The sequence below is a fragment of the Betaproteobacteria bacterium genome (genome assembly GCA_009377585.1).
Taxonomy (GTDB): Bacteria; Pseudomonadota; Gammaproteobacteria; order Burkholderiales; family WYBJ01; genus WYBJ01.
The window spans coordinates 57,672-114,993 of the sequence record WHTS01000004.1 but is presented as its reverse complement, the minus strand read 5'-3'; the positions used below and the strand labels follow the sequence as shown (position 1 = coordinate 114,993).

The window sequence follows — 57,322 nt, the reverse complement described above, 5'->3', positions numbered from 1 at the left end:
ACGGGCGCCGGTCGAACAGCCGGATCTCGCCCTTGAAGTCCACCGGCGGCTCGAAACTGTGCTCCCAGATGTGCTCGGAGAGCACGAACTCGGCCATCGTCTCGAACATCGGCACCTCGACCTCCTGGCCTTCGCCGCTGCGCACGCGATGCAGGAGCGCCGCCAGAACCGCGTTGGCGAGGTATACCCCGCAGACGCGATCGGCCAGGTTGATCGGGACGAATTGCGGCCGGCCGCAGATCCGGCCCAGCAGCGAAGGCAGCGCAGTGAGCCCCTGGATCACGTCGTCGTAGGCGGGGCGCGCGGCGTAGCGGCCGCCGCGGCCGAATCCGACCGCGCCGCAATACACGATGTCCGGCTTGACGGCGCGCAGCGATTCGTAATCGAGCCGCAACCGGGCCATGGCCTGCGCTCGGCTGTTGTGCACCACCGCGTCGGCCGTGGCAACGAGCCGCAGGAACGCATCCCGCCCCGCAGCTTGCTTCAGATCGATCGCGATCGCGCGCTTGGATCGATTGAGGTTGATGAACTGACAGCCCATGCCGGGATTGCGCGCCGGGCCGTAGTGGCGCCGCGGCTCCCCCGTGATCGTCTCGATCTTGATCACGTCGGCGCCGAGGTCGCCGAGGAACTTGGTGGCATAGGGCCCGAGCAGGACGGTGGTGAGATCGAGAATGCGGATGCCGGCGAGCGGACCGCGCGGCGCGGCGGACGACGAATCGGTATTCATGCGTTTCGCTTGGAGGGAAGAAATTCGATCGAGGCGCAGTGCATCGGTGTGCGGAAAGTGTTTGCTTTGCAAAAGGCCGAGGCGATCAGGTGCCGCGCGAGCGCCGGAACTGGGGCAGGGCGGCGCCGTCACGGTCTTCGAAGCAGACATGGACGCGCTCGCCGATGGCGACCCCGAGCGCATCGTCGCCCACGATATTGGCCATCATGCGCGGCCCTTCCGCCAAGTCGACCAGCGCCACCACGTAAGGCACGCGCGCGAGCCACTGCGGTTGTGGCGCACGCTGCATGACCGTGTAGGTGTACACCGTGCCCTCGCCGCTTGCATCGAGCCACTGCAAGCGTTGCGACCAACAGTACGGACAGGCGAGCCGGGGCGGAAAGTGCCTGCGTCCGCAATCGGTGCATGCGCGCAGCACCAGCTTGCCGTGCCGGGCTTGCGCCCAATAATGCGCGCTGTCGGCGTCGGGCCTCGGCTGCGGCAACGGCTCGGACATGCGCGGGGCGTCGCTCACCGCTTGCTGCTCATGGGCCGGTAGCTTTCGTTCGATGTCGCGTCGAGTATAGCCGCGGCACCCGGGCTTGTCAGTGCGGCGAGGCGTTCCTCGCGTCGCTCCCGAGCGGTCAGCACCCGCTCCGAGCACGTACCGCGTCGCATCGAGAGCGATGCGCGCGGCAGCGAACAATTGCCCCAGTCGACATATAATCGCAGCACGCGCCGAAGCTCGTCGCACGGGCGAATATGGCTCGACGCGCCGGCGCTGGAACATGAAAGGAATATCACGATGATGCGCGGGGTCGGTCGCACGATGGCAGTGTTCGATTGTTTCTCCGAGGACAGGCCGAGCCTGAACCTGCAGTCGATCGCCAATCGCGTCGGGCTGCCGAAGTCGACCACGTTCCGGCTGGTGCAGAGCCTGGAGCAGGCGGGCTACCTGGTGCGCCAGGAGAACCAGGAGTATTGCCTCTCGCACAAGCTCGTGCGGCTGGCACGCCTGGTCGGAATATCGTCCGATGTTCGCCGCGTCGCCCGTTCGGTGCTGGAGGAAGCGGCCAAGGCTTCAGGCGAGACGGTGATCCTGAATGCCGCGCGCGGACGCGAACGCGTTTGCCTGGAAGTGATCGACACCCAATCGCCGCTCGGGAGCATCGCGAAGCCCGGCCAGCACGTGCCGCTGGTCGACGGTGCGACTGCGAAGCTGCTGCTTGCGTACCTGCCCGGAAGCGATTTCAAGGAGGCGGTGGGCTACGCGTCCAAGGTTTCCGGCCAACCGCGCTCGCAGCTGCTTTCGGAGCTGGAGCAGGTGCGCAGCGCCGGTTACGCCGTCACCCACGGCGAACGTATCGTCGGTGTGAGCGCCGTCGCCGCGCCGGTGCGCGATACCGACGACGTCACGTATTGCATCGCCATTGCCGGTCCGACTGCGCGCATGAAGCCGCGCTTGTCGGAACACATCCGCATCGCCACGCGCGCCGGCGAGGAAGTGTCCCGGCGCCTGGGTGCGCGCGCTTCGCACGGCGCAGCCGCCGTTTGAGCGAGCAGGCACGCGCATGAGCACGTCCGCTACCGAAATCCGGCTTGCACGCATCGAGGATGCGAATGCAATCGCACGCATGTCGCGCGACACCATCGAAACGGGGCTGGGCTGGTCCTGGCGCCCGCAGCGCGTGCTGGTCTCGATTCGCGATCCCAACACGCTGTCGAGCGTCATCGGCGATCAACGGGTGCAGGGTTTTTGCATCACGCAGTTCGGCGACGAGATTGCCCACTTGAGCCTGCTCGCGGTCGATTCCAGGTTCCGCCGCCGCGGGCTTGGCCGCAGGCTGGTGAACTGGATGCTTACGTCCGCGCGCACCGCCGGGATCGCAACGGTGCACGTGGAGATGCGCACCACCAATCTCGCGGCGCGTGCGTTCTATCGCACGCTCGGTTTCGAGGACGCGGGTGTCGTGGCCGGTTATTACCGCGGGGTCGAATCGGCGCTGCGCATGGTGTTGAGCCTGCGGTCGCGGGATTTCCCGGAAGTGACCTGGGAGCCCCCGCTCGCCTGGCGCCGTCCGGCGGATTCCTGATCGATCGACGGCGCCTGGGCCGTGGGTTAGCGCATTCTGTTGCGAATTCGCAAGCAAACTTCTCAATATCGCTTCAGCACCCTCGCCGCAAGCGCCAGGCAAGCGGAGTTCATCCAGAACACCGGCCCCACGCCGAACGCGGTCCCGAGCGCGCCCGAAAGGATCGGCACCACGAAGTGCGTGCAGTGATTCACCATGAGCCGCAGGCCGTTCGCCTCGCCGGCGCGGGCGGCTGGCGCGCGGGCGTAGGTGATCATCATCGACAGCGGCTGGCCCAGGCCGAGCGTGAGCCCCAGGGCGATCGACAGCGCACCGAGCGCGTAGGCGCTCTCAGCGAACGGAAATGCGAGGTAGAAGAGCGCCGCGACCAGCATGGCGCGCGCGAGCAGCCCGGCCTCGCCCCAGCGCCGCACCAGCGGCGGCATGAACCAGCGCACCGTGAATGCGGCCGCGCCGAATACGGCCAGGATTGCGCCGATGACGGCTGCGTCCAGCCCGATGCCGTGCGCGTACACCGGGAGGTAGAAGGTATAGAGATCCCATCCGGTCACGACCAGGCCGCTGGTCACGAAGCTCGAGCGCAAGGGCCGATCGCGCAGCAGCTCGAAGACGCTGGAGCGCTGCGTCCCGGCCGGTTCCGGCTTGAGCGAATGCAGATCCCGCATGCCGAACAGGATGAGCACCGGCACGATGGCCGCGAATGCGAACAGCAGGAAGCCCCCGGCCGTGCCGAGGAACTGGACGGCGAAGCCCGCCGACAGCGGCGCAATCAGCGCCGACACCGAATAGCCCTGGCTCAGTATGCTGAAATCGCGCGCCCGATCGTGCGGGCGGCTCATGAGCGCGACCAGGCTTTGTACGGCGACGTTGAAGAAGATGAAGCCGGCGCCCATCACCGCGGCGGACATGTACAGCGCCTGGATGGAAGGAAAGGCCCAGGCGATGATGAGCCCGCCGCAGGACAGCGTCGACCCGAGCAGCATCGGCCGCACCGGGCCCAGGCGGTCGGACCACTTGCCCGCCTGGATCGCGAGCATGAGCGACAGCGCAGCGTAGAGACCTGCGAGGACGCCCACCTGGAACGGATTGGCGCCGAGCTCGAGCGCGAACAGCGAAGCGATCAGGCGACTGCCCGCGTAGCAGCCGGAAATCAGGACCGAGGTGAGGGTGACGAGATAGACGTTCAGCGCAATTCCGTGCCGCTGATGCGCTCGAGCATACGCACGATTTCAGTGTGGTCGGCGTTGGCGCCGAGCGTCTTCTCGGCATCGTTCCATACCGGCACGCAGTGCTCGCCCAGCGGCATGGGCGCCTCGACCTGCTGCGCCAGCTCCAGCGCCGTGCGCAGATCCTTCGCCATCAAAGCGACCGAGAAGCCCGAGCCGAACGTGCGCGACAGGATGAACTGCGCGAACTTGTGCTCGGTGCTGTTGTTCTTGCCGGTGGAGGCGTTCAGCACCTCCAGCGCTTTCTTGGTGTCGAGCCCGAAACGCTGCGCCGCCACCATGCCTTCGGCGGCCGCGAGCAGCCCCGCCGCCGAGACGTAATTGTTGAGGCACTTGATGGCATCGCCGGCGCCCAGGTCGCCGACGACGAACAGCTGGCTGCCCATCGCGCCCAGCACTGGGCGGCAGCGTTCGATGATCGCCGGATCGCCGCCGATCATGACCGCGAGTTGGCCCGTGACGGCGCGGCGCACGCCGCCCGACACCGGCGCATCGATCATGCCGATGCCGCGGGCCTCGAGCTCCGCGCCGAGCTCGCGCGTGCCGACGGGCGCCGACGAGCTCATGTCGATCAGCACCGAGCCGCGGGCGAAGCCGGCGACCAGCCCGGACCCGGCCTTTTCCTCGAGGCCCGACTCAGGCGAGTCCTTGCGTCCGAGCGCGATGTCGCGCACGATCTTGCCGTCGGGCACCATCGTGATGACGACGCGGCAGGCGCGGGCGAGATCGGGAAGGTGTTCGAATACCTGCCCGCCCACCTCGTCGCCCAGCGTGCGTGCGAGCTTCGGGTCGATGTCGTTCAGCGCCAGCTCGAATCCGGCCTTCTTCAGGTTGCGGATCATGGGGGCGCCCATCCTGCCCAGTCCGATGAACCCGATGCGCTCGGGCGGTGCGAATGTGTCGGTCATGCGTCCTCCGTGAGGTTCGTGCGATTGATCGGGCGTAATGTTAGCAGGCGTATGCGCGTCGCTCATCCGCAGCAGCGGGGCGCCCGCGCCGGGACGCGTGGCATAATCGATGCAGATTCTTCCTCACTTGCAGTGCGCGCATCGGCATGCCGGCCGATGCGCGTGGGGTTCACTCAGGAGATGTGGCGATGAAACAGCTCAGGCTTCCGGCGGTATTCATGCGCGGGGGCACCAGCAAGGCGATCGTTTTTCGCCAGCAGGACCTGCCTGCCGACCGCGCCGCGTGGGACGAAATCTTCCTTGCCGCCATCGGCAGCCCCGACCCGAGCGGGCGCCAGCTCGACGGCATGGGCGGTGGCGTGTCGTCGTTGTCCAAGGTGTGCATCGTGGGACCGTCGTCGCGTCCGGATGCGGACATCGACTACACCTTCGCGCAGGTGCTGGTGAAGGAAAAGCGCGTCGACTATTCCGGCAATTGCGGCAACATGTCCTCGGCCATGGGCCCGTTCGCCGTGGACGAAGGTCTGGTGAGCGCAGCGGGCGACGAGGCGGTGGTGCGTATCCACAACACCAACACGCGCAAGATCATCCGCGCCCGCTTCGCGCTCGACGAGGGCTTGGCCGCGGTCGACGGCGAGCTCGCGATTCCCGGCGTGTCGGGGACGGGCGCGCCGGTGCGACTGGAATTTCTCAGTCCGGGGGGAGCGACCACCGGCCAGCTGCTGCCCACGGGCAACCCGATCGACCTGCTCGACGTTCCGGGCGTGGGCCGCATCGCGGCCTCGATGGTGGACGCGGCCAATGCCTGCGTATTCGTGCGCGCCGAAGACGTCGGGCTCACGGGCACCGAAATGCCGGAAGCATTGGATGCCGACCGCGATGCGATGGCGCGCCTTGGCGCGATCCGGCTGGCGGCTTCGGTGGCGATGGGGATCGCGCCTGACGTCGCAGCCGCGGCAGGCAAGACCACCGTGCCGTTCGTGGGTTTCGTTTGCGAACCGCGCGAGGCACGCACGCTCGCGGGCGAATCGATACGCGCCGAGGACGTCGATCTCACCGGGCGCATGCTGTCCAACGGCCAGACGCATCGGGCGCTGCCGCTGACCGCGTCGCTTTGCATGGCGGTGGCGGCTCGCATCGAAGGCAGCATCGTGCAGCGCGCCGCGCGTAAGTCCGACGACGCGGAGACGCCGCTGCGCATCGGCATGCCCTCGGGCGTGCTGGTGGTGGCGGCGACGGTGCAGTCGAGCGCCGGGCAATGGGTGGCCGAGCAGGGTGCGTTCTATCGGACGGCGCGGCGGTTGTTCGACGGCGCGGTGTACGTGCGTGCGTCGCGTGTCGCACGCGCGGCCGGTGCCTCGCAGGCAGCCACAGCCCCGGTCTGATCAAGCTGCGGTCCGTCCACGGCAAGGCGGTTCACAGCAATGCGGTCTTTCGCTTTCCGTTCGCGCCGCCTTCGCGAGCGCCGCGGCCGGGCCGTCTATAATCGGCCGATTCTCCTCAACTGCCCGGATCCGCCGTCTTGACCCTGTTGGTCATCCTGCTCTACTTCGTCGCCAGCGCGTTCATCGTGCTGGGCTTCATGATGCTATTCGTGTATCGGCGCACGCGCCACCCCACGCTGCTGTTGCTTTCGTTCGTCTATTGCGGTTCCGGCCTGGTGGCCGGCTATTCGATGCAGTGGTGGCCGCTGGTCGCCGGCTTCGTGGTGGCATGGCTGCTCAAGCTCGCCGGCTACGACGTGGACCGGGCATCGCCGCCGGCGCGCCACGGCGCCCAGTCCGAGAGCAGCGATCCGCCGCGCGACTCACCCTGACGCTGCGCGGGCTTACGCGACCGGCGCCTCTGCTGCCAGGTTGAATTCCACCAGCTCGAAGTCGTAACCCCGCTCGAGGCTGCGCTCCAGGCGCGCACGGCGCCACGTCCGCTCGAACGAGAGCATGCATTCCTGCGGACCGGCGAAAATGCCGGGCTCGAGCAGGATGTGGCTCCGTCCCTCCGAGCGCAGCAGGATGGCGTCGTGGAAAGCGTCGTTCGTTCCAGCCACTGCCACCCAGGGATTGCCGGCATCGCCGCTGCCGAAACGCACGCGCGCGCACAGCGCATTGCCTTCGATCGCCTGCGCGCCCACGCTGAGCTTGCCTTCGGCGGAGCGGCTCAGGCGGCGTATGACGGCGATATTCCAGTCGAGGCTGTCGAGGCGGCGGAAGCCGATCAGCATCCCGGTGCGCGCCCAGCCGCCGTGCGCGGACGCCAGCGCTCCAAAGCCGTTCGCGCTCGAGTCGGTCAGCATCCAGCGTTCGGTCATCTGCCGGTCGCCTTCGAGCTCGAATTTCTGCAGTGTCTCGAGCGGAGTGACCGGCGCCGCTTCGATGCCCTGCGCGGGCTGCGGGGCGGCCTGCTGTTCGACCGAGCCGAATCGGATCTTGCCGAACAGCTTGTGATCGTAGGGCGCGCTGTCCTCGTAGCTCAGGAGGCCGCCCGCCTGCGCGTACTCGCTGGCGGCGATCATGCGGCGCACTTGCCCCACGCCCCGGCTCACCAGCATCTCGGCCTCGACGCGATCGCGCCGGTGCTGGCGCTGCGGCGGCTGCGACGACCAGTGCTGCAGCAGCAGGTCGAGCAGGCTGCGGTAGGAGGCCGGATCGAGATGCGCATGCGCCATCCAGTCCGGGACTTCGCGTCCAGCCTGCTTGCGCAGCGCCGCGAGCTGCGCATAGGCGCCGCCGACGCCGAAGAAGCGTTGACCGGAGCGGGCGCTCAAGCCCTTGAGCGAACGCCGCACGCCGGGCTCGCGTTCCGGTTCGATCACGAACGGCGCCGTATCGCGGTACGAATCGGCGAACTGAAAATGCGTCGCCAGACGGCGCAGCAGCACATCGAGGCCGACCAGTTGCGCCGGCAGCAGGTTGCCGATGGGCGCCGCGTCGTACGCCAGTGCGATCAGGTATTCGCGCTCGATGCTGCTCTGGTAGCCGCTGCGAGGATAGAGCTCGAGCAGCGTCCTGCTGCCGCCGAAGGCGCTGCTCCAGGCCGCCAGCGCGTGCAACCGGTCCCAATACGCGGGATCGACGTCGCGGTAACGCATGCGCATGAGCGCCTTGTGGCGGCCGAGCGCCGCCATGGCGCGGCCAGCGATCAGTACGGCGTCGCCGCGCTCTTCGTCGCTGAGCTCGCCAGGCTCGCTGCGGCTGCGGACGGCTTCGAGCCACACGTCGTAGCCGGCATGCACGTTGCGGAAGTAGCGCGCCAGCACGAGCCAGGCGCCGTCGGCGATGTCGCGTCCGTTTTCGTCTTCGAACAGGCGCTCCCGTACCGCCTGCACGGGCTCTTGTGCGCGCTCATCCAGGCGCTTCAGCGCCCGTCGCAACGGGTCGGGTGCGAATCCGAGACTGCGCGCGCTCTCGAACGGCTCGCCCAGCGCTTCGACCGTTCGTGCCGGGACCGTCACCGGAACCGCGGCGATGAAGTTCTCCAGACCCTTCTCGGATGCGAGCGATTCGGGATCGTCGTTGTCCTTGTTGAATTGCTTCGCGAGCCACTTGAACATGAGTCGTCGTTGCGATCGGCGTCCCGGGTTGCACGGCAGTCGCGTGCCTGCGAAACAGAGTACCAGCGCGCGCGGTGTCCGTAAATTGGGCCTGCTACTATTGATCGTTCCGTATTGGACGATAGTCCAATACGGACGCGACGCTCCCCTCTCCCCCCGGGGTGAGGCCTGGAATTCGCGGACCATGGTCCGTGCCGGCCGAACGGCATCGGCCTGCATGCCGATGCGCGCCCTGCAAGGGAGGGGTTGGGGGTGAGGGACGAGCGTGACATGAAATAGGGAACGCTCGATAATGGCGTCGCTGCGCGGCGTCACCCGCGTTCGCGTCGTGCATCGCTAGTCGAGGGTGCGCCGATGGAAGACGAGGCCGGTCGCGACCACCAGCACGATGCGCTCCCATGCCGGCGGCATCGAGGAAGCGCTGGATGCGCGCGCGATCGGCACGATTCAACGGCACTCGACCAGCCTGCCCCGGGCGCGGCACACGCTGCCGTCGCTCCCATATGTCGTCTTGCCCTGGATCTCGAATCGATTGCCGTCGCTGCCGCTCACCGTGTTGCCGCGCCGGGTGTAGACCGTGCCGTCCGAGCCGATCACCCGGCTGCCGACGCTGCGGTAACGCGTGCCATCGTCGCATTGCAGCGTCTGGTAGCCGATTTGCCGGCAATGCTTCGACTCCGCACGGCCGGGCGGCGGATCGAAGCGCGGGATCTTGCGATATTCCCACGGCGGCAGCGGGTTCGCGTCTTGCCACAGGCCGCGGCGCTGCCCGCGCGCCTGTTCGCATGCGTGCGCATAGGCACCCTTCAATGCGGCGGGCAGGCGCGGGCTGTCGTCAGGGTCGCACCAGGCGAGGCCCGCCTCGAGCAGCACCAGACCGAAATCGCGGCCGTCAATGCTCACGCGGCCATGGACGCGGTCAGCGTCGTCGACTGCGTCGATGGCGATGGCGACCGTTTTTGCGCCCAGATAGTCGGAGGCCAGACGCTGCGCCTGCTGCGCGAAGCGCTGTTTCTTTTCCGGCGCGTCGACGCCCGTCAGCTTGACTCGCTTCACCTTCTGCGCGGGATCGAGCACGGCGAAGGCGCTCGCACTGCCGTAGGCGACGACCTTGGCGTGCAGGATTTCGCCGGGCGCGGCCTGGGCATGCGCTGCGCTGCCTGTGGCACAGGCCAGCATGCATGCGACTCGCAGGATGAGTCGATCGATGAACGCCATTCGTTGCGGTTCGAATTGGCGCCCCCGACACGAATCGAACGTGCGACCTACCCCTTAGGAGGGGGTAGCTCTATCCACTGAGCTACGGGGGCATGCGGGCGATTTTAACCCACAAGCCGCAGCCGACGCGTGGATCGCACAGGTCCGTGCGCGGTTACACGGCGTGGGTGCATCGGTGCTTGCAATGTTGCCATCGATCGGAGCTATGATAGGCATCAGCCCCCCGGGCAGGAGCACGCGACTTAAGTGATCGCCGCCATCGATCATGTCGTTCTCACCACGCGCGACGAAGCCAAGTGCCTCGCGTTCTACGTCGGTGTGCTCGGCATGGCGCTCGAGCGTTACGCCGAGGGCCGAATCGCACTGCGCTTCGGCACGCAGAAGATCAACGTCCATCAACCCGCTGTCATGGCGACGCTCAAGGCGCACACGCCGACGCCGGGCTCGCTCGACCTGTGCTTCATCGCCGCAGTTCCGCTGGATGAGGTGATCGAGCGGCTGCGCCTGCACGGCGTACCCATTGTCGCTGGTCCGGTCGTTCGCAGCGGCGGCATGGGCGCCATCCGCTCGGTCTATGTGCGCGATCCGGACCAGAACCTGGTCGAGATCGCGGTGCCGGCGCAATGAGCCTGCGGGCTTTACCGATTCAACCGAAAGTTCTCGCGCTTCGTGCCAGCGGCGCGGCGACGGCGCATGCGAACACGTCAATAACCCCTGCTTGGCGCGCCTGCTCCGGGTTTTTGGCGAAGCCGCATTGGGTTAGGGTGACGGTGCGCGATTGCAGGCACGTTCGACGCGCGCCTCGCCGCGGTTTTGAGTTTGTAAGCAATGCGCTGGAAGCGGTCGTGGCGCGGGCGAGGCGGGAAGGTTGCGGCCAGCCGCTGGCGTCGCGGGGACTTTCGCGAACGGCCGACGTCGGTTGGCAGGCTGTGCCGGGAGATACGTAGGTACATGCCGGCCCGACATTTGCTTATCAGCGATGAACTGCACCCCGGGAGGTTGTGTCACAGGAACTGAAGTTGCAGGAAGCGGCCGAGTCTTCGATACCCAGCAAGGCCGCACTGCCGGTGGTTGAAAGGCCCCAGGGCCGGGAGAAATCTATGACGACGTTGCTCGAAGGTTACAAGAGTCGCTACTCGGCGGCGCAGGAAACGGAGATGTCGCTCGAGGAGTACCTCGACCTGTGTCGTCAGGACAGCACCGCGTACGCCAACGCGGCGGAGCGCATGCTCGCCGCGATCGGAGAGCCGGAAGTCGTCGACACGCGCAACGATCCGCGGCTGTCGCGCCTGTTCTCCAACCGCATCATCCGGCGCTATCCCGCGTTTCGCGAGTTCTACGGAATGGACGAGGCGATCAACCAGATCGTGTCGTTCTTCCGCCATGCCGCCCAGGGCCTGGAAGAGCGCAAGCAGATCCTCTACCTGCTCGGTCCGGTAGGCGGCGGAAAATCCTCGCTCGCCGAGCGGTTGAAGCAACTGATGGAGCACCAGCCGATCTACGCGCTCAAGGGCTCGCCGGTGAACGAGTCGCCGCTGGGCCTGTTTGCCGTGGAAGAGTACGCTGAGACGCTGGAAAAGGAATACGGCATCCCGCGCCGCTATTTGAGCGGGATTCCGTCGCCGTGGGCGGTCAAGCGCCTGGAAGAGTTCGGCGGCGATCTCTCCAAGTTCCGCGTCGTGCGGGTGCACCCGTCGGTGCTGCGGCAGACCGCGATCGCCAAGACCGAGCCGGGCGACGAGAACAACCAGGATATTTCCTCGCTGGTGGGCAAGGTCGATATTCGCCAGCTCGATCAGTACGCGCAGCACGATCCCGACGCCTACAGCTATTCCGGCGGCCTGTGCCTGGCCAACCAGGGCATGCTCGAGTTCGTCGAGATGTTCAAGGCGCCGATCAAGATGCTGCACCCGCTGCTGACCGCGACCCAGGAAGGCAACTTCAAGGGAACCGAGGGCTTCGGCGCCATTCCGTTCCAGGGCATCATCCTCGCCCACTCGAACGAAGCCGAGTGGCAGAGTTTTCGTAACAACAAGCGCAACGAGGCCTTCCTCGACCGCATCTATATCGTGAAGGTGCCATACTGCCTGCAGGTTTCGGAGGAAGTGCGCATCTACGAAAAGCTGATGCGCGGCAGCTCGCTCGCGCAGGCGCCGTGCGCGCCCGGAACGCTCGACGCGATGGCGCAGTTCTCCACGCTCACGCGGCTCAAGGATCCCGAGAACTCGAGCATCTTTTCCAAGATGCGCGTGTACGACGGCGAGAGTCTGAAGGACACCGATCCCAAGGCCAAGTCCTACCAGGAGTATCGCGACTACGCCGGCCAGGACGAGGGCATGACCGGCATGTCGACCCGGTTCGCGTACAAAGTGCTCTCCTCGGTGTTCAACTACGACCACACCGAGATCGCCGCCAACCCCGTGCACCTCATGTACGTGCTGGAGCAGCGCATCGCCCGCGAGGACCTGCCGGAGGAAACGCAGCGCCGCTACCTCGAGTTCATCAAGGGCTGGCTCGCGCCGCGCTACGCCGAGTTCATCGGCAAGGAGATCCAGACCGCGTATCTCGAGTCGTACGCCGAGTACGGGCAGAACATCTTCGACCGCTACGTGACTTACGCCGACTGCTGGATCCAGGACGAGGAGTTCCGCGACCCGGATACGGGCGAAGTGTTCGACCGCGCCTCGCTGAATGCGGAGCTGGAGAAGATCGAGAAGCCGGCGGGCATCGCCAACCCGAAGGATTTCCGCAACGAGATCGTCAACTTCGTGCTGCGCGCGCGCGCCGCCAGCGGCGGCAGGAACCCCGCGTGGACGAGCTATGAGAAGCTGCGCGAGGTGATCGAGAAGAAGATGTTTTCCAACACCGAGGATCTGCTGCCGGTGATCTCGTTCAACGCCAAGGCCTCCGACGACGACCGCAGCAAGCACGAGAATTTCGTCGCGCGCATGGTGGCGAAGGGCTACACCGAGAAGCAGGTGCGGTTGCTGTGCGACTGGTACCTGCGGGTGCGGAAGTCGTCCTGATCCCGGGCCGGCGACGCTCGCTCGAAGCCCGAGTGCAACCCCTGAACGAGGCAGGAAGCCCATGGCCCACCTGATCGACCGGCGCGAGAACGCTCCCAACAAGAGCGCGGTCAATCGCGCCCGCTTTCTGCGCCGCTATAAGGAGCAGATCCGGCGCGCCGTACACGACATGGTGTCCGAGCGCTCGATCACCGACATGGATCGCGGCGGCAACGTGAGCGTGCCCCGCAAGGACATCTCGGAGCCGGTGTTCCGGCACGGCCCGGGGGGCGACCGCGAGATCGTCCACCCGGGCAACCGCGAGTTCACCAAGGGCGACCGCATACCGCGCCCCGAGGGCGGAAGCGGCGAGGGCGGCGGCAGGGAGCCCGGCACGGGCGAATCCGAGGACGAGTTCGTATTCGCACTCTCGCGCGAGGAATTCCTCCACATCTTCTTCGAGGACCTGGAGCTGCCGCGGCTCGAGCGCAACATGCTGGCCGGCATCGAGGAGCACAAGCCGCAGCGCGCCGGCTATACCACCACGGGCTCGCCGACCAACCTGGCGATCGTGCGTACGATGCGAACCTCGCTGGCGCGGCGGATCGCGCTCGGCGGGCCGCTGGCGCGCGAGATCGAAGCGCTCGATGACGAGCTCGTGCGCGCGCTCGCCGAAGACCGGCCGCAGGCCGAGCTCCAGGCGCTGCGCGACCTGATCGAAGAGCTCAAGCACAAGCTCGCGCGCGTGCCCTTCCTGGACGAGTTCGATCTGCGCTACCGCAATCGCGTCAACGTGCCGGAGCCGACCGCGCGCGCCGTCATGTTCTGTCTGATGGACGTCTCCGCCTCCATGGACGAGGCGAAGAAAGACCTGGCCAAGCGCTTCTTCACGCTGCTCTACCTGTTCCTCACGCGCAAGTACGAGCGCGTCGAGCTGGTGTTCATCCGCCATACCGACAATGCCGAGGAGGTGGACGAGAAGACCTTCTTCCATGATCGCAAGAGCGGCGGCACGGTGGTGCTCTCGGCGCTGCAGCTGATGGCCGAGATCGTCGAAGCCCGCTACGCCAGCGGCGGCTGGAACATCTACGCGGCGCAAGCCTCCGATGGCGACGCGTTCGGTGCCGACGCGGGCAAGAGCGCGCGTTTTCTGGCCGACCGCCTCCTGCCGCAGACGCGCTATTTCGCCTACCTGGAGACGCCCGACGAGTCGGGTGCGCGCATGAGCAGCCTGTGGGTGGAATACCAGGAGATCAGCGCCGCGCCGGGGTCGTTCGCCATGCGGCGGGTCACGCGGCGCGAGGAGATCTATCCCGTGTTCCGCGAGCTCTTCCGCAAAGATGTGGGGGCACAGGCGGCATGAGATTCCCGGGCGAGGGGCGGCGACATGAGCTTCCCGGGCGAGGGGCCCCACGCAGTGGGGATCGACCGCAAAGCGAATGGCGCCGGGCGCCGACGGCTTGGCGGTTGACCTGCATCAGCCGGTTCGGAGGTGCCCGCTTGCGGGGATCGACCGCAAATCGAACTGCCGCCCGGCCGCCGACGCCTTTGCGGTCGAGAACCGATGGTCGCACGGAGGCGGCGGCATGAGTTTCATCTCCACCGGCGCGGACTGGGACTTCGAGCTGATCGAGCGCTACGAAAAGGCGGTCAGCGCGTGTGCGGCCGAGTTCAATCTCGACACGTACGCGAACCAGATCGAAGTCATCAGCTCCGAGCAGATGCTCGACGCCTATGCGAGCGCAGGGCTGCCGGTCGGCTATCCGCACTGGACCTATGGCAAGGAGTTCATTCGCAACGAGCAGGCGTACCGCAAGGGCTATCAGGCGCTCGCCTACGAGATCGTGATCAACTCCGACCCCTGTATCGCCTATCTCATGGAAGAGAACACCATGATGATGCAGGCGCTGGTGATCGCGCACGCCTGTTTCGGCCACAACTCTTTTTTCAAAGGCAATTATCTCTTCCGGCAGTGGACCGAGGCCGACGCGATCATCGACTACCTCGTGTTCGCGCGCCGCTACGTGATGGAGTGCGAGGAGCGCTACGGCGAGGCCGAGGTGGAAGCGATCATCGATTCGTGCCATGCGCTGAGCCTGCACGGAGTCGACCGCTTCAAGCGTCCGCAGCCGCCGTCGGCACGCGAGGAGCGGGTGCGCGCCGAGGCGCGCACCGCCTACGAGCAGCGGCAGTTCAACGACCTGTGGCGCACGGTTCCGGGGCGCGAGCCGACGCATTCCACCGGCAAGAAGCGCGACTTTCCGGCCGAACCGGAGGAGAACATCCTCTACTTCGTGGAGAAGCACTCGCCGCGGCTGGAGCCCTGGCAGCGGGAGCTCGTGCGCATCGTGCGCAAGCTCGCGCAGTACTTCTATCCGCAGGTTCAGACCAAGGTGATGAACGAAGGCTGGGCCACCTTCTGGCACTACAACCTAATCAACCGCCTCTACGACAAGCGCCAGATCAACGACGGCTTCATGCTGGAGTTCCTGCAGTCGCATACCAATGTCGTCTGCCAGCGCGGCTTCGACGAGCGCGGCTTCGGCGGCATCAATCCGTATGCGCTCGGCTTCGCCATGTTCACGGACCTGCGCCGGGTGTGCGAAAAGCCCACGCCCGAGGATCGGCGCTGGTTCCCGGAAATGGCGGGCTCCGACTGGGGCAGGTCGCTCGACTTCGCCATGCGCAACTTCAAGGACGAATCGTTCATCGGTCAGTTCCTGTCGCCCAAGCTCATGCGCGAGTTCCATTTCTTCGCCGTGGCCGACCACGAAGCCGAATCGGACCTGGTGATCGATTCGATCCACGACGAGGACGGCTACCGGCGGCTGCGCAAGCTCCTGTCGGAGCAGTACAAGCGCGAGAATTCGGTTCCCGACATCCAGGTCGTGCGCTTCGAGCGCGACGGCGACCGCTCCCTCACCCTCAAGCACTTCGAAGCGCGCAATCGGCCGTTGAAGCTGGAAGAGGCGCAGGAGGTGATGAAACACCTGTCGCGGCTCTGGGGCTTCGCCGTGCAGCTGGAATCGGTCGATCCCGAAGGCAAGACCAAGAACACGCTCGAGTGCGCGCGCTGAACGCGCGTCGGTAACGCGCGCCGCCGCTGCAGCGCCAGCTGCGCCGATCGTCGCGCCGATCATCCCGGTTTGTCTAGGCAGCATGCGCGTGCCACAATCGCACTGTGTGACATGACATTGCGGTGGGCCAGCGGACGCATAGATGCAGGCGGCGGAGCAATTCGAGCACATGGCGCGAGGTCCCGACGAGGCCATCGATCTGGCCCGGGGCGCGCTGCTGATCGCGGCCGAAGAGTATCCCGACCTGGACATCGAGGGTTGCGTCGGCGTGCTGAACGGTTTGGCCGAGGCGCTGCGCAAGCGGCTGCGACCCGACATCGGTCGGACCGACTCGATCCGCGCGCTGAACCGCTACATGTTCGACGAGCTGGGCTTTCACGGCGCCACCGAGGATTACTACGATCCCCGCAACAGCTTTCTCAACGACGTGCTCGCGCGCCGCACCGGCATTCCGATCACGCTCGCGATCGTCTACATAAGCCTCGGGCGCGGCATCGGCCTGCGCCTCGAAGGGGTCTCGTTCCCGGGCCACTTCCTGGTCCGTTGCCCGGTGCACGACGGCACGGCGATCCTGGATCCCTATCACAAGGGGGCGTCGCTCGGCATTGCGGACCTGCAGAAACGCCTGACGCCGGTGCAGGGCAAGGCGCCGAGCCGGGCCGAGGTGGCCGCGCTGCTTGCGCCGGCGCGCGAGAGAGAGATCCTTTCCCGGCTGCTGCGCAATCTGCGCGGCATCTACATGCACTACCGGCAGCTGCCGCAGGCGCTGGCGGCGACCTCCCGCATTCTCGCCTTGTCGCCCGACAACGCCCGCGAATGGCGCGAGCGCGCCAACCTGCATCTCGCGCTGGAATGCTTCCGTGCGGCGCTGGCCGACTTCCAGAGCTATCTCGCGCTGGCGCCGGAGGCCGACGACGCCGAGGCCGTTCGAGCCCGGGTGGTGGAGCTGCAGCGCACCTGCTCGATGCTCAATTGAGGGCACGCACGGCAAGGCGTCTCCCGCAGCGCCGCGATCGTCATCGTCCTTAGGGCATGCGACCTGCCACGGCATACGCGTTGCTGAGCTTTTGCGTGCTGTTCTGGGCGGGCAACGTGATTACCGCGCGGGCGCTGCACGACGAGGTGCCGCCGTTCACGCTGTCGTTCTGGCGCTGGAGCGCGGCGTTGCTCTGCCTCCTGCCATGGGTCGCCAGGGATCTGATTGCAGGCGCCGCGGGCATCCGCTCCGGCTGGCGTCGTCTGGTGCCGGCCGGCATTCTCGGCATGGCTGCGTACAGCAGCCTGGTCTACCTGGGACTGCAATGGACCAGCGCAACCAATGCCGCTTTGATCAACACCGCGCTGCCGATCGTCATCGCAGCAATCGGCGGCCTGTTGTACCGGCAGCGGCTCGCTCTGTTGCAATGGTCGGGTGTGGCCGTCTCGCTTGCCGGCGTGGTGGTCATCGTACTGCAGACGGGCGGCGGACCTACGGCAGTGAATCCGGGCGACCTGTGGGTGCTCGCCGCGGTGGTCGGCTTCGCAATCTACACCGTGTGCTTCGGGCGCGCCCGTTCGGGATTGACGCCGGGCTGCTATCTGGCGGCGACGATCGCCATCGCGGCGGCCGCGTCGTTGCCGCTGCACCTGTGGGAGATCGCGACGCGGCCGGTGACCTTTACGCGCTCGATCGTCGCGGCGGTGGCCTATCTCGCGATCTTCACGTCCATCCTGTCGTACGCATTCTGGAACAAGGGCGTGGAGACGGTCGGCGCGGCTCGCGCCGGTGCGTTCCTGAACCTGCTGCCGGTGTTCACGACCGGCCTGGCAGTGGCGCTGCTCGACGAACGATTGAACGCATTTCACGCCGTCGGTGCATTGCTCATCCTGTCCGGCATCGGCATGACCGCGTGGCGAAAGCGGCGGTGATTGCCGCCCGCGATGGTTGCTCGATGAACCCGGCGGCCTAGCGGCCGAGCCAGACGCGCACGATCCGCGACGGGCTATGCTGGCTGTTGCCGTTGTCCGATCTGCGTTCGACCGCAGCCGGCTGCGTACCGACCGCGGGCTGCGCCGTGGGCGCCTGTGCGGGCTCACTGCCGTCAGCGGCGGAATCGGATGCCGGGCCGGAAGACGTCGCGCGGGAGGGCGCCGCAGCGGGTGCGGCCAGGATCGGCACGGGTGCCCCGGCCGGGGCCAGGACGACGTTGCCGAGCTGGTCCACGAGCACCGTGGGCGTAAGGTCCGGGGCTTCGCTGCGCGGCTTGCCTTGCGGCGGCGGCGCTTCCTCTTCCGGCTCCGGCGGCGGGCTGCCGTCGTAGACCAGGTTGCGCCGGCGCTGCAGGTAGGCGTCGCGGATGAAGCTGTAGCGGTCGAGCGCGGCGGCTTCCAGGATCTTCTCGCTGTCGAGCAACGCCTCGCGGTTGCTCACCACGCGCGTTCCCACCAGGATGTTGCGGGTGCGGATGTGGTCGATGTACCACACGACATCGGTATAAAAGGCATCGACGAAACGCCCGACGCCGTCGCGGAACGAGCTCGGGCCCAGGAACGGCAGGACCAGATAGGGCCCGCTGCCGACGCCCCAGTAGCCGAGTGTCTGGCCGAAATCCTCGTTGTGCTTCTCCAGTCCGAGATGGGTGGCGACGTCGATGAAGCCGAGCAGGCCGACGGTGGAATTGAGGACGAAGCGGCCGGTATCCGACAGCGCCTGCGGGATCTTGAACTGCAGCACGCCGTTGATGACGACGGTGACGTCGTCGAGATTGGAGAAGAAGTTGCGTACGCCGGTGCGGACGAACTGCGGGGTCACTGCCCGATAGCCGGTGGCAACCGGCTTCAGCACCACGTTGTCCAGCGTGTCGTTGAAGCTATACACGCCGCGATTGAACTGCTCCAGCGGATCGCGGGGATTGGTGTGGGCGCACCCGGAGACCGCGCTTACGAGGACAAGCATGATCGCCGCGACCAGGTGTCGCGTGCGAGACTCGATGGCGCTCATCGGTGCGTCGCTCTTCAATTTGGTTGTTTTCGCAAGCGGCGGATTATAGCAACAGTCCGGCAACAGTCGCGCACTGGCAAAAAACGCCCCTGCCCAGGGGATAACGGAACGCCTGTCCCGACCTTTAGCGGCTAAGCGGCGGGTGCACGACGAACACGCGGCTGTGAACGGCCTGCGCGCCCCGCGACCAGGCAGCTTCGCGTGCGATGGCGGCTGCGAGGCGTGCAGCGAGCGCGCGGCCGCCTTGCTATACTGGGCGGTCAAATCGCGGGCGCCCAGGCGCGGGCCGCACGTGTTCATCGCAACGTGCCGAAAGGATCCTGCCATGTTGCAGAAGGTAGCCGCTCAACCCCCGAAGCTCACCGATTCGAAGCTCTTCCGCAGCCAGTGCTATATCGACGGCGCCTGGCTCGATGCCGACGACAAATCCACCCTGACCGTGCTCAACCCGGCCAATGGCACTGTGGTCGGGACGGTGCCGCGCATGGGGGCGGCCGAGACCCGGCGCGCCATCGAAGCGGCGGATGCGGCCTGGCCGGCGTGGCGCGCGAAAACGGCGAAGGAACGCGCCGCGCTGCTGCGCAAATGGTTCGACCTGATGATGCAGCACCAGGAAGACCTGGCGGTGCTGATGACCACCGAGCAAGGCAAGCCGCTGGCGGAATCGCGCGGCGAGATCGCCTACGGCGCGTCTTTCATCGAGTGGTTTGCCGAGGAAGGCAAGCGCGTCTACGGCGACACCATCCCGGCGCAATTCGCCGACCGGCGCATCGTCGTCATCAAGCAGCCGGTCGGTGTCTGCGCCGCCATCACGCCGTGGAACTTCCCCAACGCGATGATCACCCGCAAGGCCGGCCCGGCGCTCGCCGCCGGCTGCACCATGGTGATCAAGCCGGCTTCGCAGACCCCGTTCTCGGCGCTGGCGCTGTGCGAGCTGGCCGAGCGCGCCGGCATCCCGAAAGGCGTGTTGAGCGTAATAACGGGGACTTCCGGTCCCATCGGCAAGGAGCTCACGGAGAATCCGCTGGTGCGCAAGTTCACGTTCACCGGCTCGACCGAGATCGGCAAGCAGCTGATGGCGCAGTGTGCCGGCACGGTGAAGAAGATATCGCTCGAGCTGGGCGGCAACGCCCCGTTCATCGTCTTCGACGATGCCGATCTCGATGCCGCGGTCGAGGGCGCGATGGCTTCCAAGTACCGCAACGCCGGCCAGACCTGCGTGTGCGCCAACCGGCTGTACGTGCAGGACGGCGTCTACGACGCCTTCGCGAAGAAGCTCGCCGACAAGGTCTCGCAGATGAAGGTCGGCAACGGGCTGGAGCCCGGTGTGGCGCAGGGGCCGCTGATCGACGCCAAGGCGGTGGAGAAAGTCGAGGAGCACATCGCCGATGCCGTCGGCAAGGGCGCCAAGGTGATCGTCGGGGGCAAGCGACACGCGCTCGGCGGCACGTTCTTCGAGCCGACGGTGCTGGCCGGGGTGACGCAGCAGATGGCGATGGCGCGCGAGGAGACCTTCGGTCCGGTCGCGCCGCTGTTCCGTTTCAAGGCCGAAGCCGAGCTCGTCGAGGCTGCCAACGCCACCGAGTACGGCCTGGCCGCCTACTTCTACAGCCGCGACATCGGCCGCATCTGGCGCATCGCCGAAGCGCTCGAATTCGGCATCGTCGGCGTCAACATCGGCATCATTTCGACCGAGGTCGCGCCATTCGGCGGCATGAAGGAATCGGGCATCGGCCGCGAGGGCTCGAAGTACGGGATGGAGGAGTTCCTCGAAGTGAAATATCTGTGCATGGGAGGCATCGACCGTTGATGGTTCGTTTCATTCTGCGCGCAGGCTGCCGGCTTGCGCTGCCTCGGGTCAACCGTTACAACGGCGGCGGCGTTTCCGCTGGCGTTGCGCCGCGCTGCCGGCGCGCGTTCTCGAGGGCTGCATGAGCGGAAATCGGTTGTCTTCATCGCGTTGCGCGCTGGCGCTGGCCGCGTGCCTGTGCGTGCTCGGCTCGGCGCCCGCCGCCGCCCAGGTTGCGATCGTGCTCAACTCCGGCGAGGGAACGGTGAGCCTGGTGGATATGGCGACGCGCAAGGAAACCGCCCGCCTTCCAGTCGGCAAGGAACCGCACCACCTGATGGCCACACCCGACGACAAGCACCTGATCGTCGCCAACGCCGTCAGCAACAACATGGTGTTCCTGGATCCGCGGACCGGCCGGCCCGGCCAGCGCGTCGAGCGCATCTCCAACCCATACCAGATCGCCTATTCCCCGGACCGCAAGTACTTCGTGTCGGCATCGTTCCGATTGGATCAGACCGATATCTACGATGCGGCGACGTTCAAGCTGCTCAAGCGCATCCCGACGCCGAAGACGCCGAGCCATATCGCCTTCAACGCCGATTCCAGCCTCATCTTCATCACCCTGCAGGACAGCAACGAGGTGGCGGCGATCGATCTCGCGACCCAAGCCGAGGTCTGGAAGGTGAAGGTCGGGCCGGTGCCCGCGGGCATCTGGATGACGCCGGACGACAAGCACCTGCTGGTGGGCCTGACCGGCGCGGACGGTGTGGACGTGATCGACTGGCGCAAGCGTGCGGTCATTGCCCGCATCACCACTGGCAAAGGCGCGCACAATTTCCTGCCGATGGGCGACAAGCGTCACCTCCTGGTCACCAACCGGGTGGAGAATACGGTGGCGATCATCAACATGCAGAAGCTCGCGGTGGTGGAGAAATTCGCCGTGCCGGGCGGCCCCGATTGCATGGAGCTCACGCGCGACGGCAAGGAGCTGTGGGTGACCTCGCGCTGGATCCAGAAGGTGTCGGTGATCGACATGGCAAGCAAGAAGGTGATCGCGCAGATTCCGGTCGGCCGCTCGCCCCATGGCATCTATTTCAGGGGTCATGCGCCGCGCCAGTAGCCTCCTGCTGGTCGTGCTCTCGTTCGCCGCGGCGGTAGCGGCTGCCGCCGAGTGCAAGGGGAAGGTCTTCCTCACCATCGACACCGGCCACATGGAGCCGGCCGAGGCGATCGCCGCCATCCTGCGCAAGCACGACGTGAAGGCGACTTTCTTCGTCGCCAACGAGCCGACCAAGCGCGGCGACACCTCCCTCGATCCGGCCTGGGGCCCGTTCTGGCGTGCGCGCGTGGCGGAGGGACACGCGTTCGGCAACCACACCTGGCGCCATTGGTATCTGCGCCGCGATGTCGGTGCCGACAAGGTTGCTTACGTCAGTCGGGATGGCACGACGGAGCTGCTCGATCAGGCGGCGTTCTGTGCGGAGCTGAAGCGCGTGGACGACGCGTTCGCGGGCATGACCGGGCGCAGGCTCGATCCGATCTGGCGCGCGCCGGGCGGGCGCACCACGCCGCGTGCGCTGAAATTCGCGCGGGCCTGCGGCTATGCGCGTCACGTCCACTGGGCGAAGGCCGGGTTCCTCGGCGACGAGCTGCCGTCGGATCGCTATCCGAACGAACGCTTGCTCGAACGCGCGCTCCGGAACGTGAAGGTGGGTGACATCCTGATGATGCACCTCGGCATCTGGTCGCGGAAGGATCCGTTCTGGCCGCAGCTCGATCCGCTGATCGCCGGGTTGAAAGCGCGCGGCCTTTGCTTTGCCACCTTGACCGAGGGCGGCGGCCGAGCCCAAACTGGCTCGCAACCTGGCTCGCCGTTCGCCGGCGCGAACGTACACGTTCGCGAATTCCCGGCGAGCTCCCGTGCCCCGATGAAAGTTCCCGGTTGAGCATGAGCTGGATCGTCGAGCGCTTCGTGACCTTGCAGGGGTGGCTGTTTCAGAGCGCTGTGCTGCCATCGCTCTACGCGCTCGGGCTGATGGATTTCGCCGAGCCCGCCTTCGATGCCACCGAGTTCGTGCTGCTGGGCTTGGTCCAGATCGCGGCGGTGTACCTGCTGCTGCGGCCGCTGGAATTGTGGCGGCCGGCCGAACATTGGCAGGATCGCAGCGCCGTGCGCAGCGACGTGCTCTACACGTTCTTGAACCGCGTGGGTCTTGTCCCGATTGCGGTCTACGCCGTGCTCACCCCGCTCGTGGATGCACTGGACGCGCAGTTGCGCGCCGCCGGGTACATTCCGCGCGGCCTGGAAGATCTCGTACCGGTCTTGGCGCAATCGCCGCTCGCGGCGTTCTGCGTCTATCTGCTGGTGCTGGATCTCGCCGATTACTGGCGTCACCGGCTGCAGCACCGGTTACGTCCGTGGTGGGCCTTGCACGTCCTGCATCACAGCCAGCGTCAGATGACGTTCTGGAACGACGACCGCAATCATCTGCTGGACGAGCTGATTGCCGGCTTCTGGTTCGCGGGCGTCGCGTTCCTCATCGGCGTGCCGCCCGAGCAGTTCGTGGCCGCCGTGATGCTGACACGCTTCGTCGAAAGCCTGTCGCATGCCAACGTGCGCTTCGGCTTTGGTGCGCTCGGCGAGCGGCTGCTGGTGGGCCCGCGGTTCCATCGCACGCACCACGCGCTCGGCGTGGGGCACGAAGGCGCCCGCTACGGGTGCAACTTCGCGACTCTGCTTCCGCTCTGGGACATGGTGTTCGGCACGGCGAACTTCGCCCATCGCGGTACCGCGACGGGGGTCCGCGACCAACTGGAAGGGCGGGACTACGGCGAGAGCTTCCTCGCCCAGCAATGGCTCGGGCTGAAGCGCCTCGTCGGGCGCGCCTGAGCCGCGCCCCTAAGGCGGCTGCCGAGGTGAAGCGGTGCTATTCCGCGCCGGCGGCGTTGAAGTGCTCGGCCGCGCCCAGGCCGTTCAGATCCTGCGAGTCGAGCTCCCAGGCCTCGATCTCATCCTCCGGCACGATCAGCTCGCGCGACTTGCGCTCGAAGTAATCCTCGGCCGCAAAGCTGCGCTGCGGGTTGCGTGAAGAAGTACGCATCTTGTTTTCCTTTGTTCCAATGACGCGATCGCCTGCCGCGAAATCGACACGTTCCGGCCGGCATTCGCTATGCTCTGGCCTCGAGGCTGGCGTATGCTCTACAGCAAACCTGATGCCAGCACACTAACGAGCCCGACCGCGCTACCATGGCCCGAGCAGACCGTTTTCCATGCCGCATATCGTTACCCGTTCACAATTTCGGCGTTTGCCGGCGTTCCCTTGAGGAGGGAAGCGTCGATGCCTGATTCGGCACTGCAAGGCACGAGCGTGGCGGCGCCGGGACGGGAGGCCGAGAATCCTCCCGTCATACGCAGCGAGAGCTTCGTCAGCCGTCAGCTCGATCGGCTGCGGCAAACCTGGCAGCGCATCGCCGGCGTTGCGTCGACCGACGAGGCAGTGCCGGGCGGAATGACCCGGCGCCAGCTGAAGGAGCTCGAAAGCCAGATGCATGCGTGCGTCGCTCAGGCCGGAGGTGAAGTGTCGGCGCGGCTGCAGGCGGCGGCGCTCGGCCAGACCTACCTCGGCCTGAACGCGGCCGGCAAGCGCGAATTCCTCGCGCTGATCGCCAGCTTCGGTCCGGACCGGCGCGTGCTCGGCGCGGCCGCGCGCGGGTTGCTGGAGGCCCGGGACGATGCGTCTCACCTCGAGTATGAACGCGCCCTGCGCGAAGCGATGCGCGCGCCGCGGGTAAAGATCCTCACCCAGTTCACCGGGCTGCCCGACGGGGTGAAGTTCCTCGTCGACCTGCGCGCCGATCTGCTGGGAGCAGCGCGGGAAAACCCGGAGCTGGAGGGGCTCGAGCGGGAGCTCTCCGGCCTGCTGGCACTGTGGTTCGACGTGGGCTTCCTGGAGCTGCAGACCATCACCTGGGATTCACCGGCGTCGCTGCTCGAGCGCCTGATCGCGTACGAAGCGGTGCACGAGATCCGCTCCTGGGACGACCTGCGCAACCGGCTGGATTCCGATCGCCGCTGCTATGCCTTCTTCCACCCGCGCATGCCGCGCGAGCCGCTCATCTTCGTCGAGGTGGCGTTGTCCAGGGGGCTCGCCGCCAGCATCCAGAGGCTGCTGGATGAGAATCAGCCGGCCGCCGATCTGCGCAAGGCGGATACGGCGATCTTCTATTCCATCTCCAGCACCCAGCCGGGGCTGCGCGGCATCAGCTTCGGTAATTTCCTCATCAAGCGCGTGGTGGACGAACTGAAGCGCGACTTCCCGGCACTGCGCAATTTCGCCACCTTGTCGCCGGTTCCGGGATTCGCTCGCTGGCTGCAATCGGCCGCGGCCGCCGCAGTCATGCTGCCGGCATCGGTGCAGTCGAAGCTGAAGAAAGCCGGCATGGAGGCGGCCAATGTGCGCGAGCTGTGGAGCGGCCTCGACGGCCGTACCTGGAGCCGGGAGCCGAAGCTCGTGCAGGCGATCGAGGAACCCATGCTGTTCGCGTGTGCGCATTATCTGGCCGAGGCACGCAACGGCTTGCGGCCGGTCGATTCCGTCGCGCGTTTCCACCTCGACAACGGCGCGCGCATCGAGCGGCTCAACTGGCTGGGGGATACCTCGGAGAAGGGCATGAAGCAATCCGCCGGGATCATGGTCAACTATGTCTACGACCCGGCCGAGATCGAGCGCAATCACGAGGCTTACCGGCTGCACGGCAAGGTTGCGCTTTCGAGCGAGCTGCGGCGATTGCTGCGCCGCTAGTGTCCTATTGATCGTTCCGTATTGGACGACAGTCCAATACGGACGCGACGCTCCCCTCTCCCCCCGGGAGAGGGGTTGGGGGTGAGGGACGAGCGTGACATGAAATAAGGAACGCTCGATAAGTCAGAAGTTCGTCACCCCCGCGAATGCGGGGGTCCAGGTGGGGTCTCGTTCTGGATTCCCGCTTGCGCGGGAACGACGAATTACGACGAATTTGCGATTCACCACACTAGCTAGGTTGATCTCGGCCTGGCCCTTTTAATCTGTCAGTAGAGGTCGGGGCGCGCTGCGATACGGCGGGCTTCGAACGGCGCCGAGACGGCGCCGTCGGCCGCGACCCAGGTGCCCGTCATGGCGTCGGCAGCGATACGCGCGTGGACCTCTCCGGCGGCTGCCGCGCCTTGCGCCGGCAGTTGCAGGGTGATGCGGTCGCCGGAGAGCGATGCCTTGAACGCGAGCGTCGCGCCGGTGGGCCCGTGCAATCCGCCTTCGAGAAACTGGAACTGTTGCCCGAGGCTGAACTCGAAGGCGCGGCTGGCCGCGCCTTGACTAATGGCGCGCCGAGGCGCGCCGTGGCCGATGGCACCGCGCCAGCGGCCGGCGGCGTTGGCCGGCACGATCCACAGCATGACGACGCTTTCGCCGCCGCGGCCGTTGTTCTTTTCCGGCACGTTCAATCGCTCGGTGCGGTCCGGTGCCCAGTTGCTGATGGCGAAGTCGTGGGATACGACCCGGCTTCCCGGTCGCAGGGCGGCGAGGATGCGAGGCAGCAGGCGCTCGTTCAACTCGGGCGAGAGGTACAGCGTGACAACCGATGCGGGGCCGAGATCGGTTGTTAGGGCGTCGCCGCGTTCGAAGCGTGCGCGCTCGGCGACGCCTTCACGCCGGGCCGCTGCACGGCTCGTCTCGACCAGGCTCGCATTCATCTCGATGCCGAGTCCGCGTGCGCCGAAGCGCTTGGCCGCCTCGATCACGATGCGTCCGTCGCCGGAGCCGAGATCGATCAGCACGTCGTCGGGGCCTAGCTTCGCCATCGAGAGCATGCGATCGACCACCTGCGCCGGCGTGACCACGAACGGGGGCTGCTCGCCTTGCCCGCGCGCGATTGCCGGGCAAAGCGCAAGCACGAAGCAGCAAATCGCCAGCAACGGCCATGCAGCCCGCTGGTGCAAAGGACGCTTCATGGCAGCAACAGGCGTCGGGCGCTCGCGCTCAATTCGCCGAGGCGCCGGCCGCCCGGACCACTTTCGCCCACTTGACCATCTCCGACTTGATGTAGGCGCCGAACTCCTGCGGCATGGTCGGCGCGGGATCGAGTCCCTGGCTGAAGAGGTACTGCTTGAGGTCGGGCATGTTCAGCACCTTCACCACCTCGGCATTCAGCTTATCCACGATCGCACGCGGCGTCTTCGCCGGCGCGAGCAAGCCGTACCAGTTGTTGGCATCGAAGCCTTTCATGCCCTGCTCCGCAATGGTCGGGATGTCGGGCAGCATGCCCGCGCGCTTGACCGTGGTGACGCCGAGCGGCCGGATCCTTCCGCTCTTGATGTGGGCAATAGCGGTCGCCGCGGTGGCGAAGACCGAATGCACCTGACCCGCCAGCAAATCGATCATCACCGGTCCGCCGCCCTTGTACGGCACGTGCGTCATCTTGACGCCGGCCATCGTGCAGAACAACTCTCCGGCGAGGTGGCCGGCGCCGCCGACGCCGGAAGATCCGTAGAGCACCTTGCCCGGACTTGCTCTTGCCAGGCCGATCAGATCCTTTACATTGCTCGCCTTCACCGATGGGTGCACCACCAGCACGTTGGTGGAGTTCACGGCTTGGGTGATGGGGGCGAAGTCGCGCACCGGATCGAACGGCAGGTTGCCGTAGAGGGTGGGATTGATCGCCAGCGCCGCGATCGTGCCCATGAGCAGGGTGTAGCCGTCGGGGTTGGCCGTGGAGACGATGTGTGTGGCGATGTTGCCCGCCGCGCCGGGCCGGTTGTCGATCACGACCTGCTGGCCGAGCGACTGGCTCAGTTTCTGCGCGACGGCGCGCGCGGTGGTATCGGTGCCGCCACCGGGGGCGAAGCCGACCAGCAACCGGATCGGGCGCTCGGGAAAACGTGCGGCCCCGTCGGGTGCGGCTGCGGCCAACGCCGGCACGGCTTGGCTCGCCAGGACCGCCGCCGTGGCGACGGTCAGGACCGTCCGCAGCGCGGACGGTCCCGGCAAAACTCGGTTCACTCGCTTCCTCCTCGACATCCCGCGCTGCGCTGCGATGCGTTCGTGTCGCGCGTGCTCGCGCGCTCGGCGGATTATACGTATGCGCCGAGCGCAGACCATGCCGATGCGCACTCGAAACGGACGAGCGTAGCTACCGGCTCACCTTCCTCGGCGGCACTATTGCTTGCGGGGCTCGGTACCGTGGCGCTCGCCGTGCGGCGCAGGCGGCCGCCTCGCGCGACACCTGGCTAGCGCCGATCGCCCACCTGGTCGAAGGTGTCCCAGAGATCGCCGCTCACCCGCAGGATCACGAGCGCGCGCGCCAGACGTCCGAGGTAAAGAAGCTCTTCCATCATCGCAGGCGGGAAACCCTGGCGGTTGCCGCGCGTATCGATGACGAGGCTGTTGAGATACGCCTCGCAGTCCGGCGTTCCCCAAAGCTGCTCGATGCGGGTCGAAATCCGCGGATAGTCCTCCAGCGCCGCGCGCACCCGCAGGTGCTCGGCCGGGCCTTTTTTGGGCTCCACCTTCTCGTCCAGCAGCGACAGATCGGGAAACGGATCCGCCCCGGCATCGCGTCCCGGCACCCGGTCGAGCCGTTCGGTCACCGGCGCATCGGCGGTCGAGCCGCGATGGGTGGATCTTTCACCCTGCTGTTCGGCGGTCGAGCCGCGATGGGTGGATGTTTCGCCGCGCTGTTCGACGACCGAGCCGCGATGGGCGGGCGCTTCGCCTTGCTGCTCGATCGGCTCCGCCGAGGCGACGCTGTGTGCTTGCTGAGGCGCACCGGTCGCGGTGAAATCGTCCGCGTTGGAGGCTGCCGCGGCGGCGCGCCCCATCCCGGCGGCCGCTTCCAGGCGCTCGACGCGCTGCTCAAGAAACTCCAGGCGCTTCAGCATCTCGTCCAGCGCAAGATTCACCGTTTCGCCCCCGGGCACCAAGACCTTGTTGTCGAGCCGGCTTGCCTTCATCGCGTTGGCGCTATCCTACGCCCGCGGTTTCCGATCGCCGCTGCAGGAAGCGCTCCTCCATTCGTACGGTTATGCTGTCTTCCGACTGCCCGAGCGGCTATGCAAATTTCATGCCGGTGCGAGCGGGGTGCGCTCGCTTCCGGACGAGCGGTCGAATGGGCCTCTCGTGCGGTGATTGCGGACGAATCGAGCGCCGGCTTGAGCCCGCTGGCCGGTCGAGCCCGCCTGCCGCTCAGGTACGCCCCCGCCGTTCGTCCCGCACGCCGAAACGCTGAACGAAGCGCCGGTCGATCCGATCCTTCCACCGCCACACCCAGTCGCCTTGCACGGTGAAGCCGTCGCGGTTCGCGATCGCGTGCTTGCGCCCGGTGCTAAGCAGCGCGAGCGCTTCGCGCTGTGGAACGAACGGGCACAGCGGCGCGCCCTGCAGCGCGTGGCGCAGATTGTCGGTCAGCGGAGGACCTTGGCGCACGGCATAGACGCCCGACTTGGGCCGCGGGTGCGCCAATACGGCCGCCACGTCTCCGCAGGCGAATATGTCCGAGTGCGAGACCGAGCGCAGCGTGGCGTCGACTGCGATGAAGCCTCGCTCGTCGGTCGCGAGCCCCGCATGGCGGAACATCGGCGCCGGCGCGGCGCCGGTGACCAGCACCACGTGGTGGGCCGGCAGTCGTTTGCCGCTTGCCAGCACCACGCTTTCGCGCTCGACCGTGCATACGGCGGGAGCGGTGTGAACCACGATGCCTTGCTCGCGCAGGCGCCGCTCGGCATGACGGCGTACGCGCTGCGGGAAATCAGGCAGGACGGTCTCACTTTCGGCAATGAGCCGGAAGGTTGCGGCGTGGTTGCCGCCCGCGCGCATTCGCAGGCGATGCTCGAGCGCGAGCACGACTTCGAAACCCGCGGCCCCGGCGCCGATCACGGCCAGCGCCGGGCCGGGTTGTTGCGCGAGCTGCGCGATGCGCCGATCGATGGCGGCGAGAAAAGCATCGATCGGCTTTACGGCGATGGCATGCTCGCGCGCGCCGCGGATCGCGTCGAGCGGCGGCGCCGATCCGGTATCGATCGACAGCAGATCGAATTCATGGCGGCCGCCTTCGGCCGTGGTGACGATCCGCCGCTCGAGGTCGAGGCTGACGGCTTCTTCCTGCACGAACGCGACGCCGGCCCATGCACACAAGGCCGCCAGGTCGATGTGGCTGTCGGCCACGCTGTAGTGCCCGGCGATCAATCCCGGCAGCATGCCGGAATAGGCTGCGAGCGCTGCGCGGTCGATGAGCGTCACGCGGGCGGCCGGCGGGGGACGGGTTGCGAACGCATGCACGGCCTGCACGTGCGCATGCCCGCCGCCGAGCAGCAGCAGTCGCTTCGACGCCACGCCGGGACGGGTCGTTTGCGCCTAGCGTCGAGTGCCGTCGTAGACTGCGCCACCGGCGACCAGCTGCTCGACGTCCGCGTCGCCCAAGCCCAGCTCGGCCAGGATCGCGCGGGTATGCTGACCGAGCAGCGGCGCGGGCATGCGGATCTCGGCAATATGCGCGGTGGATTTGACCGGATGGCCCATGGCTTTCATGCGGCCGATGACCGGGTGATCGATCTCCCGGATCATCTCGCGTGCGCGCACGTGCGGATCGTTCAGGCACTCCTCGTAGGTGTAGACGGGGCCGCCCGGCACGCCGGCGCGATCGAGCCGTTCCCACCAGTGGGCGGTGGGTTGCTGCACGAACACCTTTTCGATCTCGTCCTGCAACGCATCGACATTGCGCAGCCGCGCCGGCAGATCCACGAAGCGTGCATCGGTCAGCCATTCGGGTTTTTCCGCCACGCGCGTGCAGAAGCTTTCCCACAGCTTGCTGCTGTTCGCGCCCACGGTGACGTAGCCGTCCTGTGTCTTGTATGCCTGGTAGGGCGCGGAGCGGCGATGACGCGTGCCGGTCGCGGCCGGCCGTTCGCCGCCGCCGAAGAAAGCGCCGAACTCCCAGAAGGTCCACGCCAGTCCGGCGTCCACCAGCGAGGTCTCCACGTACTGGCCCTCGCCGGTCTTGAGCCGATGGATGTAGGCGCCGAGCAGCGCGTAGAGCAAAGTGGCGCCGGCCGCGATGTCGTTCATCGCGATGCCGACCTTGGCCGGGCGCCCGCCTGCCTCGCCGGTCATGCGCATGATGCCGGTTACGCCCTGGGCGACGATGTCGTAGCCGCCCTTGGCGGCATACGGTCCGCTCTGGCCGAAGCCGGATACCGAGCCGTAGATCAGCGCCGGGTTGATCTTCTTCACACTCTCGTAGTCGACGCCGAGCTTGTGCTTCACGTCGGGACGGAAATTCTCGACGACGAAGTCCGCCTGGCGCGCGAGCCGATTGAAGACCTCCATGCCCTGCGCGCTCTTCAGATCGATCCCGATCGAGCGCTTGTTGCGATTGAGCACGGCGAAGCAGTACGACTCGCCGTTCGCCTTGGGCTCGAACCGGCGCGACATGTCGCCGTCGGGGAAACTTTCGACCTTCACCACGTCCGCTCCCATGTCGGCCAGCATCAGGGTGCAGTACGGGCCCGACATCACGTTGGTGAGGTCGAGCACCTTGGCGCCTGCGAGGGGAAGTGTCATGGCGTGCTCTCCGCTTTCTCTCAAACGGTGGATTCAGAAATGTCGGGCGGCGGCGACCGGCACGGTGGCCGGATCGAAGACCAGCTCGAAGACTGTGTTGTGCCGTACGCGTCCGTCGAAGCGACGCAGCGTCGTATCGAGCTCGTCCTGGCCGCGAGCGCGAACGAATTCCCAACCGTACAACGCGGCCAGGCCGGAAAAATCGAGCACTGGCGGCTCCAGCGTGAACGCCTTCATCGCGGCTCCGGTGAGCTTGGTTGCCGCTGCATTGAGCGTGGCATAGCGCCGATTGGACAACACGACCAGCAGCAGGCGAGTGCCCTGGTGCGCCGCGCTCCACAACGCTTCCGAGGCATACAGCGCCGAGCCGTCGCCGATGATTGCCACCACTTGCCGGTCGTCACGCGCGATGGCGCCGCCGACAGCGGCCGCGAGGCCCCAGCCGATGCCGCCGGAGCCGTTGGTGAAGTAATCACCGGCATTGCACGTGAGCGACTGGCGCACATCCGAGGTCGACAGGCCGGCTTCGTCGAACACGATCGCGTCGGGAAATGCTTGCGCGAGCGCATGCACGGCTGCGGTGGGGTGGAATACGCCGGCGGTCGCGGACGGCAGCATGAGCTCGGGCCGATGCCGCCGCGCGGGACGTTGTGCCGGCAGGCGTTCGGCGACGGCTGCACCGATTCGAGTGAACGCTGCACGCAGATCCACCAGATGCGCGGCCGCGTATTCGCCCGCCGGCGCAAGCAGCATGGGATCGTCGCCCAACCAGATCTTGTCCTGCGGCAGATCGAGCGGGCTGTAAAGTGTGGTGCGCAGTGTCCGCCCGCCGGCGAAGACGAGGAGGTCATGGTCAACAAGGCGGGCGCCGATGCTGCCGAAGCTCGGCGACAGATAGCCGGCGAACGCGCTCGACGCGGCATCGACCGGCAGCAGACCGGTATAGGGCGCGACGTACACGGGCGCGCTCAGCTGCTCGGCCAGCTCGCGCAACGCACCGGCCGCATCGTGCCAGTGCACTTCCTCGGCGGCGACGAAGGCCGGATTGCGCGCCCGGCACAGGCGCTGCGCGAGATCGTCCGCACAAGCGGCGCCAAGACCGCCCAAGCGCGCGGGCTCGACCGCAACCGCAATCGCATCGATCTCGTGCTCCAGGAGATCGGGCGGACATACCAGGGCGACCGGCCCGAACGGCGGAGTGAGCACCGCGCGCATCGCGTTGCGCACGTTCGCGGCCGCATCGTGCTCGGAATCGAGCCGCAGCACCGTCTTGCAGACGCTGCCGGCCATGCGCTCCAGCGGGCCGTACAGGATGGGCGCGGTGTGCAGCAGGCGCCGATCCTGCCCGCCGATCAGCACCAGCAACGGCGTGCGCGCGATCCCGGCCGTGTAGAGCGCGCCCATGCCGTTGCCGAGCCCGGGCGCGACATGCAGGTTGACGACCCCGAGGCCGCGGCGCGCGCGCGCGAAGCCGTCCGCCATCGGCACCGCGGCCACTTCGCTCAATGCGACCACGTAGCGGCCGCGGCCGCGTCGCTCGAAGCTGCGCAGCAACGGAATCTCGGTGGTGCCCGGATTGCCGAACACGGTATCGACGCCGCAGCATTCGAGCGTTTGCAGCAGGTAGTCCGCGATCTTCATGGATGCCCGAATGGGTGAAACGCCGTAGAATCCAGCGGTCGGAAGATTAGTGGCGCGCAGTGTGTAGAGTCAAGGCCGGCAGCGTCAAGGCGCGTGCCCGCATTCAATTCCTTCGTTGTGTGCTCCTCATGTCCGAGATCGCGAGTCCCGAGCCCTATTCCGAGTTGCGCGAAGCCGTGCGCGCCTTGTGCAGCCAGTTCAGCGGCGAGTACTGGCGCGGCATCGACGAAGTCCGCGCCTATCCCGAGGAATTCGTAAAAGCGCTGACCGAAGCGGGGTGGCTTGCCGCGCTCGTTCCCGAAGAATACGGCGGCTCGGGGCTGGGCATCTCCGAAGCCTCGGTGATTCTGGAGGAGATCAACCACAGCGGCGGCAACTCGGGCGTCTGCCACGCGCAGATGTACACGATGGGGACGCTGCTTCGACACGGCTCGGCGCAGCAGAAGCAGGCGTATCTGCCGAAGATTGCGAGCGGAGAGCTGCGGCTGCAATCGTTCGGCGTCACCGAACCGGGCGCCGGAACCGATACCACCAAGCTCAAGACCACGGCGGTCAAGCGCGGCGATCGCTACCTGGTGAACGGACAGAAGGTGTGGATTTCGCGCGTGCTGTTCTCCGACCTGATGCTGCTGCTCGCGCGCACCACGCCGCTGGACCAGGTGACGCGCAAGTCCGACGGGCTGTCGGTGTTCCTGGTGGATCTGCGCGACTCGGTCGGCAAGGGGCTCACCGTGAAGCCGATCCGCAACATGGTGAACCATCAGACCAACGAGCTCTTTTTCGACAACCTGGAAGTCCCGGCCGAGAACCTGATCGGCGATGAGGGGCGAGGCTTTCGTTACATCCTCGACGGCATGAATGCCGAGCGCATCCTGATCGCTGCCGAATGCATCGGCGACGGCCATTGGTTCGTGGAGAAGGCGGCCGCTTACGCCAAGGAGCGGCGCGTGTTCGACCGGCCGATCGGCCAGAATCAGGGGATCCAGTTTCCGATCGCGAAAGCGTACATGAACGTACGCGCCGCCGACTTGATGCGCTTCCATGCCGCGGCGCTGTTCGATGCAGGCCTGCCATGCGGCGCCGAAGCCAACATGGCGAAGTACCTGGGCGCGGAGGCCTCGTGGGAGGCGGGCAACGCCTGCCTGCAGACCCACGGCGGCTTCGGCTTCGCCGCCGAATACGACATCGAGCGCAAGTTTCGCGAAACGCGCCTGTATCAGGTGGCGCCCATCTCCACCAATCTGATCCTTTCCTATGTCGGGGAGCATGTCCTCGGCATGCCTCGCTCGTTCTAGGCAAGGCGCGCGCGAGGCCCGTTACTTCCTCGTTTCGATCCGCAGGTAGCCTCATGAGACCCTTGGACGGAATCACGGTCATCGCTCTGGAACAGGCGGTGGCGGCGCCCTTCGCGACCCGGCAGTTCGCCGATCTGGGCGCGCGCATCGTCAAGATCGAGCGCCCCGAGGTGGGCGATTTCGCGCGCGCCTACGACGAAAACGTGCACGGCATGTCGGCCTACTTCGTCTGGCTCAACCGCGGCAAGCAGAGCCTCACGCTCGACCTGAAGCACCCGGCCGCTGCCGAAATCATGCAGAGCCTGCTGGCCCGTGCCGACGTCTTCATCCAGAATCTCGCGCCGGGAGCGGCCGAGCGCCTGGGCCTGGGTTGGGCAACGCTGTCCGAGCGATTCCCGCGCCTGATCGTCTGCGACATCTCCGGCTATGGCGATGCCGGGCCTTACCGCGACAAGAAGGCCTACGACCTGCTCATCCAGAGCGAGGCGGGGCTCTTGTCGATCACCGGAACGCCGCAGCAGCCGTCGAAGGTCGGTGCCTCGATCGCCGACATCTGCACCGGCATGTACGCATATTCCGGCGTCCTAAGTGCTTTGCTGCAGCGCGGCCAAACGGGCAAGGGCAGCCGGGTCGAGGTCGCCATGTTCGAGGCGTTGTGCGAGTGGATGCTGCAACCGCTGCTGTACGCGCATTTCGCCGGCAAGCCCATCCCGCGCACCGGCGCCGATCATGCCAGCATCGTTCCGTACGGCCGCTTCACGGCGGCCGACGGCAAGGACGTGATGATGGGCATCCAGAACGAGCGCGAGTGGGCGGTGTTCTGCGACAAGGTGCTGGGGCGCCCGGAGCTCGCACGCGATCCTCGCTTCGATTCCAACACGCGGCGGTTGCACAATCGCGCGGCGTTGCTCACGATCGTGCGCGAGGTGTTCGGCTCGCTGAGCGCCGAGGCGCTGGTGGCACGCCTCGATGCGGCTGGCATTGCCAATGCCCGAATGAACGAGATGGCCGAGGTGTGGGATCATCCGCAGCTGCGCGCGCGCGGGCGCTGGACCGAGATGGGCTCGCCGGTGGGTGCGATTCCCGTCCTGCGTCCTCCGGCCACGCATTCCGATTTCTCGCCCGTCCTGGGTGCGGTGCCCGCGGTCGGCAGCCACACCGATGCGATCCTCGCCGAGCTCGGTTATTGCGACGCCGAGCGTGCCAAGCTGCGCACGGAAAAGGCCGTGTAGGCGCCGTCGCGGCAACGCTCGCACGCCTGCATCCGCATTCGCAACAGGCGCGTTTTTCCTCTGGAAGGTAGGCGCGAAATCCGTTGACAATGGCTCGGCACATTAGGCATGCTGGCGCCGTCTCTGCCGCGAGGCCAGAGGAGCGAGTCAGACGATTATTCCAACCGATGGGAGATAGAACGTATGGCCAAGAAGAGCGCCAAGAAGTCCTCGGCGAAGAAGCCCGCTGCGAAGAAGACTACCGCAAAGAAGGCTACCGCGAAAAAGGCTGTGAAACGCACGCCCAATGCAGCATTCATGAAGCCGCTCAGCTCGTCTCCAGCGCTCGCCGCAGTGATCGGCGAGAGGCCCATGCCGCGCACCGAAGTCACCAAGCGGCTGTGGGACTACATCAAGAAGAACAAGCTGCAGGACTCGAAGAACCGCCGCATGATCAACGCCGACGACAAGTTGGGCGCCGTGTTCGGCGGCAAGAAGCAGGTCTCGATGTTCGACATGACCAAGCTGGTCGGAAAACACCTCAAGTAGCTCCAAGCGCCGTTCACATTGCACATTGCTCCGGGGGCCGGAGAGCGCAGCGCCATGCTGCCGTCCGGCTCTTCGTGTTGCTGCAGCCGGCAAAGCCCATCCGGCGGTAACATTCGCATGCCGACGTTGCCGATAGATGAGACAATGCAGCCATGAGTGAACAACAACCCATGTCGCCGCGCCAGCGGCTGCAGGCCTTGCTTGCGATACCCGAGCGCCAACGTACCGACGCGCAATGGGACGAGCTGATCGAGCTCGAGATCATGCTGGCGCCAGGCAATCGCGAAGGCGCGCCGCAACCCGGTGGGCCCGGTGGCGGTGGTCCCGGTGGTGGCGGGCGGCGCAATCCCAATGCGCCGCAAGGCGGGCACCCCAAACCTGGCGGCGCACCGCACGGCAAGAAATCCGGCAAGAAATTCCACAAGCGCCCGCCCAAAAGCAACGGTTGAGCGGCGCCCGACAGCTCATCCGAGGAACTGCCGCACCGCCGTTACGAGGCCGGCCGGGTTGTCGAGCGTCACGTGATGCTCGGCGCCGGGGACTGCGGCGAACTGCACCTGTCTGCCATGGTGCCCCGGCCGCATTTGCGCGGCACGAAGAGGGCGCACTTCGCCTCGCGCTCAGGCAAAAGCGGTATCGAGGAACATCATCACCCCGAAACCCGCCATCAGCCCCAGCGTGGCCGGCGTCTCGTGGCCGTTGCGATGGGTCTCGGGAATGACTTCGTGCGAGACGACGAAGATCATCGCGCCGGCCGCCAGGCCGAGCCCGACCGGATAGGCGATCGCGAAACCGCTCGAAAGCCCGATGCCGAGGATCGCGCCGAGCGGTTCCATGACGCCCGAGGCCGCGGCGATCAGCGCGGCACGCAGCGCCGTGACGCCCGCCGCGCGCAGCGCGAATCCGACCGCCAGGCCTTCGGGAATGTCCTGAATGGCGATGGCGGTGGTCAGAGGCATACCGACGCTCAGATCGCCCTGTGCGAAGCTCACCCCGATGGCCATGCCTTCGGGCAGGTTGTGCAGGACGATCGCGAACACGAACAGCCACACGCGGTTGATGCGTTCGGCGGCAGGCCCGCAAACGCCGCTTGCCTCGTGCGCGTGCGGAGTGAACCGATCCAGCCCCAGCATGAGAATGGCCCCCAAGGCGAGGCCCAATGCCACCGTCAAGGCGGCGAGCGGCGCGCTGTCGGTGATGTTCCTGGCCGCATCGAGCCCGGGCAGGATGAGCGAGAAGGCGCTGGCGGCGAGCATCATGCCGGCGGCGAAGCCCAGCATGCTGTCCTCGGTCAGTTTGGAGATGTTGCGCAGCCCCAAGCCGACGAATGCGCCGAGCGCGGTCGCGGCCAATCCCGCCATGCCGCCGAGCAGACCATAGCGCAGGCGTGGATCGGCTCCGCCCGCGAATGCGTTGTAGACGCTGGAGGCCACCAGCGCCAGCACCACGACCGCGGCGATCGTCAAGCCGAGGGCCGCAAAGGGATGTTGCTGCACGTGCGCGAACCATGCCTCGCGCAGCGGCAGCCGTTCGGTGTGAACTTCTTCCATCGTTTGCACCTGTTGCTAGCAGAAGTTCGTCACCCCCGCGAACGCGGGGGTCCAGGCGGAGTCTCGTTCTGGATTCCCGCTTGCGCGGGAATGACGAATTACAACGAATTTGCGATTCGCAACACTAGGCCGGTCGCGGACGCCGGAGTCTTTGCACTGTGCTAACCACCGCGAGCAAAGCCGCACCCGCGACGATCCCGATCACGGCGTTGCCCAGCATTTCGGCGACGATTTCCAGGGCCGCACCCAGCGCGGGCATGCCGGCGACGGCGTGCACCAGGCTTTCGACCGCGTGGTGCAGGAAGGGAACGCCGTGCACCAGGATGCCGCCACCCACCAGGAACATCGCCGCGGTGCCGGCGATCGACAATCCCTTCATGAGCCACGGCGCTGCTATCAGGATCGCCACGCCGAGGCGACGACGCGCGCGCACCCATGCCGTCTCGCCCACGACCTGCGACAGGTGCAGGCCGGCATCGTCGAGCTTGACGATGCCGGCGACGAGCCCGTAGACACCCACCGTCATCAGGAGCGCGATGCCACTCAATACCAGCACCTGCGTGAGCAGCGGTCGAGCGGCGACCGTGCCGAGGGTGATGGCGATGATCTCCGCCGAGAGGATGAAATCGGTGCGCACCGCGCCCTTGATCTTGTTCTTCTCGACCTGCACCACGTCGACCACCGGATCGGACAACGCCTGCGCCAGCTCGGCATGGTGGACGCGATCCTCCGCTTCGTCGTGCAGAAAGCGATGGGCGAGCTTCTCGCATCCTTCGTAGCAAAGGAACGCGCCGCCCACCATCAGCAGCGGCGTGACCGCCCAGGGTGCGAACGCACTGACCGCGAGCGCGGCCGGGACCAGGATGGCCTTGTTGACGAACGACCCCTTCATGACCGACCACACGACCGGCAGCTCGCGGTTGGGCTTCACCCCGGCAACCTGCTGCGCGTTCAGTGCGAGGTCGTCGCCGAGAACGCCGGCGGTCTTCTTGGTGGCGAGCTTGGTGAGTACGGCGACGTCGTCCAGGATCGTGCTGATGTCGTCGAGCAGTGCCAGCAGGCTGGTCGCCATCGAGACTATTCCTGCATCGTGTTGAAGATCTGCATGGTAGCCGCGGCGGCGCCTGCGGCATAGCGACGCTCCCTATAATCGAGTGCGCCGCGAGCGAAGATCGCGATCATCGATTGGGAGTGCACAGCATGGCAAGCACGTACCAGGATCTGCTCTACCGGAAGGGCGGTCATCGGGTGACGCTCACGCTCAACCGTCCAGAGCGCATCAACGCACTGAACGAGCGGCATCGGATCGATTTCGAGAAGCGCATGCGCGCCTATATGCGCGTTTGGGAGATCCCCAAGCCGGTCATCGCCCAGGTGCATGGCGCCTGCATCGCGGCCGGCACGATTCTCGCCGGGCTGGCGGACATCGTGGTGGTGGCGCACGACGCAAAGATCGGTCCTGTGGAGGCGGCGCCCGGAATGGTCATGGGCCTCATCTGGGGCGCCTGGCTGCCGGTGGTCGGAATCCGCAAGACCAAGGACTTCGCGTTCCTCCACGGCACGATGGACGGCCGTCAAGCCGAGCAGTGCGGCTTCGCCACCCGCTCGGTGCCCGCGACGGAGCTTGCCGATACGGTCGACCGCATGGCGGCGGAGATCGCCCGCGTCCCGCTCGAAATCCTGATGATGAAAAAACTTGCTATCAACCGTAGCGCCAATCGGATGGGCGTGCGCGACATGATGGAGATCAATTTCGAGATGAGCCTGGCCGGGCATTTCAGCAATACGCGTGAGACGTGGGGAGCGAGAATCGAGGCCGACGGCTTCAAGCAGGTGATGGTCGAATGGAAACGCGATACCCGTTACGACCGCAGTCGGGATACTTGAGCCCGGATATGCCACCCAGCCGTGGCCGACGACGACTGGGCGCGTCGTTCGCCGTGCTCATCCGCGCCGATTGGCGGCAGCGTCCAGGTGCCACAGATGCGCGCGCCAATAGGCGGTCAGCGCGATCATGAGCGTGGCGCCGACGAGGCAATACAAAGCTGCCGTGAGCGGATAACCGAAGTGCGAGATGAGCGGACCGGAGAGCAGCAGGCCCGGCAGGTTGCCGTAGATCGCCAGCATGCGAATGCCCATGACGCGGCCGCGGTACTGCTCGTCCGCGCCGCGCAGGAGCATGGCGGCCATCGGCACCTGGCTCAGACTCTGCGCGCAGCCTGCGAGCACCAGGGCGCCCAGACCGAGCGCGGGGTTTTCGAGCTGCGAAAACAGCAGCAGCATCGCATACCAACCGATCGAAAACACGACCACCATCCGGCCCGCCCGCACCGACCCGCCATAGCGGCTGAGGACGAGCGAGCCCAGCAGCGCCCCCGATGCGGCCGAAGCCACCATGTATCCGAGCCAGGTCTGATCGGCCTGGAAGACCGCCTTGGCGACGTAGGGCATCAACCCCGTCATCAACGGGAAGGCGGTGAGATTGAGCAGGAAGGCGAGGCACATGATGCTGAAGATCTGCGGCGTCCGCCACACGTAGACGAGCCCTTGCTTCAGGTCGCGCCACGGCGAGGGCGCTGCCGCGCGCTGCGCGTCATGTCGCGGCGCGCGACGCGCGCCGGTCTGCAGCGTGAGCACGACGCTGGTGACATAAAGGCTCGCGACCACGGTGTAGGCGGGCCCCATGCCCAGCACGGCAACGAGTCCCGCGCCGGTGAGCGCCCCGGCGATGCGCGCCGAATCCTGCGTGGTGCGCTGGATGCTCATCGCGCCCATGATGTGCGCGGGCGGCATCGTTTCGCCCACGAGCGCTGCGCGCATGCCGATATCCGAGGGACGCACGAGCCCCATCACACCGGCGATCATGAGCACGTATGCCGGAGTCAGCATGCCGCTAAAGGCCAGGATCATCAACGTGGTGGCGAGCGTCGCATACACCGTGCGCATCGCGCACAAGAGGTTGCGCTGGCCGACACGGTCGCCGAACACGCCGACCATGGGCGAGACCAGCGTGCCGATATGCTGCAGCGAGGCGAATACCGTGAGCAGAAGCACTGACCCGGTCTCGACCAGGACATACCAGCCCAGGATGAGCGTTTCCATCTCGAACGCCCACGAGGTCGCCAGATCGGCCGGCCACTGGAAGCGATAGCTGCGGATGCGAAACGGCGCCAGCGTCGAGGCGCGCAGCAGGGTGCTCAAAATGGTGTGCGCGGCGGCGTGCCTGCCGCATTGCGCTTTCGGTCGACGGCCTCGCTGCCGCACATGGACTCGCGTCGCTCCCTGTCCGCTGGGTACTTTGCCAGCGACGAACGCTGCCGCCGGGCCCGCATGCATGCGATCATAGCCCGATCGCGCCGCAGGCGAAATCGGAAACGGGACGCGCGCACCGCAAACAACGCGGTGCTAGAGACAACGCCCCTCGCATCGTAGAATGTGCGCCGGGGAATAGCATCTTGGCTGGCACATGATCACGAGATTCTTTTCGCGCGGCGCACTGCACGAACACGCGGAACCCGCGCAGCGCGCGCAGGCGGTCGGCGAGCTGGCGCCGGAATCGGACGAGTTGAAAGCGCTGCTCACCGGCGATCCTGCGCCCGAGGTTCGCATGGCCGCGGCACAGCGCTGCACCGATCTCGCCGTGCTCGCCCTGGCGTGGCGCAGCGAATCCGACGGTCAGGTGCGCGAAGCCATCGCAGCCACGCTGGGCGATCGTATCGCCGGAGCCGAAGACGAGGCCATCGCGCAGCAGCTGCTGCAGGCGGAAGAGACCGACGATGCCATCCGGGTCGAAGCGGCACGCCGCGCCGCGGATGCGAAGCGCCGGTTGATGGCGGTCGAGGCCATCCGCGACCCGTCGGCATTGATCGAGCTGGCGCTGTCCGCGGGCAATGCGGAGACGCGCCTGGCTGCGGCCGAACGCGTGCACGATGCGCAGGCACTGGACCGGCTCGCCGAAGCGGCACGCAACAAGGATCACGGCGTATACCGGCTCGCCCGCAGCCGCGTCGATGCCATCAAGACGCAAGCCGACCAGGCTGCCGAGGCCGACGTCATCCTGATCGAGCTGGAGGCGCTCGCGCACAAGCCAGGGCCCATCCTCACCGAAGTGGTGGACTTGAACCGTCGCTGGCAGGCGCTCGACATGAACGGCGATTCAGGGCGCCTCGCGCGCTCGCAGGCCGCCCGGCGCGCCGTGCAGGCTCGCTTCGAACGCGAGCAGGAAGAGCAGCGCGCGCGCAGCCGCCTGGAGGCCGCCGTGCGCGAATGGATCGACTCGCTGCAGGCGCTGAACGAACCCGACTCGGGCGCCATGCTCGAGCTGCGCAATCGCCTGGCGGAGCTGCGCACCGAAGCCGAATCGATGTCGCACGAGCGCGTGTTCGCGGAGCTGGCGCAGGTGGAAGAGCGCTTGCAGGGCATCGAGCAGGAAGTGGCGGCTCGGGCCGATGCCGAGGCGCTCGTGCTGGAAGCGGAGCGACTGGCCGCGGGCACCTACATCGACCATGGCGATTTGCCCAAACGCTGGGAAGGGCTCGACCGTTCGCTGCGCACGCCCACCTTCACGCGACGCTTCGAAGCCGCGCTGATCGCCGTCGAGCAGCGGCGGCGCGCGCACACCGAGATCGCGCAGCAGGAAGCGAACGCCGCCCGCCAGCATCTGCACGCCTTGCTGCATACCGCGGAGCTGGCGCTCGCGGCCGGCCAGTTGAAAGAGGCGCGCACGGCTGCGGACGAAGTGAAGCGCGTGCGCGTGGCTGTGGGAACACTGCCGAAGCCGACCACGCAGCGCATGGGGCGGCTGCAGCAGCAGCTGGTCGAGCTGGAACGCTGGCAGGCTTTCGGCCAGCACAACGCTCGGGTGCAGTTGTGCGAGCGGGCCGAGGCGGCTGCCCAGTTCAGCGGCGACATGCGCCAGCTCGCGCAGGAAGTGCAGACGCTGCGCAACGAATGGAAGGCGCTGGATCAGCAATACGCGGGCGTTCCCAAGGCGCTGTGGGAGCGTTTCGACCGCGCCTGCGAAAAGGGGTACGCTCCGGCTGCGCGCCATTTCGCCGAGCAGGCCGTACGTCGCAAGGAAGCTCGGCACAAGCGCGAAGCGTTCATCGCCACGGCCACCGACCAGGCGGTGCTGCTCGTGCAGGAGCCGCGCGATCGACGCGCGATCGAGCGCTGGCTGCGCGAAACCGATCACACGTGGCGCGAGGGCGACCTGGGCAGCATCGAGCCCAAGCTGTGGAAGGAGCTCGACGGCCGGCTCAAGGCCGCGCTGGCACCGCTGCGCGGCGTGCTGGGCGAAGCGCGCGAGCAGGCAAAAGCCACGCGGCGCTCGCTCATCGAAGAGGTGCGCGGGCTCGCGGCCAAGGCGCTCGAACGCGACGCGCCCTCGCAGGTGAAGGCGATCCAGGCTCGCTGGCAGGAAAACGCCAAGGCCATGCCGCTGCCGCAGCGCGACGAGCGCGCGCTGTGGGAGGAGTTTCGCGCGGCCTGCGACGCGGTGTTCAAGGCGCGGCACGACAAGCGCAGCGAGGCCGACGGCCGCAAACAGGAAGCCACGCGCGCGCTGGAAGACATCGCGACCGAGCTGGATCGCCTCGCGCAGGCCTCGGACAAGAGCGACGAGCTGATCCGGCGCGAGCTGCGCGAGTTGCAGGCGCGCTGGAAGTCGCAAGCCGGCGGCTCCGATCCGGCGCTGCGTGGCCTGGAAGCTCGCTACCGGCACGCGCTCGGCGCGGTCGAGGCGCTGCTGCGTTCGCGCGCGCGCTCGCGCGAGACGGCGGCGTGGGACACGCTCGCGCTCAAGGAGCAATTATGCGAGCGGCTCGATGCGCTGCTGCAAAACGAGCTCGATTCGGACGCGGCGGGCAGGCAGGCCGAAGCGGCGCGCGCGCAGTGGAGCGAGCTGCCGAAGCTCTCCGGTGCCTGCGAACAGAAGATGAATGCGCGCCTCGATGCCGCATTGCGAGCGCTCGGCGATGCGGTGGTTGCCAGCGATCACCACAAGCGCCTGACGCGGGTGGCTTCGCAGCGGCTCGAAGATTTGCTCGCGCTGGAGCTGCTGCTCGGCCTCGATACGCCGCCCGAGCTGCAGGCGGAGCGCCTCGCATTGCAGGTGAAGCAGCTGCGCGACCGGTTCAAGAACGCGGTCAGCGCCGCTGCCCAGGATCCGGGCGAACGGTTGTGCGATCTATGCGCTCAGGCAGGCGTGTTCGAAGCGCGCGATCGGGCGCGATTGCAGCGGATCTTTGCGGCGATGGCGCGACGCGGCAGGAAGTGATCGTCCGTCACCACTTCGGAATACGCAAGGTCTTGCTGATCATCAGCGTGCCGGAGAGCGCGAACAGTAATACCAGCGGATGCAGCGTCCAGCCGCCGATGCCGACGCTGCCCCAGTAGATCGCCTCGCCCACACGCCCCTGCCAGCCGGCGATGGCCAGCACCGCGGTCAGGATCACGCTGGTCGGAATGGGTGTGCCTTCGAAATAGGCGACTTTCGCTCCGCCCTGGGACAACGCCTCGGCGGTCACGTTGAAGCGGGCGAGCCGGCTCACGCCGCAGCAGACGAAGTAGATCAGAGCCGCGATATCCCAACCGCCGCTCAAGCCGGCCGCGAATCCGAGCGCGGCCGGCGCCACGCCGAAGGAAATCACGTCGGCGAGCGAATCGAGCTCGCGTCCCAGCGCCGAATGGGTGTGGCGCGCGCGCGCGACCTTTCCGTCCAGCACGTCAAACAGGAATGCGAGCGGAGCCATCGCTGCAGCGGCGAAGAAGTGGCGCAAGTCGTGGCTGGTCAGGTAATGCATCGCCAGCAACACCGCGGCCACGCCGCAAGCAGCATTGCCGAGCGTGAGGAAATCCGCCAGGTGAAAACTGCGAATCATGCTGAAATGCTTGCGGCCGTTCAGCGGCTGGTCCATGGCGTCGCCGGCCAGTGGTCTGGACATGCGGGCTCCTGTTTTCGGACAGGCGTCCGGGCTGTCGGCCTGTCCCTGGCCGGCTAGCGTCGAGCGTGCCCGTTTCAGCGCGGGCGGATGTTCCAGCGGGACCCCGAGCAGCGCAGCCGCCCGGATCCCGCTGCGGCGGCGCTCATCGGTCGTCGAGACGATCGTCCAACGAGCGAAACCACGCATACCAGCCGATCAACCCGAAGCCGGCGATCAAGGCCAGGGCCGAAACCACCTGGGCGAGCGCGACCAGAAGATCCCACATCGCAGCGTCCTCCTGCAGTGGATGACGCTGTGATACTGAGAGCATGGCGCGGCGCACACAATTGCACCGAGGTCTATTTCAGGTTCGACCAAGGTCGAACACTTGCGGCTGCGCCGGTGCGTTGCGTGCGGTATGGTTGTCTTCCCTCTCCCGGGGGGAGAGGGAAGCTTCGTGAAGCGCGTTACGCGGCGAGTTGCAGCGCTCGCAGGTTACGCGCGATGAAGGCTTTCACCATTTCGTGCGCGCGATCGGTTTGCGGGCCCGGATCGGCGACCCAGATGTGGCCGCAGCCCGCGAAAATGTCGAGTTGGCACTCGCCGCCGGCAGCACGATAAGCCGCGGCGAATTTCTCCTGGAAAGCGGGCAGCACGTTGTCGTCCAGCTCGCCTTGCATGATGAGCAGCGGCGGCAGGCTCACCGCTTCGCGCCGCTCGAGGATGCGCTGCGGGTTGCCTTCGAAGATCGAATCCCACGGATCGAAGTTGCAAGTCAGCCCGTTCGGATTTCAGCGAGGGCTTGCCGCGAACGACCACATCGTGAACATCCGGGCTGAATCGCCACGCGGAAAGCGGGTGAAAACCGCGCCGCTCCGCTACAATCGCGCGATCAAGCGCAGTGCGTTTCGCAGTGCGTTTTTCACCCGTTCCCGTTCGGAGCTGTCCCCGTCATGATAGAAGTCAGCGAGACCATCGAGGTAGCCTCGGATCCGAAGACCGTCTGGTCGCTGCTGTCCGATCCGCGCGCGGTCGTCGAATGCGTCTCGGGCGCATCGCTCGGCGACCAGCACGAAGACGGCAGCTACGATGCCGGCATCACGGTCAAGTTCGGCCCGGCCAAGGTCGCGTTCCGTGCCAAGGTCGAGATCGAATACGACCCTCCGAGCATGAGCGGCAAGGTGATCTCCAGGGGCAAGGACAATCAGGGCGGGGCGCGCTTTCACACCACCATGGGCTTCAAGGTTCAGGGCCGGGAAGGCGATGCGGCCGGTTCAACGATCGACATCCAGGCTCAGGTCGAGATCAGCGGACGGCTGGCGTCGCTCATCGAAACCGGCGCTTCCATGGTGGTGAAGCGCATGACGAAGGAATTCTCGGAGCAGCTTGCGGCGCGTTGTGCGAGCGTCGGGACGGCTCATTGACGATCCGGAAAGTGGCTGACAAGCCGCTTTCCGCAATACGCTCCCCTCTCCCTCCGGGAGAGGGGTTGGGGGTGAGGGAAGTCTTCGGCATCGCGCATAATTTCCCTCACCCTCGATCCCTCTCCCAAAGGGAGAGGGAAGACAAGCACAATCGATTTCACATTTCACGGAGGGCGGGCAATCATGAAGGTCTACCAGCGGCTGGCTCATGCATTCAAAGGCGAAGGCGTCACGTCGACCTTCGGCATGATGGGCGACGGCAACATGTTCTGGATTTCCGAGCTGCACAAGATCGGCGTCAAGGTGCACGAGGTGCGGCACGAGGGCGCGGGGCTCGGAATGGCCGACGGCTTCGCCCGCACGGCCAACAAACCTGGCGTCGCGACGGCCACCTGCGGCCCGGGCACGACCCAGCTTGCCACGGCGTTCGTCACTGCCGCGCGTGCGCACTCGCCGGTGGTCGCGTTCTGCGGTGAATATCCGTGGAGCGATCCCGAGTACACGCAATACCTCGACCAGTCGCGCTTCGCCGAGGCGTGCGAGGCCGGCTTCGTGCGACTGCAGAACCCCGAGCAGACCGACGACTGCGTGCGCAAGGCGTTCTATCTGGCCAAGCTCGAGCGCCGTCCCATTATGCTGAGCTGTCCGATGGACATCCAGCAGAAGGAATTCGAGGATGCCGACGAGCCGTATCAGCCGACGTCGGAGCTGTTCAAAGCGCGCACGGTAATGCCCGACGCGAAGGAATTGGAGCGTGCGGCCGATCTCATCGCTTCCGCCAAGCACCCCGTGATCATCGTGGGGCGCGGCGCGCAATGGGCCGGAGCCGGCCCCGCCGTGCTCAAGCTCGGCGAGCGCATCGGCGCCCTAATCGCAACGTCGCTCCTGGCCAAGACTTATCTCTCCGATCAGACCGAATATCACGCCGGCATTTCCGGCCTGTACGCAACCCGCCCGGCGATGAAGCTGCTGGAAGAGGCCGACGTGGTGATCGGCGTGGGCGCGAGCCTGAACCGCCACACGCTCGAAAACGGCTATCTGTATCCGAACGCCAAGTACGTTCAGATCGACAACCAGCAGCACGTGGCGATGGCCAACGGCAAGTTCTCCGACCTCTACATCCAGTCGGATGCGCGCATCGCGGTCGAGGCGCTGGAGAAGCTGCTGGCCGAGAAGTCGCACAAGAACATCGGCTATCGCACGCCCGACGTAAAGAACAAGCTCGCGAACCACAACGCCGATCGGACCGAGTTTCCGATCGATCCGGGCACGGTGGACCCGCGCGAATCGATGATCGCGCTGGAAGAGCTGCTGCCGCCGAGCATCGGCGTGCTCTCCGGCAGCGGCATGACCTCGGGCATTTCGAGCATGCTGATGACGCGTCCGCGCGCCATCACGCAGGCGGGCCATTTCTTCGGTTGCATCGGCCAGATGCTGCCGGCGGCGATGGGTGCGATCGTCGCCTCCGACTACACGCCGCTGTGCTTGATCGACGGCGATGCGAGCTACCTCATGCACCTGGCCGAGTTCGAGACGGCGGTGCGCTACAAGATGCCGTTGCTGGTGGTGGTCATGAACAACCAGTGTCTTGGCGCCGAGTATTACAAGCTCGATGCGAAGAAGATGGATGCCATGACCTCGGTCATTCCGACGCCCGATCTGGGCGCGGTGGCGGTCGCGATGGGCGGGCGTGGATCGCTGGTGACGCACAACGACCAGCTGCGCACGGCGGTGAAAGAATGGGTCGCCAAGCCCGGCCCCATGGTGATCGACGTGCGCATCTCGCGTACCGTGCCGAGCATCCCCTACCGGCGCATCCACTACGGCCGCGACGAGTAAGACCTGCTGCGCCGACAAGAGTCCCTTGGTCCTCGCGGGTCAAGGGACTTTTTGCTTTCGCCGTCCGCCCGGCGTACTGGCGCGCGGGAAAATGGGGACGCACACAATTTCGCTGCGGAAAGTGTGTGCGTCCCCATTTTCGCTCCGATCTTGCTCGAATCGTCTGTGTGTTATCTACTTCAGAGGGGCGTAGCTTCTGAGACGGGACCATGGAGATGCGTGATCGACCGGACGCTCAGTCGCGCGATAGCGTTGCGCAGAAGCCGGCGGAGCGTGCGGACGATGGCGTCGAATTCGTGGCGTCGCTCAAGCGCATGGGGCTGGTCGATGCGCACGAGTTGCCCCAACTGACCGAGTTGGAGGGCGGTGTCTCGTCCAGGATCGTGCGCGCTGATACTGCGCGCGGGCCCGTGTGCGTCAAGCGCGCGCTGCCGCGCCTGAAGGTGGCTGCCGCCTGGTTCGCGCCGGTCGAGCGCAACGCCGCCGAAGTTGCCTGGATCCGGGTCGCCGCCCAAACGGCACCCGCAGCGGTTCCGCAGATTCTGGGCGAAGATCCGCTCGCTCGCGCGTTCGCGATGCACTATCTGCCGCCCGAGACCTACCCGGTATGGAAGCAGCAGCTGCGCGACGGCTGCGTGCGCACCGACACGGCTGCGGCGGTTGCTGCAACCCTGGTGCACATCCAGGCCGCGACCGCGGGCCGTGCCGACATCGCGCATCGATTCGCCGACGACACGGCGTTTCGCGCCCTGCGCCTGTCTGCCTATTTCGCCGCGGCCGCCGAAACCAATCCCGATTGTGCGCCGGCGCTGTTGGCGCTGATCGAGACCACCGCGGCGACGCGACTGGCACTGGTGCACGGCGACGTGAGCCCGAAGAACATCCTGGTCGGACCCGCCGGGCCTGTGCTGCTGGATGCGGAATGCGCGTGGTACGGCGATCCGGCATTCGACGCGGCGTTCTGCCTGACGCACCTGCTGTTGAAGTGCCTGTGGCGTCCGGCGCACCGCGCCGATTATCTGGCTTGCTTCGATACGTTCGTCGCGTCCTATGTCGCCGGCGTGGCGTGGGAGCCGCCGGCAGCCCTGGAAGCGCGCGCCTGTCGATTGCTTGCCGGCATGCTGCTGGCGCGGGTGGATGGCAAATCGCCGGTGGAGTACCTGACGGACGAGGCGCAGCGCGCGCGGGTGCGAACGTTTGCGTGCGGGTTGTTGGTCGATCCGGTGGGGCGGCTCGGTGCCATCCGCGAACTTTGGGCCGAGCGTAGCGCAGCATGAGCACGAGAATCGAGCAGGTCACGGCCCGCCGGATCTGGGACTCGCGTGGGCGGCCCACGGTCGAGGTGGAGGTGGCGCTGGCATGCGGCGCACGCGGCCGCGGCATGGCGCCGGCCGGGGCCTCCCGCGGCACGCACGAAGCGGTCGATCTGCGCGACGGCGGCGAGGCGTTGGGAGGATTCGGCGTCTCGCACGCATTGCGGAACGTGAACACCACGATTGCGCCGGCGCTGCAGGGACTGGACGCCTTGGACCAGGAAGGCGTTGACCGGGTGCTCGTCGCGCTCGATGCGACGCCGAACAAGGCGCGCCTGGGCGGCAACGCGACGATCGCGACCTCGTGCGCGGTGCTGCAGGCGGCTGCCGCTGGGGCCGGGCAGCCGTTGTGGCGCTATCTCGCGAGCGACGGCGAGGTCACGCTGCCGCTGCCGCAGATCCAGATCTTCGGCGGCGGCGCGCACGCCGGCCGCCGTGTCGACATCCAGGATTTCCTCGTAATGCCCGTGGGCGCCGCATCGTTCGACGAGGCGCTGGTGATGTGCGCCGAAGTCTATCGCCACGCCGGTGTCTGGATGGAACGGCGAGGGCGCCGGGCTGGCGTGGCCGACGAGGGCGGTTGGTGGCCGCAGTTCGATTCCAACGAGGAGGCGCTGGCGGCCCTGGCGCAATCGATCGAGGCCGCGGGCTACCGCAACGGCGAGGTCGCCATCGCGCTCGACATCGCCGCATCCGAATTCGGCCATGACGGCCGCTATCGGCTGGGGCTGGAAGGGCGCGAGCTGGATAGCGGCGAATGGCTCGACCAGCTTTTGGCGTGGCTCGCACGTTATCCGATCGTTTCCATCGAGGACCCGGTGGCGGAAGACGACGCAACCGGCATGCAAGCCTTCACGCGCGCGGCCGGTGCGAGCGTGCAGATCATCGGCGACGACTACTTGGTGACCAACGCCGAGCGCATCGCACAAGCGGCCCGGGCGGGCGCGTGCAACGCCGTGCTGCTCAAGCCCAACCAGGCCGGAACCATCACCGAAACGAAGCAAGCGTTGGTGGCCGCGCGGGCGCACGGTTTCGCAACGATCGTGTCGGCGCGCTCGGGCGAAACCGAAGATGCCAGCATCGTGCATCTGGCGGTGGGCTGGAACTGCGGCCAGCTCAAGGTCGGATCGTTTGCTCGCTCCGAGCGCATGGCGAAGTGGAACGAGGGCCTGCGCATCGAACAGGCGCTCGGCCCGGCCGCCCGTTATGCCGGACGTAGCGTCCTCGCGCCGCGCGAGCGAACGCCATGAAGGCGGTGCTGCACTTTCGCGCGAGCCCGGCATTTCGGCAGCAGCTGCTCGCCGCTGCGCCCGATTGGTTGGAGGTTGCAATCGTCGACGAAGCCGACGAAGCCGCCTTTCGCCGCGAGATGCTGGATGCCGAAGTGCTCCTGCACGTGCTGACGCCGGTCAGCGCGGCGATGATCGCGGCCGCGCCGCGGCTGCGCCTGATCCAGAAGATCGGGGTCGGCGTGAACACGATCGATCTCGACGCCGCGCGCGCTCGTGGCATCGCCGTCGCCAACATGCCCGGGACCAACAGCCAGGCGGTGGCCGAGATGACGCTGGCGCTCATGCTGGCGGCGCTGCGCCGCATTCCCTTGCTCGATCGCGCCACGCGCGAATGCCGGGGCTGGACGCTGCCGCCGGAAAACCTCGACCCGGTCGGCGAGATCGCGGGCCGCACGGTCGGATTGATCGGCTACGGCGAGGTGCCACGGCGGCTCGCGCCCGTATTGCAGGCCCTCGGTGCCAGTGTGTTGTACACCGCCCGAAGCCGCAAGGCCGAAGCCGGCGGCGAATTCCTCGCGCTGCCGCAGCTGCTGGCTGCAGCCGACATCGTATCGCTGCACGTGCCGCTCACCCCGGAAACAGAGCGCATGATCGACGCAGCCGCCCTTGCGCGCATGAAGCCCGGCGCGGTGCTCGTGAACACGGCCCGCGGCGGTCTGGTCGATGAGGCGGCCCTGGTGCAGGCGCTGCAGTCGGGGCGGCTGCGCGCGGCGGGCGTGGATGTGCTGGCGGTCGAGCCGGCCGGCGCCGGGCTCGCGCTCGCACGACTCGACAACGTGGTGATGACGCCGCACGTGGCGTGGCTCACAGCGGAAACGCTCGCGCGCAGCCTCGACGTCGCGATCGAGAACTGCCGGCGGCTGCGCGACGCACACCCGCTGCTGAACGAAGTGAAAACATGATCGATCGCCGTCCAGCCCGGACATTTCATCGAGCCGCCAGCGCCCGTGCAGGCCGACGTACAAGTTGGAACTGACAATCACTTCTTATTGATCGTTCCGTATTGGACGACAGTCCAATACGGACGCGACGCTCCCCTCTCCCCCCGGGAGAGGGGTTGAGGGTGAGGGACGAGCGTGACATGAAATAGGGAACGCTCGATAAGCATTTCTTTACGCAGGGCATTGGTCCCGTTCCGAGCCGGCCCGGTGAAATATCCGGGCTAGCTCAGGCGACCGACGCCCGGCGCTTGCGCTCATGAGCCGGTGTCGCGCCGAGCCACTGCGGCAATACGAATCCGTTGCAATCGGCTACGGCCCAGGGTTTCATGATGGCCTCGAGCTCCTCCTCGTCGCGGAAGTCGTCCGGAGCGAACGGGATACGTTCGGCCTCGGGCGGCGCCCGATCGCTGCCGGCGAGATAGGTTCGATCGGGATCGGGCCGGTAGGCGTTCCAGTACTGCGCGGCGCAATCGAGCGCCCAGGCGAACCAGCCGCCGTCGGGGAGCAGCCTGCGTGCGTCGTGCGCGAGCTTGCGCGCGCGCCGTGCCGGCGCGAAAACTTCCGCGATGAGCGTCTTGTAGGCGGCGATGAATTCCGCTGCCGGCGCATGCCGCGGCCGCGTCACCAGGGTGTAGGTGCTGAAGTCGCGCAGCAGCGCATTGGGCAGCAGCGCGGGCGTCTTCGACGCGGCCAGCTTGTGGAAGTGCGGCGTGCCGGGAATCGGCGTCTCGAAACAGATGTAACTCGGCACCTTCAAGCCGCTTTCGTCCAGCAGGCGGGGGATGGCGCGCACGTACTCGAGGTCGTCCTCGAGCGGGCTCAGCATGAGGCCGGCATCGAGCAGAATCCCTAGCCGGTGACAGCGCCGGATCATGGTGTGGGTGCGGGCGATCACGTTCTGGCGCTTGTTCATGCTGCGTAAGGTGCGTGCGTTGAAACTTTCGAGGCCGACGTAGAGATAGCGGCAGCCGGAGCGCGCCAGCGTGGCGATGAGCTGCTCATCGTCGGCTGCGTTGAAGGTGATGCACGACCCCCAGCGGATGTTCAGGCGCGAGAGCGCCTGCGCGAGGCTGGCGAGATAACGCGGATTGCCGCCGATGTTGTTGTCGTAGAAGATCACCATGGCATCGCGCGGCCAGCGCGCGCGCGCACCGAGTGCTGCGCGCATCGCGATCAGATCGCGGACCACGTGGCCGGCCGGCCGGGTTTCGAAGCGGGTGCCGGCGGCGGTCAGGGCGCAAAAGTCGCAGGCGAAATTGCAGCCGCGGGTGGCTTCGAGCCCGAGCGGCAGAAGCTGCTGCTCGGCCATCAATTCGACTTTCGGCGTGGGCACGGCAGCCGGACGGTAGCCGCGCGAGCGGTACACCGGCTGCAGGTTGCCGCGGGCGAAATCGTCGACCAGACGCGGCACCGTGTCTTCCGGATCGCCGATGACGATAGCGTCGAACCAGGGTGCGCATACGCCGGGGAAAGTGCTCGCCATGATGCCCCCGAGCACGGTCTTTGCCCCGCGGCGGCGCCAATAGTGCGAGATCTGCCGCGCCCGATCGAAGTCCGAGTGCAGGCAGGAGATCAGCAGCAGATCGTAGTCCCGCGCCCAGTCGGGGTCGGTCCAGGCGTCGTTGACCACGTCGACCTCGACGCCGGCGGGCAGCAAGGCGGCGAGCAGGGGACCGACCTGGGGTTGCAGCACGCCGCGGTGGTGCGCGCCGCGCCGATGGTAGTCGACGAAAGCGGACACGATGCCGACACGCACGATAGGATGGACTACGCGCGCGGGTGCAGCGTCGGGCTCAAGCCTTGTCCTCGCCGCCGAGCAGGTCGTGCGCGTGCACGCCGAGCCGCTCCACCGCCAGCGCGGCTTGCGTGCGCCGCTCCACGTCGAGCGCGCGCAGGATGTTGGTCATGTGCGCCTTGACGGTCGATTCCGCGATGGAGCTGCCGCGCTGCGAGGGGATCTCCTTGCCGATGGCGCGCGCGATCTCCTTGTTGCTGTAGCCCTTGAGCAGCAAACCCAGCACGCGCAGCTCCTGCGGCGTGAGGAGGTTGCGCAAGCGCGCCAGGGCCTCGGCATTGGTCGTGCCACGCGCGAGCGGAACCACGCGCGCCGCCGCCGTGCCGGAGCCAGGCATCATGCTCTCCGGCACGTACTTGCCGCCGTCGAGCACCAGGCGGATGGCCGTGACGATGAGCTTCGGCGTCGAGCCCTTGGAAATGAAACCGGAGGCGCCGGCATTCATCGCTGCCGTCACGATCTCGCGCCCGTCGAAGCCCGAGATGACGATGATCGGCAACGTCGGGTGCGCGGCCTTCAGCTCCGCCAGCACCGTGGCCCCGTCGGCATCCGGAAGGGCGTAGTCGAGCAGGACGAGGTCGAGCCCGGGATGGTCGCGGGCGAGCCGCAGGGCGTCCGCCGCGTCGCGGCCTTCGATGACATCGACTTCGTCATCGAGGTCCTTGATCGCTTCCTTCAGCGCCGAGCGCAACAGCGGGTGGTCGTCGACCACGAGAACCTGCATCCATCCCCCGAATCTTGGTTTGCGCGAAGTCTAGACGATTTCGGCCGCAGGCGGGGACGGTGCGAGGCTGGATCCGTGTCCGCTGCGCCGCCGACCAAGGTCGGCAGGTAGCCGGCACCTCAGCCCGCAGCGGTTCGGACGCTCGCAGATATCGCTACGCACCGCTTCGCATGCGTGTTTCGACCTTGGTCGTAACCCGTCGGTCCAATGGTGTCCGCCAAATTGTCGCCGCAGTATGACGCCCTGCAGCAAGGCCATGCTGCAGCCCTCGTCGAACGGATAACAAGGAGGCGGACATGAACACGGAATACAGGTTCAGGCGACGTGACAAACGACGTGACAGGCGGGATGAATCGCAGCGCAGCGAACGGCTGCGTTTTCTCGGTTCGGCAATCGGATTGTGGGCCGTGTGCGCCACCGGCATCTATCTCATCGGACCGGGCGACGTGGAACGGATGGCGGCGGCGGGCTTGTCGGCCGATTCGATCGCGCCGCAACGCGCGAGCATCGCGGTCGCGGCCTACCAGCCATGAGCGCGCGTCCGATGATATCGGCCGAGGGCGGGGCATCCCGACCGCGCCTGATCTATTCCGCCGGATACGATCTGGTCACGCTCGGCGCTTCGGATCGCGAGGACTTGACGGCCCACTGCCGCAGCCTCGCCGCAATGCGTGCCAGCATCGGCTGGGGCACGCTCGGCGAGTTGTGCACCGTGCCGGCATTCGGCCAGGCCGACTTCTCGACCGACCAGGTCGTCGCCGCTCGCATCGGGCAGGGACCGATCATCGCCACCGCGCAGGTGCACCGGGTTTCTCGCCTGCTCGGATGGGCGGAGCTGTGGTATACCGCCTGGCCCGGAGATTGGGCGCATGGCGCCTGCGCGCAGTGTATCGGGCGGGCGGTGCGCTGGGCGCGGCGGTCGGGCCTGGCGAGCCTGGTGGCGTACTCCAAGGCCGAGGTCGATGCGGAACGCGAGATGCTCGCGCGTGCCGGGTTCGTCGTTTCTTCGCAGCGCGGTGAGCTGATCGGCGAGCTGGAGCTGCTCGATTGATCGCGCTGCGGCTGCGATATTTACAGTCAAAAGCCGGACTCGGCGCAGTCAAAAGCCGGATTCGGCGCGGTCAGGGCTCGGCGCAGTCAATGGCCGTTACGTCGGCGTCAGCTCGGTACTGAGCGCGTCTCCCAGCGCGAGCCCTCGATTCTGAGCGCATCTTCCAGCGCGAGCCGCAGCTGGGCCGGCTTGACCGGCTTTGCGAGAATGCGAATGCCGCGCGCCGCGGCCGGCGCGCGGTGCTCGTCGCCGCCGTAGCCGGTCACCAGCAGCGCCGGGATCGGGCTCGCGAAACGGCTGCGGACACGATCCACCAGCGCGATCCCGTTCTCGTCCGTGCCCAGCTGGTAGTCGGCGACGATGAGCGCCGGGACGTGCCGTGCGCCTTCCAGGGCAGCCAGCGCCTGGTCGGCATCGGTCGCCGCGAACACCTCGAGATCCCAGCTCCTCAATTTGTCGGCCATGCCGCTCAGGACCGCCGCATCGTCGTCCACCAGTAAGGCGACCCGTCCTCGCAGCGGATTGGGCAGCGCCGGCTCGTGCACCGATTCGGGCGCCGGAGCGGCGGCCGCCGCCAGGTGGATGCCGAAGGTGGAGCCGCGGCCGGGCATCGACTCGACCGTCAAGCGGTGGCCGAGCAGCTCGACGAAGCGCTGCACGATCGACAATCCGATGCCCAGCCCTTTGCTGGCTGCGCTGCCCGCCACCTGATAGAACTCGTCGAAGATGCGTTGCTGGTCCTGCGGCGCGATCCCGATGCCGGTGTCGCGGACTTCGATCCGCACTGCGTTATCCTCGGCGTGCACGCCGATCTCGACGCTGCCGCCGGAGCGCGTATAGCGCACGGCGTTGCTCGCCAGGTTGCGCACGATGCGTTCGAGCAGCATGCGATCGGTCGTCACGGCGAGCGGCGTCGGTTGGATGCGAAGCGCGATGCCCTGCTGGGCGGCGAGGTGGCCGAACTCCAGCTCGATCGAGTCGAACAGCGGCTGCAGCGCGACTGCGGTCACGAACGGCTGGATATCGCCCGCATCCAGACGCGATACCGACAGCAGGTCGTCGGCGAGCCGCCCCACCGTGCGCGCCGAGGCGGCGATGGCGGCCACGCGCTCATGCTGCTTCGGATCGTGATTCGCCTGCGCCAGCTGGTCGGTGAGCAGGCTGATCGCCTGCACGTCGTTGCGCAGATCGTGACTGGTCGCCTGCAGGAACTTCGACTTGGCCTGCGTCGCAACTTCCGCTTGCTGGCGCGCGCGCTCGGCCAGGCGCCGTTCGTCGTCGAGCAAGAAGCGGTTGTATAGCGATTGCTCGAGCTCGCGGTTGAGCTTCAGGCCGAACTTGATCAGTACGCACAGCACCAGCGCGCAGACCGCCGCCATCCAGAGATGCATGCGATCGGCTTCGGCCACCAGCCGCGCCGTGATCGGCAACAAGGTAGGGACGATGAAGAGGAAGAACGAGCGCAGGTCGATGGTGACCAGCGCCAGCGCGCCGGCAGTGACTCCGACCAGGCAGATCACCAGATAGGCCTGGTAGTTCGCGCTGGCCGGATCGAACATGAACAGCGCGCTCGATCCCCACGTCAGGCCCGAATAGAGCGCACCCAGCGCCCAGCGCCGCCCCCACAGCCCGGTGCTGCGCGTTGCCGGCTCGGCGCGCTGGAACTGCCGATACAGCAGCAGTCGCCAGCTCTGGTTGGCGGCGATCAATCCCAGCCACAGGATCATGAGCGAGCGCGGGGTATTCGATTGCCACAGGCCCGCGACCACGATCACGCCGCCGATCGTCATCCCGAGTGCGGAGAAGGGCAGCTCTTCGTAAAGCGCGCGGATCTGCTCGCGGCGCACGCGCTCGGCGAGCGAGCGCGGGCTTTCGTCCCGGTTGCCGGCGTTGTGCACCGCTGCAGGCATGAACGTCGTCTCAGAAATCGAGATCGTCGAGATTCTTCGTCAGCTCGCTGCCCAGGATGCACTTCAACGTGCGGCCCACGACTTCGATGCTGTTGTCGAAGCAGCCGTGAGTGGACGCGATCTTGCGCGGTCCGCAGTCGACTTGCCTCGCATTCAACACTGCCAGATAGCCGCCCGGAGCGGGCTTGCCTTGTTCGGCGAAATCGCCCGGCCGGGTTTCGCCGGGCCAGGCGAAGGCTTGCCACTGCCGCACGTGCTCCAGGGTGTCTTTGTGCCAGTGTTCCTCGCCCGCATACTGCGAATCCCAAGCAATCGCCAGCCCGAGCAACGGCGTCTTGTGCCAGCGCTCGAGCGCACGGCTCACCAGATAGAGCAGCGACTTGCGGTAGGGGCCGATGCTGTCGGCGCGCTCGAGCTTGTCGTTCAACAGGTGCACCCGAAACGCCGAGCCCGGCAGGCAGCCGCCCTCGACGGCGGGCTTGAAGTACGTGAGCGCAAATTCCAGGTCGCACGCCGGCGCGTACAGCGTGCACGACGCCGCCTTCACGACCGGATCGACGCCCAGCTCGCCGAGCAGGCGCCCGAGTACGTACGACCCGGCCGAATGCCCCACGAGGTGGATTTCGAGCTTGCCGTCTGCCTTCGCGGCCAGTTCCTTGATGCGATTTGCGAGCAGACAGAATCCGCGGTCCGAGGCTGCGGCGCGGGCGACGTTCT

Annotated in this window: 50 protein-coding genes and 1 tRNA gene (2 of these 51 only partly in view); 27 read left to right on the top strand and 24 right to left on the bottom strand. The window is 66.8% G+C overall.

The genetic code is table 11. From position 1 onward, the window contains the following. Window positions 1–730, bottom strand: the 5' portion of a protein-coding gene (locus GEV05_02650) for a CoA transferase (GenBank protein MPZ42300.1). It extends 530 nt beyond the left edge of the window; the window shows 730 of its 1,260 coding nt (coding positions 1–730); the start codon lies at window positions 728–730; the stop codon falls past the left edge of the window. A gap of 85 nt (window positions 731–815) precedes the next feature. Next, complete coding sequence (locus tag GEV05_02645) at window positions 816–1,244, bottom strand: hypothetical protein (protein MPZ42299.1); 429 nt, start codon at window positions 1,242–1,244, stop codon at window positions 816–818. Window positions 1,245–1,514: 270 nt separating this feature from the next. On the opposite strand from GEV05_02645, the gene GEV05_02640 reads away from it, so the two are divergent. Both GEV05_02640 and GEV05_02635 read left to right on the top strand, forming a co-directional pair. Next, the gene (locus tag GEV05_02640) at window positions 1,515–2,264 is read left to right on the top strand and encodes a helix-turn-helix domain-containing protein (protein ID MPZ42298.1); all 750 of its coding nucleotides are present in this window, start codon (window positions 1,515–1,517) and stop codon (window positions 2,262–2,264) included. A gap of 16 nt (window positions 2,265–2,280) precedes the next feature. Further along, on the top strand, window positions 2,281–2,802 hold the full coding sequence (locus GEV05_02635; protein ID MPZ42297.1) for a GNAT family N-acetyltransferase: 522 nt from the start codon (window positions 2,281–2,283) through the stop codon (window positions 2,800–2,802). A gap of 62 nt (window positions 2,803–2,864) precedes the next feature. On the opposite strand, the gene GEV05_02630 is transcribed toward GEV05_02635, so the two are convergent. After that, window positions 2,865–3,995, bottom strand: coding sequence for an MFS transporter (locus GEV05_02630; GenBank protein ID MPZ42296.1), 1,131 nt, complete (start codon window positions 3,993–3,995; stop codon window positions 2,865–2,867). Continuing rightward, window positions 3,986–4,936 carry an NAD-binding protein gene (locus GEV05_02625; GenBank protein MPZ42295.1) on the bottom strand — a complete coding sequence of 317 codons (951 nt, stop codon included), beginning with the start codon at window positions 4,934–4,936 and terminating at the stop codon, window positions 3,986–3,988. Before GEV05_02625 ends, GEV05_02630 begins: the two co-directional genes overlap by 10 nt. Window positions 4,937–5,124: 188 nt before the next feature. On the opposite strand from GEV05_02625, the gene GEV05_02620 reads away from it, so the two are divergent. Continuing rightward, a complete protein-coding gene (locus tag GEV05_02620; protein ID MPZ42294.1) occupies window positions 5,125–6,321 on the top strand; it encodes a PrpF family protein in 1,197 nt (398 codons plus the stop codon). A 137-nt stretch (window positions 6,322–6,458) separates the two neighbouring features. After that, entirely contained in the window at window positions 6,459–6,752 is a 294-nt protein-coding gene (locus tag GEV05_02615; GenBank protein MPZ42293.1) for a hypothetical protein, read from the top strand. Window positions 6,753–6,764: 12 nt separating this feature from the next. Here GEV05_02615 and GEV05_02610 read toward each other — a convergent pair whose 3' ends face one another. The 3 genes from GEV05_02610 to GEV05_02600 all read right to left on the bottom strand — a co-directional run bounded on the left by GEV05_02610 (window position 6,765) and on the right by GEV05_02600 (window position 9,796). Then, window positions 6,765–8,486, bottom strand: coding sequence for a hypothetical protein (locus tag GEV05_02610; GenBank protein MPZ42292.1), 1,722 nt, complete (start codon window positions 8,484–8,486; stop codon window positions 6,765–6,767). Between the two features lie 447 nt (window positions 8,487–8,933). Then, window positions 8,934–9,704, bottom strand: a complete 771-nt coding sequence (locus GEV05_02605; protein MPZ42291.1) for a hypothetical protein — start codon at window positions 9,702–9,704, stop codon at window positions 8,934–8,936. A gap of 16 nt (window positions 9,705–9,720) precedes the next feature. Beyond that, window positions 9,721–9,796 (bottom strand) — tRNA-Arg (locus tag GEV05_02600). A gap of 154 nt (window positions 9,797–9,950) precedes the next feature. Here GEV05_02600 and GEV05_02595 point away from each other — a divergent pair. The 6 genes from GEV05_02595 (at window position 9,951) to GEV05_02570 (ending at window position 17,694) form a co-directional block, all read left to right on the top strand. Next, window positions 9,951–10,331, top strand: coding sequence for a VOC family protein (locus GEV05_02595; protein ID MPZ42290.1), 381 nt, complete (start codon window positions 9,951–9,953; stop codon window positions 10,329–10,331). A gap of 473 nt (window positions 10,332–10,804) precedes the next feature. Further along, window positions 10,805–12,730 (top strand): PrkA family serine protein kinase, encoded by a 1,926-nt coding sequence (locus GEV05_02590; GenBank protein ID MPZ42289.1) that lies wholly within the window; start codon window positions 10,805–10,807, stop codon window positions 12,728–12,730. A gap of 61 nt (window positions 12,731–12,791) precedes the next feature. Then, window positions 12,792–14,072, top strand: coding sequence for a DUF444 family protein (locus GEV05_02585; GenBank protein MPZ42288.1), 1,281 nt, complete (start codon window positions 12,792–12,794; stop codon window positions 14,070–14,072). A 223-nt stretch (window positions 14,073–14,295) separates the two neighbouring features. After that, entirely contained in the window at window positions 14,296–15,786 is a 1,491-nt protein-coding gene (locus GEV05_02580) for a SpoVR family protein (GenBank protein MPZ42287.1), read from the top strand. Between the two features lie 142 nt (window positions 15,787–15,928). Next, the gene (locus GEV05_02575) at window positions 15,929–16,762 is read left to right on the top strand and encodes a tetratricopeptide repeat protein (protein ID MPZ42286.1); all 834 of its coding nucleotides are present in this window, start codon (window positions 15,929–15,931) and stop codon (window positions 16,760–16,762) included. A gap of 56 nt (window positions 16,763–16,818) precedes the next feature. Next, on the top strand, window positions 16,819–17,694 hold the full coding sequence (locus GEV05_02570) for an EamA family transporter (protein MPZ42285.1): 876 nt from the start codon (window positions 16,819–16,821) through the stop codon (window positions 17,692–17,694). Between the two features lie 37 nt (window positions 17,695–17,731). Here GEV05_02570 and GEV05_02565 read toward each other — a convergent pair whose 3' ends face one another. After that, window positions 17,732–18,766 carry a VacJ family lipoprotein gene (locus GEV05_02565; protein MPZ42284.1) on the bottom strand — a complete coding sequence of 345 codons (1,035 nt, stop codon included), beginning with the start codon at window positions 18,764–18,766 and terminating at the stop codon, window positions 17,732–17,734. A gap of 325 nt (window positions 18,767–19,091) precedes the next feature. Here GEV05_02565 and gabD point away from each other — a divergent pair, with 325 nt between their 5' ends. From gabD to GEV05_02540, 5 genes are all read left to right on the top strand, one after another. After that, on the top strand, window positions 19,092–20,576 hold the full coding sequence (gene gabD, locus GEV05_02560) for an NADP-dependent succinate-semialdehyde dehydrogenase (protein ID MPZ42283.1): 1,485 nt from the start codon (window positions 19,092–19,094) through the stop codon (window positions 20,574–20,576). Between the two features lie 121 nt (window positions 20,577–20,697). Next, entirely contained in the window at window positions 20,698–21,678 is a 981-nt protein-coding gene (locus GEV05_02555; protein MPZ42282.1) for a YncE family protein, read from the top strand. Next, window positions 21,641–22,504 carry a polysaccharide deacetylase family protein gene (locus GEV05_02550; GenBank protein ID MPZ42281.1) on the top strand — a complete coding sequence of 288 codons (864 nt, stop codon included), beginning with the start codon at window positions 21,641–21,643 and terminating at the stop codon, window positions 22,502–22,504. The genes GEV05_02555 and GEV05_02550 overlap by 38 nt, the downstream gene beginning before the upstream one ends. Before the next feature lie 2 nt (window positions 22,505–22,506). Then, on the top strand, window positions 22,507–23,448 hold the full coding sequence (locus tag GEV05_02545) for a fatty acid hydroxylase (GenBank protein ID MPZ42280.1): 942 nt from the start codon (window positions 22,507–22,509) through the stop codon (window positions 23,446–23,448). Between the two features lie 619 nt (window positions 23,449–24,067). Further along, a complete protein-coding gene (locus tag GEV05_02540) occupies window positions 24,068–25,360 on the top strand; it encodes a Malonyl-CoA decarboxylase (GenBank protein MPZ42279.1) in 1,293 nt (430 codons plus the stop codon). 266 nt (window positions 25,361–25,626) lie between these two features. On the opposite strand, the gene GEV05_02535 is transcribed toward GEV05_02540, so the two are convergent. The 6 genes from GEV05_02535 to GEV05_02510 form a co-directional block, all read right to left on the bottom strand. Next, window positions 25,627–26,544, bottom strand: coding sequence for a methyltransferase domain-containing protein (locus tag GEV05_02535; GenBank protein ID MPZ42278.1), 918 nt, complete (start codon window positions 26,542–26,544; stop codon window positions 25,627–25,629). 28 nt (window positions 26,545–26,572) lie between these two features. Then, window positions 26,573–27,610 (bottom strand): tripartite tricarboxylate transporter substrate binding protein, encoded by a 1,038-nt coding sequence (locus GEV05_02530; protein MPZ42277.1) that lies wholly within the window; start codon window positions 27,608–27,610, stop codon window positions 26,573–26,575. 209 nt (window positions 27,611–27,819) lie between these two features. Next, the gene (locus tag GEV05_02525; protein MPZ42276.1) at window positions 27,820–28,542 is read right to left on the bottom strand and encodes a hypothetical protein; all 723 of its coding nucleotides are present in this window, start codon (window positions 28,540–28,542) and stop codon (window positions 27,820–27,822) included. Between the two features lie 232 nt (window positions 28,543–28,774). Then, on the bottom strand, window positions 28,775–29,920 hold the full coding sequence (locus GEV05_02520; protein MPZ42275.1) for a hypothetical protein: 1,146 nt from the start codon (window positions 29,918–29,920) through the stop codon (window positions 28,775–28,777). A gap of 21 nt (window positions 29,921–29,941) precedes the next feature. Continuing rightward, window positions 29,942–31,147, bottom strand: a complete 1,206-nt coding sequence (locus tag GEV05_02515; GenBank protein MPZ42274.1) for a CoA transferase — start codon at window positions 31,145–31,147, stop codon at window positions 29,942–29,944. 33 nt (window positions 31,148–31,180) lie between these two features. Further along, a complete protein-coding gene (locus GEV05_02510; protein MPZ42273.1) occupies window positions 31,181–32,788 on the bottom strand; it encodes a hypothetical protein in 1,608 nt (535 codons plus the stop codon). Between the two features lie 128 nt (window positions 32,789–32,916). On the opposite strand from GEV05_02510, the gene GEV05_02505 reads away from it, so the two are divergent. The 3 genes from GEV05_02505 (at window position 32,917) to GEV05_02495 (ending at window position 35,843) form a co-directional block, all read left to right on the top strand. Continuing rightward, window positions 32,917–34,083, top strand: a complete 1,167-nt coding sequence (locus GEV05_02505; protein ID MPZ42272.1) for an acyl-CoA dehydrogenase — start codon at window positions 32,917–32,919, stop codon at window positions 34,081–34,083. A gap of 53 nt (window positions 34,084–34,136) precedes the next feature. Continuing rightward, a complete protein-coding gene (locus GEV05_02500) occupies window positions 34,137–35,315 on the top strand; it encodes a CoA transferase (GenBank protein ID MPZ42271.1) in 1,179 nt (392 codons plus the stop codon). Between the two features lie 108 nt (window positions 35,316–35,423). Continuing rightward, window positions 35,424–35,843: a hypothetical protein gene (locus GEV05_02495; GenBank protein ID MPZ42270.1), complete on the top strand. Its 420-nt coding sequence runs from the start codon at window positions 35,424–35,426 to the stop codon at window positions 35,841–35,843. Window positions 35,844–35,856: 13 nt separating this feature from the next. Here the strand turns inward: GEV05_02495 and GEV05_02490 are convergent, their stop codons facing one another. The 3 genes from GEV05_02490 to GEV05_02480 form a co-directional block, all read right to left on the bottom strand. Beyond that, the gene (locus tag GEV05_02490) at window positions 35,857–36,255 is read right to left on the bottom strand and encodes a hypothetical protein (GenBank protein MPZ42269.1); all 399 of its coding nucleotides are present in this window, start codon (window positions 36,253–36,255) and stop codon (window positions 35,857–35,859) included. 208 nt (window positions 36,256–36,463) lie between these two features. Further along, entirely contained in the window at window positions 36,464–37,393 is a 930-nt protein-coding gene (locus GEV05_02485) for a ZIP family metal transporter (protein ID MPZ42268.1), read from the bottom strand. A 124-nt stretch (window positions 37,394–37,517) separates the two neighbouring features. Further along, window positions 37,518–38,465 carry a DUF808 family protein gene (locus GEV05_02480; protein ID MPZ42267.1) on the bottom strand — a complete coding sequence of 316 codons (948 nt, stop codon included), beginning with the start codon at window positions 38,463–38,465 and terminating at the stop codon, window positions 37,518–37,520. A gap of 128 nt (window positions 38,466–38,593) precedes the next feature. Here GEV05_02480 and GEV05_02475 point away from each other — a divergent pair, with 128 nt between their 5' ends. Beyond that, entirely contained in the window at window positions 38,594–39,280 is a 687-nt protein-coding gene (locus tag GEV05_02475; protein ID MPZ42266.1) for a hypothetical protein, read from the top strand. A gap of 57 nt (window positions 39,281–39,337) precedes the next feature. Here the strand turns inward: GEV05_02475 and GEV05_02470 are convergent, their stop codons facing one another. Continuing rightward, window positions 39,338–40,729, bottom strand: coding sequence for an MFS transporter (locus GEV05_02470; protein ID MPZ42265.1), 1,392 nt, complete (start codon window positions 40,727–40,729; stop codon window positions 39,338–39,340). A gap of 130 nt (window positions 40,730–40,859) precedes the next feature. Between GEV05_02470 and GEV05_02465 the strand changes: the two genes are divergently transcribed. After that, window positions 40,860–43,670, top strand: a complete 2,811-nt coding sequence (locus tag GEV05_02465; GenBank protein MPZ42264.1) for a DUF349 domain-containing protein — start codon at window positions 40,860–40,862, stop codon at window positions 43,668–43,670. A gap of 7 nt (window positions 43,671–43,677) precedes the next feature. Here the strand turns inward: GEV05_02465 and GEV05_02460 are convergent, their stop codons facing one another. Next, the gene (locus GEV05_02460; GenBank protein ID MPZ42263.1) at window positions 43,678–44,274 is read right to left on the bottom strand and encodes a CDP-diacylglycerol--serine O-phosphatidyltransferase; all 597 of its coding nucleotides are present in this window, start codon (window positions 44,272–44,274) and stop codon (window positions 43,678–43,680) included. 509 nt (window positions 44,275–44,783) lie between these two features. Continuing rightward, entirely contained in the window at window positions 44,784–45,020 is a 237-nt protein-coding gene (locus GEV05_02455; protein MPZ42262.1) for a prolyl oligopeptidase family serine peptidase, read from the bottom strand. Between the two features lie 249 nt (window positions 45,021–45,269). Between GEV05_02455 and GEV05_02450 the strand changes: the two genes are divergently transcribed. The 5 genes from GEV05_02450 to GEV05_02430 all read left to right on the top strand — a co-directional run bounded on the left by GEV05_02450 (window position 45,270) and on the right by GEV05_02430 (window position 51,086). Then, complete coding sequence (locus tag GEV05_02450) at window positions 45,270–45,740, top strand: carbon monoxide dehydrogenase (protein ID MPZ42261.1); 471 nt, start codon at window positions 45,270–45,272, stop codon at window positions 45,738–45,740. Between the two features lie 183 nt (window positions 45,741–45,923). Continuing rightward, on the top strand, window positions 45,924–47,579 hold the full coding sequence (locus GEV05_02445; protein ID MPZ42260.1) for a thiamine pyrophosphate-binding protein: 1,656 nt from the start codon (window positions 45,924–45,926) through the stop codon (window positions 47,577–47,579). A 209-nt stretch (window positions 47,580–47,788) separates the two neighbouring features. Next, a complete protein-coding gene (locus tag GEV05_02440; GenBank protein MPZ42259.1) occupies window positions 47,789–48,856 on the top strand; it encodes a phosphotransferase in 1,068 nt (355 codons plus the stop codon). Continuing rightward, the gene (locus GEV05_02435; protein MPZ42258.1) at window positions 48,853–50,142 is read left to right on the top strand and encodes a phosphopyruvate hydratase; all 1,290 of its coding nucleotides are present in this window, start codon (window positions 48,853–48,855) and stop codon (window positions 50,140–50,142) included. The genes GEV05_02440 and GEV05_02435 overlap by 4 nt, the downstream gene beginning before the upstream one ends. Beyond that, window positions 50,139–51,086: a hydroxyacid dehydrogenase gene (locus GEV05_02430; GenBank protein ID MPZ42257.1), complete on the top strand. Its 948-nt coding sequence runs from the start codon at window positions 50,139–50,141 to the stop codon at window positions 51,084–51,086. Before GEV05_02435 ends, GEV05_02430 begins: the two co-directional genes overlap by 4 nt. A gap of 265 nt (window positions 51,087–51,351) precedes the next feature. Here GEV05_02430 and GEV05_02425 read toward each other — a convergent pair whose 3' ends face one another. Together GEV05_02425 and GEV05_02420 are read right to left on the bottom strand one after the other, a co-directional pair. Beyond that, the gene (locus tag GEV05_02425; protein MPZ42256.1) at window positions 51,352–52,881 is read right to left on the bottom strand and encodes a radical SAM protein; all 1,530 of its coding nucleotides are present in this window, start codon (window positions 52,879–52,881) and stop codon (window positions 51,352–51,354) included. A 37-nt stretch (window positions 52,882–52,918) separates the two neighbouring features. Next, complete coding sequence (locus tag GEV05_02420) at window positions 52,919–53,644, bottom strand: response regulator (protein MPZ42255.1); 726 nt, start codon at window positions 53,642–53,644, stop codon at window positions 52,919–52,921. 296 nt (window positions 53,645–53,940) lie between these two features. Here GEV05_02420 and GEV05_02415 point away from each other — a divergent pair, with 296 nt between their 5' ends. Both GEV05_02415 and GEV05_02410 read left to right on the top strand, forming a co-directional pair. After that, window positions 53,941–54,177 carry a hypothetical protein gene (locus GEV05_02415; protein ID MPZ42254.1) on the top strand — a complete coding sequence of 79 codons (237 nt, stop codon included), beginning with the start codon at window positions 53,941–53,943 and terminating at the stop codon, window positions 54,175–54,177. Continuing rightward, the gene (locus GEV05_02410) at window positions 54,174–54,695 is read left to right on the top strand and encodes a hypothetical protein (protein MPZ42253.1); all 522 of its coding nucleotides are present in this window, start codon (window positions 54,174–54,176) and stop codon (window positions 54,693–54,695) included. The genes GEV05_02415 and GEV05_02410 overlap by 4 nt, the downstream gene beginning before the upstream one ends. Before the next feature lie 107 nt (window positions 54,696–54,802). On the opposite strand, the gene GEV05_02405 is transcribed toward GEV05_02410, so the two are convergent. Next, window positions 54,803–56,605, bottom strand: coding sequence for a response regulator (locus tag GEV05_02405; protein MPZ42252.1), 1,803 nt, complete (start codon window positions 56,603–56,605; stop codon window positions 54,803–54,805). 10 nt (window positions 56,606–56,615) lie between these two features. After that, window positions 56,616–57,322, bottom strand: partial view of a peptidase C1 gene (locus GEV05_02400; GenBank protein MPZ42251.1) — the 3' portion only. It continues 1,555 nt past the right edge of the window; only the last 707 of its 2,262 coding nucleotides appear in the window; its start codon lies off the right edge, out of view — the gene reads right to left on this strand; the stop codon is at window positions 56,616–56,618.

Excerpts from the sequence above, each read along its gene's own strand:
- GEV05_02530 (MPZ42277.1), bottom strand. The coding sequence starts at position 27,610 with ATGTCGAGGAGGAAGCGAGTGAACCGAGTTTTGCCGGGACCGTCCGCG.
- GEV05_02575 (MPZ42286.1), top strand. The coding sequence starts at position 15,929 with ATGCAGGCGGCGGAGCAATTCGAGCACATGGCGCGAGGTCCCGACGAG.
- GEV05_02565 (MPZ42284.1), bottom strand. The coding sequence starts at position 18,766 with ATGAGCGCCATCGAGTCTCGCACGCGACACCTGGTCGCGGCGATCATG.
- GEV05_02635 (MPZ42297.1), top strand. The coding sequence starts at position 2,281 with ATGAGCACGTCCGCTACCGAAATCCGGCTTGCACGCATCGAGGATGCG.
- GEV05_02510 (MPZ42273.1), bottom strand. The coding sequence starts at position 32,788 with ATGAAGATCGCGGACTACCTGCTGCAAACGCTCGAATGCTGCGGCGTC.
- GEV05_02535 (MPZ42278.1), bottom strand. The coding sequence starts at position 26,544 with ATGAAGCGTCCTTTGCACCAGCGGGCTGCATGGCCGTTGCTGGCGATT.
- GEV05_02640 (MPZ42298.1), top strand. The coding sequence starts at position 1,515 with ATGATGCGCGGGGTCGGTCGCACGATGGCAGTGTTCGATTGTTTCTCC.
- GEV05_02585 (MPZ42288.1), top strand. The coding sequence starts at position 12,792 with ATGGCCCACCTGATCGACCGGCGCGAGAACGCTCCCAACAAGAGCGCG.
- GEV05_02545 (MPZ42280.1), top strand. The coding sequence starts at position 22,507 with ATGAGCTGGATCGTCGAGCGCTTCGTGACCTTGCAGGGGTGGCTGTTT.
- GEV05_02470 (MPZ42265.1), bottom strand. The coding sequence starts at position 40,729 with ATGCATGCGGGCCCGGCGGCAGCGTTCGTCGCTGGCAAAGTACCCAGC.
- GEV05_02625 (MPZ42295.1), bottom strand. The coding sequence starts at position 4,936 with ATGACCGACACATTCGCACCGCCCGAGCGCATCGGGTTCATCGGACTG.
- GEV05_02485 (MPZ42268.1), bottom strand. The coding sequence starts at position 37,393 with ATGGAAGAAGTTCACACCGAACGGCTGCCGCTGCGCGAGGCATGGTTC.
- GEV05_02480 (MPZ42267.1), bottom strand. The coding sequence starts at position 38,465 with ATGGCGACCAGCCTGCTGGCACTGCTCGACGACATCAGCACGATCCTG.
- GEV05_02605 (MPZ42291.1), bottom strand. The coding sequence starts at position 9,704 with ATGGCGTTCATCGATCGACTCATCCTGCGAGTCGCATGCATGCTGGCC.
- GEV05_02525 (MPZ42276.1), bottom strand. The coding sequence starts at position 28,542 with ATGAAGGCAAGCCGGCTCGACAACAAGGTCTTGGTGCCCGGGGGCGAA.
- GEV05_02500 (MPZ42271.1), top strand. The coding sequence starts at position 34,137 with ATGAGACCCTTGGACGGAATCACGGTCATCGCTCTGGAACAGGCGGTG.
- GEV05_02405 (MPZ42252.1), bottom strand. The coding sequence starts at position 56,605 with ATGCCTGCAGCGGTGCACAACGCCGGCAACCGGGACGAAAGCCCGCGC.
- GEV05_02410 (MPZ42253.1), top strand. The coding sequence starts at position 54,174 with ATGAGCGCGCGTCCGATGATATCGGCCGAGGGCGGGGCATCCCGACCG.
- GEV05_02460 (MPZ42263.1), bottom strand. The coding sequence starts at position 44,274 with ATGATTCGCAGTTTTCACCTGGCGGATTTCCTCACGCTCGGCAATGCT.
- GEV05_02505 (MPZ42272.1), top strand. The coding sequence starts at position 32,917 with ATGTCCGAGATCGCGAGTCCCGAGCCCTATTCCGAGTTGCGCGAAGCC.
- GEV05_02445 (MPZ42260.1), top strand. The coding sequence starts at position 45,924 with ATGAAGGTCTACCAGCGGCTGGCTCATGCATTCAAAGGCGAAGGCGTC.
- GEV05_02475 (MPZ42266.1), top strand. The coding sequence starts at position 38,594 with ATGGCAAGCACGTACCAGGATCTGCTCTACCGGAAGGGCGGTCATCGG.
- GEV05_02580 (MPZ42287.1), top strand. The coding sequence starts at position 14,296 with ATGAGTTTCATCTCCACCGGCGCGGACTGGGACTTCGAGCTGATCGAG.
- GEV05_02435 (MPZ42258.1), top strand. The coding sequence starts at position 48,853 with ATGAGCACGAGAATCGAGCAGGTCACGGCCCGCCGGATCTGGGACTCG.
- GEV05_02540 (MPZ42279.1), top strand. The coding sequence starts at position 24,068 with ATGACCCGGCGCCAGCTGAAGGAGCTCGAAAGCCAGATGCATGCGTGC.
- GEV05_02515 (MPZ42274.1), bottom strand. The coding sequence starts at position 31,147 with ATGACACTTCCCCTCGCAGGCGCCAAGGTGCTCGACCTCACCAACGTG.
- gabD (MPZ42283.1), top strand. The coding sequence starts at position 19,092 with ATGTTGCAGAAGGTAGCCGCTCAACCCCCGAAGCTCACCGATTCGAAG.
- GEV05_02430 (MPZ42257.1), top strand. The coding sequence starts at position 50,139 with ATGAAGGCGGTGCTGCACTTTCGCGCGAGCCCGGCATTTCGGCAGCAG.
- GEV05_02465 (MPZ42264.1), top strand. The coding sequence starts at position 40,860 with ATGATCACGAGATTCTTTTCGCGCGGCGCACTGCACGAACACGCGGAA.
- GEV05_02440 (MPZ42259.1), top strand. The coding sequence starts at position 47,789 with ATGGAGATGCGTGATCGACCGGACGCTCAGTCGCGCGATAGCGTTGCG.
- GEV05_02610 (MPZ42292.1), bottom strand. The coding sequence starts at position 8,486 with ATGTTCAAGTGGCTCGCGAAGCAATTCAACAAGGACAACGACGATCCC.
- GEV05_02420 (MPZ42255.1), bottom strand. The coding sequence starts at position 53,644 with ATGCAGGTTCTCGTGGTCGACGACCACCCGCTGTTGCGCTCGGCGCTG.
- GEV05_02620 (MPZ42294.1), top strand. The coding sequence starts at position 5,125 with ATGAAACAGCTCAGGCTTCCGGCGGTATTCATGCGCGGGGGCACCAGC.
- GEV05_02495 (MPZ42270.1), top strand. The coding sequence starts at position 35,424 with ATGCTGGCGCCGTCTCTGCCGCGAGGCCAGAGGAGCGAGTCAGACGAT.
- GEV05_02570 (MPZ42285.1), top strand. The coding sequence starts at position 16,819 with ATGCGACCTGCCACGGCATACGCGTTGCTGAGCTTTTGCGTGCTGTTC.
- GEV05_02415 (MPZ42254.1), top strand. The coding sequence starts at position 53,941 with ATGAACACGGAATACAGGTTCAGGCGACGTGACAAACGACGTGACAGG.
- GEV05_02555 (MPZ42282.1), top strand. The coding sequence starts at position 20,698 with ATGAGCGGAAATCGGTTGTCTTCATCGCGTTGCGCGCTGGCGCTGGCC.
- GEV05_02550 (MPZ42281.1), top strand. The coding sequence starts at position 21,641 with ATGGCATCTATTTCAGGGGTCATGCGCCGCGCCAGTAGCCTCCTGCTG.
- GEV05_02590 (MPZ42289.1), top strand. The coding sequence starts at position 10,805 with ATGACGACGTTGCTCGAAGGTTACAAGAGTCGCTACTCGGCGGCGCAG.
- GEV05_02450 (MPZ42261.1), top strand. The coding sequence starts at position 45,270 with ATGATAGAAGTCAGCGAGACCATCGAGGTAGCCTCGGATCCGAAGACC.